The organism is Heliomarina sp. (assembly GCF_052826185.1).
In genome coordinates, this window is sequence record NZ_JBRBUI010000003.1 from 1 (window position 1) to 46,284 (window position 46,284).

37 protein-coding genes and 9 pseudogenes are annotated in these 46,284 nt (G+C 55.8%); 25 read left to right on the top strand and 21 right to left on the bottom strand.

Going from position 1 to position 46,284, the window contains the following annotated elements:
* Positions 1-188 precede the first annotated feature (188 nt).
* Positions 189-809, bottom strand: a pseudogene (locus ACU0FH_RS00245) (IS3 family transposase); the annotation flags it as partial.
* Between the two features lie 140 nt (positions 810-949).
* Between ACU0FH_RS00245 and ACU0FH_RS00250 the strand changes: the two are divergent.
* From ACU0FH_RS00250 to ACU0FH_RS00295, 10 genes are all read left to right on the top strand, one after another.
* Complete coding sequence (locus ACU0FH_RS00250; RefSeq protein ID WP_446192871.1) at positions 950-2,317, top strand: sugar transferase; 1,368 nt, start codon at positions 950-952, stop codon at positions 2,315-2,317.
* A 547-nt stretch (positions 2,318-2,864) separates the two neighbouring features.
* A protein-coding gene (locus ACU0FH_RS00255) for an IS3 family transposase (RefSeq protein ID WP_446192872.1) occupies positions 2,865-3,991 on the top strand; the annotation gives its coding sequence in 2 pieces (ribosomal slippage) (positions 2,865-3,129 and positions 3,129-3,991; 1,128 coding nt in all).
* A 106-nt stretch (positions 3,992-4,097) separates the two neighbouring features.
* Positions 4,098-5,252, top strand: a complete 1,155-nt coding sequence (locus ACU0FH_RS00260) for a M20 aminoacylase family protein (protein ID WP_446192873.1) — start codon at positions 4,098-4,100, stop codon at positions 5,250-5,252.
* A gap of 145 nt (positions 5,253-5,397) precedes the next feature.
* Complete coding sequence (locus ACU0FH_RS00265) at positions 5,398-6,138, top strand: IclR family transcriptional regulator (RefSeq protein ID WP_446192874.1); 741 nt, start codon at positions 5,398-5,400, stop codon at positions 6,136-6,138.
* Between the two features lie 15 nt (positions 6,139-6,153).
* Complete coding sequence (locus ACU0FH_RS00270) at positions 6,154-9,999, top strand: hydantoinase B/oxoprolinase family protein (RefSeq protein WP_446192875.1); 3,846 nt, start codon at positions 6,154-6,156, stop codon at positions 9,997-9,999.
* Between the two features lie 57 nt (positions 10,000-10,056).
* The gene (locus ACU0FH_RS00275) at positions 10,057-11,631 is read left to right on the top strand and encodes an ABC transporter substrate-binding protein (protein WP_446192876.1); all 1,575 of its coding nucleotides are present in this window, start codon (positions 10,057-10,059) and stop codon (positions 11,629-11,631) included.
* A 79-nt stretch (positions 11,632-11,710) separates the two neighbouring features.
* The gene (locus ACU0FH_RS00280; RefSeq protein WP_446192877.1) at positions 11,711-12,718 is read left to right on the top strand and encodes an ABC transporter permease; all 1,008 of its coding nucleotides are present in this window, start codon (positions 11,711-11,713) and stop codon (positions 12,716-12,718) included.
* Positions 12,715-13,605, top strand: coding sequence for an ABC transporter permease (locus ACU0FH_RS00285; protein ID WP_446192878.1), 891 nt, complete (start codon positions 12,715-12,717; stop codon positions 13,603-13,605). The genes ACU0FH_RS00280 and ACU0FH_RS00285 overlap by 4 nt, the downstream gene beginning before the upstream one ends.
* The gene (locus ACU0FH_RS00290; protein ID WP_446192879.1) at positions 13,605-14,639 is read left to right on the top strand and encodes an ABC transporter ATP-binding protein; all 1,035 of its coding nucleotides are present in this window, start codon (positions 13,605-13,607) and stop codon (positions 14,637-14,639) included. The genes ACU0FH_RS00285 and ACU0FH_RS00290 overlap by 1 nt, the downstream gene beginning before the upstream one ends.
* Positions 14,632-15,438, top strand: coding sequence for an ATP-binding cassette domain-containing protein (locus tag ACU0FH_RS00295; RefSeq protein ID WP_446192880.1), 807 nt, complete (start codon positions 14,632-14,634; stop codon positions 15,436-15,438). The genes ACU0FH_RS00290 and ACU0FH_RS00295 overlap by 8 nt, the downstream gene beginning before the upstream one ends.
* Here the strand turns inward: ACU0FH_RS00295 and ACU0FH_RS00300 are convergent.
* A complete protein-coding gene (locus tag ACU0FH_RS00300; RefSeq protein WP_446192881.1) occupies positions 15,435-15,581 on the bottom strand; it encodes a hypothetical protein in 147 nt (48 codons plus the stop codon). The two genes, ACU0FH_RS00295 and ACU0FH_RS00300, sit on opposite strands and share 4 nt — an antisense overlap.
* A 90-nt stretch (positions 15,582-15,671) precedes the next feature.
* Between ACU0FH_RS00300 and ACU0FH_RS00305 the strand changes: the two genes are divergently transcribed.
* From ACU0FH_RS00305 to ACU0FH_RS00315, 3 genes are all read left to right on the top strand, one after another.
* Positions 15,672-15,833, top strand: coding sequence for an SDR family oxidoreductase (locus tag ACU0FH_RS00305; protein ID WP_446192882.1), 162 nt, complete (start codon positions 15,672-15,674; stop codon positions 15,831-15,833).
* Positions 15,834-16,004: 171 nt separating this feature from the next.
* Positions 16,005-17,621 (top strand): MFS transporter, encoded by a 1,617-nt coding sequence (locus tag ACU0FH_RS00310; RefSeq protein WP_446192883.1) that lies wholly within the window; start codon positions 16,005-16,007, stop codon positions 17,619-17,621.
* A 1,144-nt stretch (positions 17,622-18,765) separates the two neighbouring features.
* The gene (locus ACU0FH_RS00315; protein WP_446192884.1) at positions 18,766-19,284 is read left to right on the top strand and encodes a DUF6634 family protein; all 519 of its coding nucleotides are present in this window, start codon (positions 18,766-18,768) and stop codon (positions 19,282-19,284) included.
* A gap of 128 nt (positions 19,285-19,412) precedes the next feature.
* Here ACU0FH_RS00315 and ACU0FH_RS00320 read toward each other — a convergent pair.
* From ACU0FH_RS00320 to rfbC, 7 genes and pseudogenes are all read right to left on the bottom strand, one after another.
* A pseudogene (locus tag ACU0FH_RS00320) lies at positions 19,413-19,574 on the bottom strand (IS3 family transposase); the annotation flags it as partial.
* Positions 19,575-19,613: 39 nt separating this feature from the next.
* A pseudogene (locus tag ACU0FH_RS00325) lies at positions 19,614-19,919 on the bottom strand (IS3 family transposase); the annotation flags it as partial.
* Positions 19,861-19,995 (bottom strand): hypothetical protein, encoded by a 135-nt coding sequence (locus ACU0FH_RS00330; RefSeq protein ID WP_446192905.1) that lies wholly within the window; start codon positions 19,993-19,995, stop codon positions 19,861-19,863. The pseudogene ACU0FH_RS00325 and the gene ACU0FH_RS00330, both read right to left, overlap by 59 nt.
* 251 nt (positions 19,996-20,246) lie before the next feature.
* Positions 20,247-21,128: a glucose-1-phosphate thymidylyltransferase RfbA gene (rfbA, locus tag ACU0FH_RS00335; RefSeq protein ID WP_340290528.1), complete on the bottom strand. Its 882-nt coding sequence runs from the start codon at positions 21,126-21,128 to the stop codon at positions 20,247-20,249.
* A 6-nt stretch (positions 21,129-21,134) separates the two neighbouring features.
* Complete coding sequence (rfbD, locus tag ACU0FH_RS00340) at positions 21,135-22,001, bottom strand: dTDP-4-dehydrorhamnose reductase (RefSeq protein ID WP_446192885.1); 867 nt, start codon at positions 21,999-22,001, stop codon at positions 21,135-21,137.
* Positions 21,998-23,035: a dTDP-glucose 4,6-dehydratase gene (rfbB, locus tag ACU0FH_RS00345; protein WP_446192886.1), complete on the bottom strand. Its 1,038-nt coding sequence runs from the start codon at positions 23,033-23,035 to the stop codon at positions 21,998-22,000. The genes rfbD and rfbB overlap by 4 nt, the downstream gene beginning before the upstream one ends.
* A complete protein-coding gene (gene rfbC / locus ACU0FH_RS00350) occupies positions 23,036-23,602 on the bottom strand; it encodes a dTDP-4-dehydrorhamnose 3,5-epimerase (RefSeq protein WP_446192903.1) in 567 nt (188 codons plus the stop codon).
* Positions 23,603-24,401: 799 nt separating this feature from the next.
* Between rfbC and ACU0FH_RS00355 the strand changes: the two genes are divergently transcribed.
* The gene (locus ACU0FH_RS00355; protein ID WP_446192887.1) at positions 24,402-25,070 is read left to right on the top strand and encodes a hypothetical protein; all 669 of its coding nucleotides are present in this window, start codon (positions 24,402-24,404) and stop codon (positions 25,068-25,070) included.
* Between the two features lie 258 nt (positions 25,071-25,328).
* On the opposite strand, the gene ACU0FH_RS00360 is transcribed toward ACU0FH_RS00355, so the two are convergent.
* Entirely contained in the window at positions 25,329-26,288 is a 960-nt protein-coding gene (locus ACU0FH_RS00360; protein WP_446192888.1) for a hypothetical protein, read from the bottom strand.
* Between the two features lie 131 nt (positions 26,289-26,419).
* Entirely contained in the window at positions 26,420-26,890 is a 471-nt protein-coding gene (locus ACU0FH_RS00365; protein WP_446192889.1) for a hypothetical protein, read from the bottom strand.
* Between the two features lie 160 nt (positions 26,891-27,050).
* Here ACU0FH_RS00365 and ACU0FH_RS00370 point away from each other — a divergent pair, with 160 nt between their 5' ends.
* From ACU0FH_RS00370 to ACU0FH_RS00380, 3 genes and pseudogenes are all read left to right on the top strand, one after another.
* Positions 27,051-27,173: a ribbon-helix-helix protein, CopG family gene (locus ACU0FH_RS00370; RefSeq protein ID WP_446192904.1), complete on the top strand. Its 123-nt coding sequence runs from the start codon at positions 27,051-27,053 to the stop codon at positions 27,171-27,173.
* Between the two features lie 184 nt (positions 27,174-27,357).
* Positions 27,358-27,588 carry a hypothetical protein gene (locus tag ACU0FH_RS00375; protein ID WP_446192890.1) on the top strand — a complete coding sequence of 77 codons (231 nt, stop codon included), beginning with the start codon at positions 27,358-27,360 and terminating at the stop codon, positions 27,586-27,588.
* 94 nt (positions 27,589-27,682) lie between these two features.
* Positions 27,683-28,988 (top strand): annotated as a pseudogene (locus ACU0FH_RS00380) (transposase).
* A gap of 173 nt (positions 28,989-29,161) precedes the next feature.
* Here the strand turns inward: ACU0FH_RS00380 and ACU0FH_RS00385 are convergent.
* The 5 genes from ACU0FH_RS00385 to ACU0FH_RS00405 all read right to left on the bottom strand — a co-directional run bounded on the left by ACU0FH_RS00385 (position 29,162) and on the right by ACU0FH_RS00405 (position 33,359).
* Positions 29,162-30,394, bottom strand: a complete 1,233-nt coding sequence (locus tag ACU0FH_RS00385) for an RNA polymerase sigma factor (protein ID WP_446192891.1) — start codon at positions 30,392-30,394, stop codon at positions 29,162-29,164.
* 4 nt (positions 30,395-30,398) lie between these two features.
* Positions 30,399-30,761, bottom strand: coding sequence for a YciI family protein (locus ACU0FH_RS00390; protein WP_446192892.1), 363 nt, complete (start codon positions 30,759-30,761; stop codon positions 30,399-30,401).
* A gap of 6 nt (positions 30,762-30,767) precedes the next feature.
* Positions 30,768-31,160: an MAPEG family protein gene (locus ACU0FH_RS00395; RefSeq protein ID WP_446192893.1), complete on the bottom strand. Its 393-nt coding sequence runs from the start codon at positions 31,158-31,160 to the stop codon at positions 30,768-30,770.
* A 264-nt stretch (positions 31,161-31,424) separates the two neighbouring features.
* Positions 31,425-31,733 (bottom strand): nucleotidyltransferase domain-containing protein, encoded by a 309-nt coding sequence (locus tag ACU0FH_RS00400; RefSeq protein ID WP_446192894.1) that lies wholly within the window; start codon positions 31,731-31,733, stop codon positions 31,425-31,427.
* A 1,311-nt stretch (positions 31,734-33,044) separates the two neighbouring features.
* The gene (locus tag ACU0FH_RS00405; RefSeq protein ID WP_446192895.1) at positions 33,045-33,359 is read right to left on the bottom strand and encodes a hypothetical protein; all 315 of its coding nucleotides are present in this window, start codon (positions 33,357-33,359) and stop codon (positions 33,045-33,047) included.
* 1,121 nt (positions 33,360-34,480) lie between these two features.
* Between ACU0FH_RS00405 and ACU0FH_RS00410 the strand changes: the two genes are divergently transcribed.
* The 3 genes from ACU0FH_RS00410 to ACU0FH_RS00420 all read left to right on the top strand — a co-directional run bounded on the left by ACU0FH_RS00410 (position 34,481) and on the right by ACU0FH_RS00420 (position 37,696).
* Positions 34,481-34,822: a plasmid mobilization protein gene (locus ACU0FH_RS00410; RefSeq protein WP_446192896.1), complete on the top strand. Its 342-nt coding sequence runs from the start codon at positions 34,481-34,483 to the stop codon at positions 34,820-34,822.
* On the top strand, positions 34,816-36,612 hold the full coding sequence (locus tag ACU0FH_RS00415) for a hypothetical protein (RefSeq protein WP_446192897.1): 1,797 nt from the start codon (positions 34,816-34,818) through the stop codon (positions 36,610-36,612). The genes ACU0FH_RS00410 and ACU0FH_RS00415 overlap by 7 nt, the downstream gene beginning before the upstream one ends.
* Before the next feature lie 640 nt (positions 36,613-37,252).
* Complete coding sequence (locus ACU0FH_RS00420; RefSeq protein ID WP_446192898.1) at positions 37,253-37,696, top strand: hypothetical protein; 444 nt, start codon at positions 37,253-37,255, stop codon at positions 37,694-37,696.
* Between the two features lie 111 nt (positions 37,697-37,807).
* Here the strand turns inward: ACU0FH_RS00420 and ACU0FH_RS00425 are convergent.
* A pseudogene (locus ACU0FH_RS00425) lies at positions 37,808-38,278 on the bottom strand (integrase core domain-containing protein); the annotation flags it as partial.
* Positions 38,279-38,985: 707 nt separating this feature from the next.
* On the opposite strand from ACU0FH_RS00425, the pseudogene ACU0FH_RS00430 reads away from it, so the two are divergent.
* A pseudogene (locus ACU0FH_RS00430) lies at positions 38,986-39,230 on the top strand (DDE-type integrase/transposase/recombinase); the annotation flags it as partial.
* A gap of 409 nt (positions 39,231-39,639) precedes the next feature.
* On the opposite strand, the gene ACU0FH_RS00435 reads toward ACU0FH_RS00430, so the two are convergent.
* Positions 39,640-39,801 (bottom strand): hypothetical protein, encoded by a 162-nt coding sequence (locus ACU0FH_RS00435; RefSeq protein WP_009827145.1) that lies wholly within the window; start codon positions 39,799-39,801, stop codon positions 39,640-39,642.
* 98 nt (positions 39,802-39,899) lie between these two features.
* On the opposite strand from ACU0FH_RS00435, the gene ACU0FH_RS00440 reads away from it, so the two are divergent.
* The 3 genes from ACU0FH_RS00440 to ACU0FH_RS00450 all read left to right on the top strand — a co-directional run bounded on the left by ACU0FH_RS00440 (position 39,900) and on the right by ACU0FH_RS00450 (position 41,755).
* Positions 39,900-40,388: a hypothetical protein gene (locus ACU0FH_RS00440; protein WP_446192899.1), complete on the top strand. Its 489-nt coding sequence runs from the start codon at positions 39,900-39,902 to the stop codon at positions 40,386-40,388.
* A gap of 144 nt (positions 40,389-40,532) precedes the next feature.
* The gene (locus ACU0FH_RS00445; protein WP_446192900.1) at positions 40,533-41,219 is read left to right on the top strand and encodes an MbcA/ParS/Xre antitoxin family protein; all 687 of its coding nucleotides are present in this window, start codon (positions 40,533-40,535) and stop codon (positions 41,217-41,219) included.
* A gap of 320 nt (positions 41,220-41,539) precedes the next feature.
* The gene (locus tag ACU0FH_RS00450; RefSeq protein WP_446192901.1) at positions 41,540-41,755 is read left to right on the top strand and encodes a hypothetical protein; all 216 of its coding nucleotides are present in this window, start codon (positions 41,540-41,542) and stop codon (positions 41,753-41,755) included.
* A gap of 23 nt (positions 41,756-41,778) precedes the next feature.
* On the opposite strand, the pseudogene ACU0FH_RS00455 reads toward ACU0FH_RS00450, so the two are convergent.
* Positions 41,779-42,788: pseudogene (locus tag ACU0FH_RS00455) on the bottom strand (IS30 family transposase).
* A gap of 474 nt (positions 42,789-43,262) precedes the next feature.
* Here ACU0FH_RS00455 and ACU0FH_RS00460 point away from each other — a divergent pair.
* Positions 43,263-44,012, top strand: a pseudogene (locus tag ACU0FH_RS00460) (IS256 family transposase); the annotation flags it as partial.
* A 72-nt stretch (positions 44,013-44,084) separates the two neighbouring features.
* Here the strand turns inward: ACU0FH_RS00460 and istB are convergent.
* Both istB and istA read right to left on the bottom strand, forming a co-directional pair.
* Complete coding sequence (gene istB, locus ACU0FH_RS00465; protein WP_446192902.1) at positions 44,085-44,876, bottom strand: IS21-like element helper ATPase IstB; 792 nt, start codon at positions 44,874-44,876, stop codon at positions 44,085-44,087.
* Positions 44,866-46,284 (bottom strand): annotated as a pseudogene (istA, locus tag ACU0FH_RS00470) (IS21 family transposase); the annotation flags it as partial. The pseudogene istA and the gene istB, both read right to left, overlap by 11 nt.

Sequence of the window (46,284 nt, forward strand, 5' to 3'; positions counted from 1 at the left end):
CCTCTTTGCTAAGAATGCCCAGGCACCGATCCGAGGGGACAGGACTGTGATGGGGCGTACCCGTCAGGCTCCTATAAGGTCACATCTCGCCCGTTGCCGGGGCGACTTGATGGTCGACACGTCAACGCAATGACACGCAGTCAATCGTAACATGGGTCAGGCCATCAAGCCGCAATACCATACTCACAGTCATGACAATTCCCGCGCCTGCTCATCGAGTGTTCGATATTGTGGGCCCGCAGAAACGCCGCCCAGTCCCTGCTGGTGTATTGTGATCCTTGATCCGTGTGGATCAGGACGCGTCGCTTAGGTTTGCGCCGCCAGACAGCCATCAGAAAGGCTTGCAGCACGAGGTCTGTTGGTTGCCGCGATTGTGTCGCCCAGCCGATCACACGTCGTGAGTAGAGGTCGATGATAACCGCCAGATAGAGAAACCCCTCATAGGTTTTGATGTAGGTGATATCGGACACCCAGGCGGTGTCTGGCGCTGTCACATCAAACCGCCGGTCTAACGTGTTGTCGACGACGACTGACGGCCTTCCACCATACTTGCCCGGCTTACGTTTGTAACCGATCTCAGCGCGGATCCCAGCCAAACTGGCCAACTCACGCTTGAGCCTGCGGTTCTCAGCTTCATGGTCAACAGATGATGTCTGTGACGCAACTTTTGAATAGAGCTTCATCCATTTGTAGAGCGAATATGTACTGACGCCCAACCGTTCCGAAACCTCGCGAACGGCATACCCCCGCACTGGTATCTGATGGACGGCATCGCGCTTGAAATCTTCACTGAAATTTGGCTTCCTCATAACGGCCTCCTTGCCTCAAAGTTAGGGAAGAAAGCGTCTACAAATCTAGGGGCTATTCACAGGTGGAAATCAGAACGCGTTAATCCCATGGACGCGCCACGCTGGGCTACTGAGATACGAAACCCGAAGGTCTTTTCAGGATGAGTGAAATTGAGCCTCTCGCCGTATCTCCCGATAAAATTTTACGCAAACCGGAAAATTTTCCTTGCCCATCGCGTCGCTTCGGCGGTAGGCGCGTGGTAAGTATGGGGGGCAAATGCGCCTGCAATGAATTAGAAAGATCGTTTACTGTGAGTACTTCCGCCCCCCAATCTCGTAAGATCGTCGTCACTGGTGCCAGCGGTTTCATTGGGGAGCAACTGGTGCCACGTCTACGGGATGCTGGCTGTGAAATGCTATTGGTGGGACGCGATTCAGCAGCTCTTCAGTCTCGGTTTCCTAGTCTGGCCTGCTGCACTTATGATGAGTTGCCGGCGCGCGCGCAGGGTTTCGGCACGTTGGTCCATCTTGCGGTGCTCAACAACAATGCTGAGGCCAGCCCAGAGGAATTCGATCGCGTGAACGTCGGTCTCCTATCCGAGGTGCTCTTGCAGGCTAGGGCCGCGAATATCGGCAGGTTCGTGAATGTCACGACCTTCCATGCCATATCTGAAAATGGCACGCCCTATGCACAAAGCAAGCGAAAGGCGCTGGATATCGTCAATGCGAGCAGCGGAATCGCTGTGACTAACCTTTTTCTGCCCGCGGTTTTTGGCGATGCCTATGCCGGCAGACTCTCGCTGATCAGCCGCCTACCCGGATTTCTTCGCGGAACCGCACTGACCTTCGTCATGGCAATGGCCCCGACAGTCCATGTTGATCGGATCGCCCGTTTCCTAGCAAGTGACAATAAGGGCCCCGACCGCGACGTCTTTCTCGCAAACCCGCAAGAAGAGAACATTGTTTTTAGACTGGGAAAGGGGATTATCGACCTTCTGTTTGTGGTCGGCATTCTTGGGCTGTTTTGGTGGCTGCTACTGATTGTCTGGGCCATGATCCCGTTGGATTCTCCGGGCCGCGGGATTTTCGCGCAACCGCGCATCGGCGAGGATGGCAAACCCTTCACAGTCTACAAGTTCCGGACCATGAAGAGTGGTACGAGGCAAGCCGGAACACATGAAATGACAGCCGCCTCGGTCACACGCATTGGGGCCTTTCTTAGAATGACCAAACTTGATGAATTGTCACAGGTATTCAACGTTGTTCGCGGCGATCTAAGTCTTGTCGGGCCGCGACCATGCCTGCCGGTACAGACGCAATTGATCAAAGAGCGCGAAAAACGAAACGTGTTTTCCGTTCGGCCAGGGATCACGGGGCTTGCTCAGATTAACAGTGTCGATATGAGCGATCCGGTGAAACTGGCACGATGGGATGCGCGCTATATTGCACAAAGGTCTCTGCCTTCCGAATTTAAAATTGCCTTTGTGACGTTCCTCGGGCGTGGTCATGGAGATAAGGTGGCTTCCTGAAGTTTACGCTTCCAAACGAGTGTAAGACATACCTGAGATTTTCCCGTGGAAAGCTAAGTTTTTCCCGAAGCCTATATCTGGTATGCCGACGGTGTGGGATGGCAATATCTGGTGTCGGTTGTCTCAAGTCGAGCTTCGCACTGGGACGGCTCAATTCAGTGGTGAATGGCCTGATTCCCTGAAATGTCCGGCGTTTGGGATAGTCTGTTCTCCAATGGAGAAGACAGATGATGGTGAGGAGCCGTTTCAGCGAAGAACAGATTGTGGGGATATTGAAGGAGCATCAGGCTGTAAATCAGTTTGAAATGGTCCCGGTATCGAGGCAATGTTTCCACGAACCTCGCCGAAATCCAGAACGCAGCGTGCTTTGGGCGGGTTGTATCTACATATCGCGCTTTGTGATGTCCAATTTCACATCGTTGACGGCTGGATGGCATGTTAAAGCTCCGACTAATTCGAGTAAGATTTCTGAGGCATCCTGGAGCGCCCCCACTGAAGTGGTCCACCTTTTGGGATAGAATTATCGCGTTTTCAGGAGGACGACGAGATGACTGGGAAGCGAGAGAAGCCCGAGGACATCGTGCTGAAGCTGCGACAAGTCGAAGTGCTGCAAGGGCAAGGACGGTCAACTGCGGAAGCCGTGCGACAAATCGGCGTGACGGTTCAGACCTATTATCGGTGGCGTAAAGAATACGGCGGCATGAGTCGTGATCAGCTCAAGCGGCTAAAAGAGCTGGAGACTGAGAACACTCGGCTCAGACGTGCCGTGTCGGATCTAACGCTGGATAGAATGATCCTGGCTGAGGCGGCACGGGGAAACTTTTAAGCCCTTCCCGCCGTAGGCAATGCATCGATCATGTGCGGCAAACCCTTAGCATATCTGAGCGCAGGGTTTGCCGCACAGTGGGTCAGCATCGCTCTACGCAGCGCAAGGTGCCCTGTGGCCTACCGGACGAAGCCCGGCTGACCGAGGACATCACTGCGTTGGCCGAAAAGTTTGGCCGCTATGGATACCGCATGATTACCGGGATGCTGAACAACAGCGGCTGGCATGTAAATCACAAGCGCGTTGAACGGATCTGGCGGCAGGAAGGGCTTAAAGTCCCGCAAAAGCAGCCCAAGAAAGGCCGACTTTGGCTGAATGATGGTTCCTGCGTCCGGCTGCGGCCAGAGCGCCCGAACCATGTCTGGTCCTATGACTTTGTTCAGGACCGAACCCACGACGGGCGGATCTTCCGCGCGCTGAATATCATCGATGAGTTCACGAAGGAGGCGCTGGTGATCCGGGTAAAACGCAGGCTCAATTCAACGGATGTGGTCGACGCACTGACGGATCTGTTCATCCTACGCGGCCCGCCGGAATACATAAGGTCGGATAATGGCGCGGAGTTTATTGCCAAGAAGGTGCGTTCCTGGATCGGTGCCGTGGGTGCAAAAACCGCATTCATCACCCCCGGCTCACCGTGGGGGAACGGCTACTGCGAGAGCTTCAATGCCCGTTTCCGGGATGAGCTGCTCAACGGCGAGGTCTTCACCACGTTACACGAGGACCAGATCCTGATCGAACGCTGGCGGCATCACTACAATACGGTCAGGCCCCACAGCGCCTTAGGATACCGGCCGCCAGCGCCCAAGAGCATCGTCCCGATAGACCAAAGACCGACTATGCACTAACATTCAAACTGGACCACCCGATGGGGGCACACCAGGGGCACCCCCCCTTCCTAATGCAAGGCGGTGGAGGTACTGCTCGAAACATACCTTACAATAGGACCTACTCATGCCCGCCTTAGACCAGATTATTGCCTTTCAAGACGAGTTGACCAGCATTCGCCATGACTTCCACGCACACCCAGAAATCGGGTTTGAAGAATTTCGCACGTCGTCTCGCATTGCCAAGTTGCTGGAAGGCTGGGGCATAGAGGTAACGCGACAAGTCGGAAAAACCGGCGTAGTGGGGGTACTCAACGGCGCCCGTTCCGGTCGTACAATCGGTCTCCGCGCAGATATGGATGCCCTGCCCATGGAGGAGCGGACGAATCTGCCATACTCATCTCAAAACGAGGGCGTGTTTCATGGCTGTGGTCATGACGGTCATATAACAATGCTACTAGGCGCGGCGCGCTATCTAGCAGAGAACCGAAACTTTTCTGGCAGCGTTGTCTTTATATTCCAACCCGCAGAAGAAGGGCTGGGCGGCGCGCGCGCGATGCTTGCCGATGGTCTCTTTGAGCGTTTCCCCTGTGACGAGCTTTATGGCATGCACAATTCGCCCTATGGCGAGCATTCCGATCTCTCGATCCGTCCAGGCAAGGCGCAGGCCGGGGCAAGCTTCTTCGATATCGAAATCGTTGGCCAAGGCAGCCATGGTGCGATGCCACAAGCGAGCCGTGATCCGGTAACGATCGGTGCCGGATTAGTAAAAGAATTTCAAGAAATCGTTTCACGAAATATGGACCCGACCCATCCGGCTGTCGTCTCTGTCACGCAGTTTAACGCAGGATCGGCCTATAACGTTATTTCAGAGAGCGCTACGTTGCGGGGTACCTTTCGGTTCTTTGACGATGCCGATGGCGCGCTCATCGAAACGCGGATGCGCAAAATTTGTGCTGGATTTGCTCTATCACACGAGATCGCGATCAACGTCGATATCCGCAATATATTTAGCGTCCTGTCGAATGATCCGCAAAGGGTTCAAGACCTCATCGAGGTAGCGCGGGAGATTGTGGGAGACCAGGCCAAACCAAATGCGCCTCTTACGATGGGGTCCGAGGATATGGCGGACCTTCTCAACGTCGTACCGGGCGCCTTTTTTAATCTAGGGCATCACGGAGACGTGCCATTGCACAATCCGGGTTTCATATTTGACGATACAATCCTGCCTGTTGGGGCAAGTGTTTTCGCGCGGCTCGTCGAACGCCGCGGAGCTGCTTAATTTCGCATCAATACCTTCACAGAATTATCAAAATTCCTAACCGCGCCTGATCACGGCGCGGTTTTTTGTTGACCGAATCATATTGTGTAATCCAGGTTGCTTAATATGGATCATCTGTTCCAAAATATGGAACAACGGAGGTTTCGTGTCAATTCTGCAAAATGCCCAGGCTGTTCTTAAGCTTTACTCTGCCGACTGCCTGGAACTGACAGTGACGGATGTGGCCCGCCGTCTGGATATGCCAAAAGCAAATGCCTCCCGTTTGATGAAGGCGATGCGCGATACCGGCATGCTGAGCACAATCGGCGATACGATGCGCCATCGTCCGGGTACGGTGATGCTCGATTTGGCTGCTATCTTCCGGCGCTCGTCTCGGTTGATCTCCCGTGCGAGCGAAGCTGTCTCGACACTATCAAACCAGTTCGGCCACACTGGTTACATCTCTATTCTGGATCGCCAAGAGGTCACTGCGGTTGCTGACTTCCCGGGCACCAACGCGCTACGGGTCGTGTCGAACATCGGACGTCGGCTGTCAGCGCACCAAAGTGCCACTGGGCGGTCAATACTCGCGCGCATGTCGGACGATGAAATTGCAGCGCTTTATGAAGACCAGTCTCTAACGGGCAGTTTGCGTTCTCAACTATCGCAGATACGCCGGAACGGATTTGCCGCTTCCTCTCAAGAGAGCACTGCTGGTGTAGATGCAATCGCGGTCGCCGTCGGCGATCCCGCGACCCACGAAATCATCAGCCTATGCATCGTTTACCCGCACGGGATCGTCGATGACGATGGGCGCAAACAAATGCTTAAGGCGCTCGCACGAGCCGCGGGCGAAATTGCGGCGGACTTTGGCGACAGTGCCTTTGTCGCCCCCAATCTCGAATAATAAGGACAATTCGGTATGACTTTATCGCAAAATCGTTGGCGCGTCGGCTTTGATATCGGTGGCACATTCACTGATTTCGTCCTTTACGACGCCGAAACCGCCAATGTCACGCTGCACAAACGCCTAACCACACCTCACGATCCTTCGGAGGCAGCACTGCTCGGCCTTTCCGAACTTTTGGAGCTGCGGGAAATCAGCCACGCTGATGTTTCCGAAATTGTTCATGGTACCACTTTGGTGACCAATGCCATTATTGAACGGAAAGGCGCCCCAGTCGGCCTGATTACGACAACGGGTTTCCGCGACTTGTTGGAAATGGGCACCGAGCAACGGTACGATATTTATGATCTGTTCGTTTCATTTCCTGACCCGATGGTCAGCCGCGATTTGCGGCTTGAGGTTGCGGAGCGGATGAATGCTACAGGCGAGGTTGTAACGGCACTAGATGAGGACGCCGTTCTTTCCGCCGCGCGTCAGCTTGTCGACGCGGGCTGTGAAGCGATTGCGATCACGTTCCTGCATTCCTACGCCAATCCCACACATGAACAACGTGCCGCTGAGCTGATCAGTGCTGAATATCCCGAGATTTCGGTATCCATTTCTTCCGAAGTGGTCGCAGAAATGGGCGAGTATCAGCGGATCGTAACAACTTGTGCGAACGCTTTCGTGCAGCCGCTTATGCACAGGTATCTGACCAAGCTGGAGCAACACTTGCGCGGTGCCGGTTTCGCCGGCCCGCTGCGTTTAATGCATTCTGCCGGTGGTCTTGTTTCCTTAGAGACGGCACGCGATTTCCCGATACGTCTGCTGGAAAGTGGTCCTGCTGGCGGTGGTCTAGCGACTGCACTCTTTGGCGAGGCCGCAGGCCTGTCGGATGTAATTTCTTTTGATATGGGCGGCACAACAGCGAAGGCCTGTATGATCGAAAACGGGCGCGCCGAAGTTGCGCCGATGATGGAAGCCGCTCGCGTTCACCGGTTTACGAAAGGGTCAGGCTTGCCGATCAAAGCCCCCGTGATTGAGATGATCGAGATTGGTGCCGGAGGGGGCTCAATCGCTGCAATCGACGAAGTAGGATTGCTTAAAGTCGGGCCTCATTCGGCGGGCTCAGATCCGGGCCCTGCATGCTATGGAATGGGTGGTTTGGAGCCCACGGTGACGGACGCAAACCTCGCACTCGGCTATTATGATCCCGGCTTCTTTCTTGGCGGGCGGATGAGTTTGGATCTCGAAGCGGCACAAACTGCAATTGCGCGTGTCGGCAGCCGCCTAGGTCTCACCGTGCCGGAAACAGCGCTCGGCATTCACAAGGTTGTGGTCGAGAGTATGGCGGCAGCGGCCCGCGTCCACCTTGTCGAGCGCGGCAAAGACCCGCGCGAATATTCGATGGTAGGATTTGGCGGCGCTGGCCCTGCGCATGCGGTCGATGTAGCACGAGCTATGGGGATTACTTCGGTTCTTATCCCGCCCGCTTCCGGCGCGGCTTCGGCGGTTGGGTTTCTAGCAGCACCATTGTCTTTTGATGGCGTACGTTCGCGCCGGGTTGAGTTGACGCCGGGCTTTGATGCAGAGGCCATCAATACCCTACTGGCGGATTTGGAGGCCGAAGGTCTGCACCATTTAACCCGCGCTGGCATTGATGCTGATCAGGCCGTGATCGAGCGCACCGCAGACATGCGTCTTGTGGGGCAGATGCACGATATCTCGGTTCCACTGCCACTGGGGCCCCTGGATGAAAGTAAACTCCCTGCTATCAGAGCCGCTTTTGTCAGCGCCTATTCGACGCGCTACGCTGAACCGTTTGAAGGTGCGCGTTTCGAAGCGGTAACTTTCCGTGTTCGGGTAGCCGGACCCACGCCAAAGCTGGCATTGACCGGTGCTACGGGCGGCGGCGACAGCGCCAATAGATTGAAAGGTCATCGCAAATGCTGGTTTGACGAGGGCGAGTTCGAAACCGCAGTCTACGACCGCTATGCTTTGCAGGCCGGCGATGAACTTTCTGGCCCGGCCATCATTGAAGAACGTGAATCAACGACTGTGATCGGCCCAAACGACTATGTCAGTATCGATGCTGGTTTGAACCTCTGTGTCAGAGTTGGCGCAGTCGCTGCTGCAGAAGAGTTGATCCCTGAGAATATGAGCCGCGCCAAGGCGGTAGCGAGAATCAAAGGTGACCCGATCGGTTTGGAGATCATGTGGTCACGCCTCGTGAACGTCGTAGAAGAAATGTGGCTAACAGTGTGCCGAACCGCATTCTCGCTCGTCATTGCAGAGGCGCAAGATTTCGCTTGCGAGCTGCTCGACAAGGATGGTGAGACATTGGCGCATAGCCCGCGTGCCATGCCGGTATTCAATTTGACGCTCCCGCGTGCAGTCAAAGCGCTACTGGCGGCATATCCAGCTGACACCCTGAAGCCTGGGGACGTGTTGATCACCAACGATCCTTGGCTTTGTGCGGGGCACTTATTTGATATTGCCATTGTGACACCGGCGTTCAGCAACGGAAAACTTGTCGGCTTGATGGGAACTGTCGGCCATGTCTCTGACATTGGGGGCACCAAAGACAGCCTTCATGCACGAGAAATCTATGAAGAAGGGCTGCAAATCCCACCGATGAAGCTTTTCGAGGCAGGCACTCCGAATGAAACGCTCGTGCGGATGATTCAGCAGAACGTCCGCAATGGCGAGCAGGTTCTGGGCGACATCTATTCCTTCGTCGCGGCAAATGCTTTGGGAGCGGAGCGTCTGGAAGCATTCATGCGCGACTACGGGCTGCACGACCTCAGCGCGCTAGCCGAGGTTGTACAGGGGCTTTCGGAGAAAGCGATGCGCGACGCGATCCGCCAAATTCCGGACGGAGATTATCACTCGAAGATCACCAATAATCCGCTCGGCGAAATCATCGAATATCCGGTGATGGTCAAAGTGGCCGGCGATGCGATTACGGTGGATTTTGACGGTGTGCCGCCGCAGCTACCGCAGGGTGGATTGAACTCTACGCTCAACTACACGGCTGCCCATGCAACTTACCCGCTCAAGTGCATGTTGACCCCAACGGTGCGCGGAAATGCCGGTTGCTACCGCCCCTTCACAGTCACAGCCCCTGAAGGGTCCATTTTGAATCCGACCTATCCCGCCGCGGTGAACCTGCGGACACGGACCGGCTGGTATCTGGCACCAAATATATTCGGAGCGCTGGCGAGTGCCGCACGTGACAAGGTTCAAAGCTTTACCGGCCTAGCCGTCGCCGCCAATATCTACGGCCAAGATCCGTCAGGACAATTCTATTCTGACATGCTGTTCTGTGGCGGTGGGCAGGGTGGATCGGACCGGGGCGATGGCCACTCATCCTTGCTCTGGCCAACCTCTGCGGCGAATACGTCAATTGAATTGATGGAAAGTCGTGTGCCGGTTCTGGTAATGGAAAAAGCCTATGTTCCCGACAGCGGCGGAGCCGGCAAAACTCGTGGCGGCTTGGCACAACGTATCTTGTTCCGCAAACGTGATGATGATGGCATCGAAATGCTTGTCTCAGTTTATCCTGAAGGGGTCGACAATCCGATTGACGGCTTCTTTGGCGGCTTGCCCGGACTTGGTGCGCGGGGACGGATTGTTTCGGCATCGGGCGCAGAGTTGCACGATTGCGGCACTGGTGAGCTTGTCTCGCTCTTCAGCCCGGACGAAGTCGTGGAACTTACACTTGGCGGCGGATCAGGGTTTGGACATCCAGCCGAGCGTGCGCCCGCTGCTGTGACTCGAGATTTGCAGCTAGGTCTGATCACACCAGACCATGCATCGCGCCATTATTCACAAGCGATACCTTCCACCCCAGCTCAGGCCAAAAGCAAAGTGCCTGCCTGATCCACAACGACGGGGGGGCAGAAAATTACCCCCCGCTTTCCCAACATGGAGAAACTGATGCATACTTCTTCCCACCTAAATCTGACCCGTCGCAGCCTGTTGGCTATGGCTGGTGCCGGTCTCGCAACAACAGTCTTCCCTAAAGCGATGTTCGCTCAGAACTCTGCGGTTATGGTCATCGCATCGGGTCAGGATATCCCGAACTTTGACCCCCACACCGCGACCGGCTATTCGGCGTCTTTCTTTATGCGCAACGTCTACGATCCACTCGTGCGCGTATCCGGTAATCCGCCCGAACCAACGCCAGCAATAGCTGCCGGCTGGGATGTAAGTGAAGATGGGCTGGAATATACTTTCAACCTGAACCCGGACGCAAAATTTCACTCGGGCAATAATGTGACAGCAGAGGACGTCGTCTATTCCTTCCGGCGGGCTCTTCGGCTTGCCAAGGGTAACTCTTGGATGATCCGAGATATTGTGACCGAAGAAGGTGTCACCGCCGTAGATGACGAGACGGTCAAATTCACCCTCGCGGTACCGTTTGCGCCTTTCCTGCAGGTGTTGCCATGGGTCTTTATCGTCGAAAAGGCAGTGGTCGAAGCCAATCTCGGTAGCGATGATGGGCAAACTTGGCTCATGACCAATACGGCAGCGTCCGGACCCTTCGCCGTGACGCGTTACCAGCCCGGCACGCTCTATCACCTTGCGCGGGCGGAAACCGCTTGGCAGGCAGGAGGTGGTAACCTTGCGGGTGTTATCTGGCAGATTGTCCATGAAACGGCGACCCAGCGTCTGATGGTTCAGCGCGGCGAAGCACAAATCGCTGTGGACGTTACTTCTGAGGATATGGACGCTCTAGCAGATGCGCCCGGCGTTGTTCGGATACTTGAGCCCGAGTACCGGACCTTCTCGATCAAAATGAATACCGAAAATGGACCCTGTGCTGACATTAATATGCGCAAGGCAATTTCCTACGCGACAAACTATCAAGCAATCATTGACGCCGCAGGCTATGCCGATCTGATGACGGGGCCTCTACCGGGGGGGATTTTAGGCTTCAACCCTGATCTGGCGGTCTATCGAATGGACCTCGAGAAGGCTAAGGAGCATCTTGGGATGACCGAAACGCCTGAGGGCGGGATTAAGCTGCGGATGGTCCATGTATCGGGATTGGAGCAACAGCGCCGCTGGGCATTGATCATGCTCGACAGCCTGAAGGCGTTGAACATCGAATTGGAGATCATGCCAATGAACTGGCCCGACATGGTTGCCGCTAGCCAATCGCCTGAGACCTTCCCTGATCTGTTCCCAGTCTATCAGACAGCAAACTATGGCGACCCGGATAACATCGCATATGCAGCCTATCATTCTTCCCGCAACGGCGGTTGGCAGAACGCTGTCTATAACAATCCAGAGGTTGATGCCTTGATCGAGGCGGGACGCGCCGAAGTAGACCCCGCGAAGCGCGAAGGCATTTATCACAAGTTTCAGGAAGTCGTTGTTGCCGACGCGCCGGATATTTTTGGTGTTCTGGAAAAACGGCGGCTGGCGATGCGGGATTCTGTGAAGAACTATCACTTCACCCCCGTAGCTTCCAACGCGATTGAGGTTTTCGGCCTGTCGATGGAGTAAGCTACTTTTTTTAAGGGGGGCGGGCTCATCATATTGGCCCGCCTGCTCAGATTGAATACGCTAGAAAAGGGCTTGTCCGATGCTTCAATTTATCCTGCGACGATTGCTGATGCTGATCCCGGTGATCATCGGCCTGACGATCATTATGTTTGCCATCGCGCGGATCTTGCCAGGCGATCCTGTCGGTCTCGCCGCAGGCCCTAATGCGACGGAATCGGAGATCGCCGCGCTATCGACTGAGTTTGGCCTCGATCAGCCAGTCTGGGTGCAATATTGGACCTATGTAACCGGGTTGCTTCACGGGGATCTGGGAACGTCGCTTTTGACACGCCGACCGGTCGCCGCCGACATCGCCGCTTATTTGCCCGCGACACTGGAACTGGTGCTCGCCGCGATGGGGTTTGCCATCGTGGTCGGAATTCCACTGGGATTGGTGACCGCCGTTTGGCGCAACAAGTGGCCAGACTACCTCAGCCAAATCGGCGCCATTGGCGCTATTTCGATGCCGCGTTTCTTTCTCGGCCTGCTGCTGCAACTGTGTTTTGCGATGTGGCTAATGTGGCTGCCTCTAGGCGGGCGTTTGCCTATTATTGTTATCCCGCCACCGAACATCACAGGCTTTCTGACAATCGATAGTTTGCTGGCCGACGACTGGAATACCTTCACTCTGGCACTGCGCCACCTTGCCTTACCGGCAATCGCAATGTCGCTGTCTCCCTTGGCAACAATCATGCGCATGATGCGTTCTTCGACCATCGAAGTGATGCAACAAGACTATGTAATGACTGCGCGGGCGCTGGGTCTGGCTCCGCGTTTGATCATCACCAAGTACGTCGCCCGAAATGCGGTATCGGCAACACTAACAGTCATTGGTCTGTATTTCGGCTGGCTCTTGGGTGGGACCGTACTGGTAGAAACCGTATTCGACTGGCCAGGGCTTGGACTCTACGCCACGAAAGCCATTGTAAGCCAGGATATGATGCCTGTGATCGGGGTCGCACTGGTGATTGGTCTGCTTTTTGTGCTCGCCAACTTGATCATTGACGTACTTTACGGCGTCATCAACCCAAAGGTACGCTACTCATGACCGACGCCGTTTCAACCGACGACTTGTCACCACCAAAGTATGACAAGCTGCGTCGCGGCTTCTTCAGGTTTCGGCAAAGTAAGCTGTCGCTGCTGGGCGCGGTTCTTGTTGCCATGGTGCTATTTTTCACGGCTTTTGGTGCCATTCTTGCCCCCTATCCGGAACACATCGCTGGCGGGGTGGACACCGCAAACCGCTTTGTCGCCCCCTCTTGGGCTTATCCGTTTGGCACGAACGAGCTGGGCCAAGATGTTCTGTCACTTGTCATGGCGGGCACCACGGTTTCTGTTCTGGCAGGGTTCGGCGTGGTTCTGATTGGATCAATTATCGGAACGTTGATTGGCGCGGTCGCCGGCTTTGCTGGCGGCTGGGTGGATGAGGTGCTGATGCGGCTGACCGATCTAACGCTAACTATACCTGGTCTTATCCTTGCCATGGCAATCGCCGCAGCGCTGGGGCCGGGATTTGGCAACATGGTCATCGCGATCTCTCTATCCTGGTGGCCTGGCTATGCGCGACTGGTCCGGGGCGAGGTGCTTGCCGCGCGGGAAGAAGTCTATGTGACCGCAGCACGCGCAATCGGTGCCACGCCCCGGCGCATCCTGTTCCGCCACATTTTGCCCAATACCGTGTCGCCGATCATTGTGAAAATGTCGCTCGATATGGGCTTCGCCATCCTGACTGTCGCTGGCCTGGGGTTTATTGGCATCGGCGTCCGGCCTCCAACCCCGGAATGGGGCACGCTTCTTTCAATCTCCCGGTCGTACATGCCGGATTACTGGTGGACGGCCATGGCCCCCGGCATGGCGATGTTCGTGGCTGTGTTTGGCTTCAACCTGCTTGGTGACGGCCTGCGAGACGTACTTGATCCGAAAGCGAGGCGCTGATGACCGCACTGCTCGAAATCCGTGATCTTCATCTGCACATGAGCAGCTATGAAGGCCGTGCTCATGTTCTTAATGGCATCAACCTGACCGTGAAACGGGGCGAGATCTGGGGCCTTGTCGGAGAAAGTGGTTGCGGAAAATCGCTCACTGGCCTGTCGGTTTCACGCCTCGCTACTTCGCCTCCCGCGACTTATTCCAAGGGCAAGATATTGCTTGAAGGCACCGATTTGTTATCCCTCGCACCCCGTCAGATGCAAAAGCTGCGTGGCAAACGTATCGGCATGATTTTTCAGGACCCGACGACCAACCTGAATCCGGCTTTTCGGATTGGCGAGCAACTAACGGACGTGGCACTTGCTGCCGCGTCGCAAGATGACACCATTCTTGATTGCCCGCCGGGTTCAGGCAAACGCACCCGTCGTTCCGCGGCGCTGCGCCTTGCGGGCGAGATGTTGGCGAAGGTTGGCATCCCCAATGCTCACGCCCGCCTTTCCAGTTATCCGCACGAGTTTTCTGGGGGGATGCGGCAAAGGGTGCTTATCGCGATGGCAATGATCGGGCGTCCCGACCTTCTGATCGCGGATGAACCGACAACAGCGCTTGATGTATCGGTTCAGGCGCAGATTTTGAAGCAGATCAAATCCAACGTTGCCGAATATCACATGGGTGTGGTGTTGATCACCCACAACCTTGGTGTTGTCGCTCAGACTTGCAGCCACGTTGCTGTGATGTATGCGGGAAATATCGTCGAAAGCGGGCCTGTTGGCGCCGTCATCGGTGACCCGGTGCATCCCTATACCCGGGCGCTGATTTCTGCCATTCCGACAAAAAACACCAAGCGCGGCGCGCTGAAGGGCCTTGCGGGGACTGTCCCAAATCTTTTGCAACCGCCCGCCGGATGCCGTTTTGCGCCACGTTGCGCATTTGCGCAACCTGCTTGCTCTAACTCCACGCCACCGGCTGAACCTGTCGGGACAGACCACAGCGTCGCTTGTATCCGCGCGGCCGAAATGGAGCCAATGACCAATGCTTGATGCAACCCCGATGCTTGAAATTAATGATGTCAGCAAAGTCTATCCGGGCCGCCGCGGAATGTTCGGAAAATCGTCTGAGGTACATGCCCTGAACAAGGTATCGCTATCGGTGAACCGTGGCGAAAGCTTTGGTCTTGTCGGGGAAAGCGGGTCAGGAAAAACCACCATGACACGCTCTATCCTGCAATTGGAGAGACCGACTTCGGGCGTAATCCGCTTTCAGGGCCAGGACATGGCCCATCTCTCGCCGCTTGAAATGCGGCAGTTGCGCGCTCGCATACAAATCGTGTTTCAAGATCCTTACGCATCGCTCAATCCGCGCATGTCGGTGCATGATATTGTGACCGAACCGATGCTCATTCACATGCAGTCGCTGGGTCTGAGCTCGCGGGAACGCACCGACCGTGCCGCAGAGCTTTTGTCATTGGTTGGCCTTGGCCCACAGCATTTACGCCGCTATCCGCATGAGTTTTCTGGCGGTCAGCGCCAACGTATCTGCATTGCACGCGCGCTCGCCTCGGGCCCTGAACTCCTGATCCTTGACGAACCTACGTCAGCGCTGGATGTGTCCGTTCAAGCCCAAGTACTAAACTTGCTCTTCGATCTGCAAGATAAACTCGGACTGACCTATTTCTTCATAAGCCATGATCTTGCGGTTGTGAGATACCTTTGTGATCGCGTCGCCTTGATCTTGCACGGTCAGATCGTCGAAGAAGGAAGCAGTGACGAGATTTTTGATAACCCTCAAAGCGACTATGCCAAGATGTTGATTGGGGCGATGCCTGAAGTCCGGGTCTAAGTGAGGCCGGCGAAAACTTTCTTAAGATTTTTAATGTTATATTGTGGACCTGACTGTGCAGCCAGTGCAGCAAATTGACGGTAGGCAGATTGCCCGCCCTGTTCGCTGGCCCATGAGGTCGCGCAGGTGATCGGTGCGCTCATCAGTTTGCACCTGCCACTTCTGGAATTCAGCGGGCTCGATCTTGACCCGCTCAACCGCTTCAGAGAACCGCGATACTGACCGACGGCAATGTGGCCGAGGTCTCTGCAAAGTCCCGCGCCACAATACCCGCAGGGCGGAACGACAAGGCCGAAGTTTTCGCGGATGTGGTGACCTTTCCTGCGTCTGCCGGTGCGAGCTATGTGACGGGGGCGCGTATTCGGATCGATGGGGGTGCGTTTAAAGGGGTTTAGTTAAGCGACGAATAAAGGTGGATGGAATAAAGTGGAACGTATCTTATACGTTCCATAATCGATCCAATGATTTATGCCGTCAGTATTTGATCCAGAAAGATACAGTGCAGTATCGACAGTAAGGTCACAAACCACATATCGAATAGGTACAGCTTTACGAGGCCCCTAGTTTTGCCCGACCGAGTTTCGCCCCTAATCCTTTTCCGCAACCAGACTTTCCGCTCTCTCTGGATCGCCGCGCTGGCGTCGAACTTTGGTGGGCTGGTGCAGGCGGTGGGTGCCGCGTGGCTTATGACCTCGCTGTCGGACTCGCCGAATATGGTGGCGCTGGTGCAAGGTTCTGTCGCTTTGCCAATCATGATCTTCTCGTTGCTGGCGGGTGTCTTTGCCGATAATTTCGATCGCCGCCGGGTCATGTTGATCGCGCAGAGCTTTATGTTCGGCGTCTCGATCCTGCTGACTTTCATGGCATTTGAGGGCTGGCTTACGCCTTGGCTGCTCTTGGCCTTTACCTTTTCCATCGGCTGCGGCACGGCGCTGCATAACCCGTCTTGGCAAGCGACCATGAGTGTTATCGTCAGCCGAGAAGAGCTGCCCTCGGCGGTGTCACTCAACTCTATGGGGTTCAACTTGATGCGCAGCATCGGGCCGGCGGCAGGCGGGGCGATTGTCGCGATTGCAGGGGCAGCCGCTGCCTTCGCAGTTAATGCACTGAGCTATGTGGCGATCATCCTTGCCTTGTTGCGGTGGAAAGCGCCGCTGCGTGATACGCATCTACCGCGTGAACCGATGGGCAGCGCCTTTCCCGCCGGGCTGCGCTATGTCGCGATGTCGCCCAATCTGATGCGGGTCATCCTGCGCGGTTTCTGGTTCGGACTGTCGGCCATTGCCCTGCTGGCGCTGCTGCCGGTTGTGGTGCGTGAGTCATTGCAGGCGACGGCCTTTTTCTATGGCATCATGCTGGGCTGTTTCGGCATGGGGGCGGTGTTTGGCGCTTTGGCAAACGCGGGGCTGCGGGCGCGGTTCCGGAATGAGATGATCGCGCGTGGCGGTTTTGTCGGCTTCGCCCTCAGCTGTGCCGTGCTAGCAGTCAGCGCGCAGCCTGTTTTGTCGGGCGCAGCGCTGATGCTCGCTGGGGCGTGTTGGGTGCTGTCGCTGTCGATGTTCAACGTGACGATCCAGCTTTCAACGCCGCGGTGGGTCGTGGGCCGGGTGATCGCACTTTACCAGACCGGCACCTTCGGGGGCATGGCGGCAGGCAGTTTGATCTGGGGGATCGTCGCCGACAGGGGCGGGCCGGAAACCGCGCTCGCTGGGGCCTGTGTAATGCTGCTGATCGGTGCGTTGATCGGCTTGCGGCTGCCGCTGCCGGAGTTTAGCGGGCTCGATCTTGACCCGCTCAACCGTTTCAAAGAACCCGACACGCGGTTTGATCTCAGCTATCGCAGCGGGCCGGTGATGGTCATGGTCGATTATGAGATCGCGCAGTCGGATGTGCCGGAATTTCTTGCGGCGATGAGCCTGCGACGTCGGGTGCGCATCCGCGATGGCGCGCAGCAATGGGCGCTGTTGCGCGATTTGCACCGACCGGAACATTGGAGCGAGACTTACCATGTGCCAACTTGGGGCGAATATGTCCGTCACAATGAGCGGCGGACCAATGCAGATGCAGAGCTATCAGATCAGATTAGACGGCTGCATCGCGGAGACGCGCCGCCCGAAGTACATCGGATGATTGAGCGCCAAACCGTGCCACTGCGCGACGACATGTTGCAAAAGGAGACATGAACGAAGCCCATTCAAAATCATCGAGGGTGAATCACTCATATTGTTCAGAGTGCTGAAACCCGCGCCGGTGGGCCGTTCACATCATTAAGCTCACCAAAGTGGGTCATTCGACCCTTGAAAGGCAAGTTTCAGCCATTTGCACGAAGGCTCACGTAATAGGTCTGCCTTTGCAGTCGCATCGCGCGGCCAATGCCGCCGGGGAAGAGGACTAGTTCGAAGCCAGTTTTTTGTGGCAATTGGAAGGGTGGGAAAGCGGAACTCCTAACGGTCCGAACGGGCCCGTTTTCGGGGCCAAGATGTTATTTATATTCATCGATTCAGTATGTTGAAGGACTTCCCGCCTGAAGAGTAACCGGAACCCTAAGCGGAACTCAACCTTAGGTCCACTTTGGTTAATGATCTGCGCTGTATCCGCATTGCCAATGCGGTTTCTCCTTTCTCAGGTTCGGTGTGATGGGGTCTCTGTCCCGTCGGAAGGATCACTCGTGGCATCGGTCCAGGTAGGCCTCGTTTTCGAAAGGGGCTCGAAGATCGGACGTTCGCTGAACGCAGCGTTTGGGCCCCGGCCCCCTCCACTGACCATCATCGTGTCATGGCAAAGCCAGCCAGCCTACCTGTTTCGCCGCTGTCCGCGATATCGCCCATTCCTGCCAAAAGGTATTGTCAGTCAGATACCGCTGAGTCCGGTACCTAAAACCCGACGAGGCCCGTCAGAAAATTGGAGCATGAATGTTCGCCGAGTGCGGGCGAAGACGAAGGGCAGTCGCGACGATCGTGATCTCCAAGCCAAGCGCGAACTTTGCTCAGCGATTCGCTTTCTCCTAGGTGAATACCCCTGTTTCCCGGATCGGGTCACCTGTTCGCTCGTTTAGACGCAGTGAAAACCGCCCCTTTGAGTTGGGAAACAGTTTGTTTCCAAGCCCGGCGGGCGTGCGAAAGAGTCGTTTGAACCGTCGACTCGCGGTGCCGTGCTTAGAGAAATCGCTTTTCGAAAAGGCTTCAAGTGCCTGTTTTCGCAAAGCTATGTGTTTCCCATGCTCCGGCGAAGCCGCTAAGCGAACTGCCGAACACGCGCGTTCACCCTACCAATTCAATCTCTGCCTCCCCGTTCCCAATGGGGGGCAGGTTCGACTGCTTAAAGGAAATGAACATGCACGCAGCCGCTAGCCTCCGGGCTTTTATTGAACTTCATCTAACCGCGTTTCGGGCGGTGATTGCCGGCACTGATCCAGAAGGCACGGATATGGATGCACCGAGGCTCGAAGAATGGACGCCTGTCTTGCGCGGTGCCCAGTTGTCGCTGGCAGGAAATGTGGAAGGCCATCCGGCGCTCGGAAAGACGCAGATTGTCACGTCACCGTTGATCCATGTTTCTGAGGGCGACCAATGGGCGCGTACGCTTTCGCGCTGGTACCGTCTCGGAGCGCCGCTTGCGACAGATACCGCGAATGCTTTTCCAGAAACCGCGGTTGCGGGGTACTGCGCAATATTGGCACCCGATGTACTTAGTGTTCCTTTGCATTTTGCCAGGCGTCTTACCGATAAGCGTCCAGTTCGAATGGCAAAACAGGCCTTCGAACTAGGATTCGATGATCTGGTTCCGGCGCTGACCCTGGTGGCAAGAACATGGCCGACGAACGGTGATGAAAAAGTCTTTAGATAACAGGATCCTATCTTGGTCAGAAAATTGTTCAAAAATAATCTCTAAGTTTTTTCGCGACCTCCTCGTACCTCCATCCTTATGAGACGACGGCGTTCTGCCGCGTCTTAAAAATTCAATCGGCGGCCTCTGTTCGAGATCCGCCAGGCCAGAACCTTACGGGTGTGCCAGTCCATGATCGCCACCAGAGAGAGGAATCCACGCCGCATTGGCAGATAGGTGATGTCAGCGCACTAGACCTGATTGGGCCGATCCACGCGAAGGCCGCGCAAGTGAAAGGGATAAATCTTGTGTCCCTTCGCTGCCTTGCCAGTGTTGGGCTTCTGGTAAATCGCCATGAGGCCCATCAACCGCATCTGGCGTCTGATACGCTTCTCGTTGACCACGTGATCATCACTGCGCAGGTGCCATGTCATTTGTCGAACACCATAAAATGGCGTTTCCAGAAACTGCTTGTCGATCACGCGCATCAGGTCGAGGTTCATCTCGGTCTTGCCCTTCGGTTCATAGTAAAAGGACGACCACGAGATCGACAGCAGGGTACATTGTTTGCAGACAGAAAGACCTGGCAGGTTCGGTTCAATCATCCCGCGCCTCACTTGCAGTCCAGGGTTTGAGCTTGCTTGCCAAAAAACCATTGGCGACGGCCAACTCCCCGACCTTGGCGTGGAGGTATTTGACCGTCTCTTCGCCTTTCAGCGCTTCCAACGCCATCTAGGCCTAGGACTCTGGATAATGTTGCTTCCGGTTCGACATTCCTGATCTCCTTCGTGTTAAAGATCAGCAGACAGCAAATTGCAGCTTGAGTCAGTGTCCAAAGTTCGGGGGGTAGCTCAAATGCCCGTCGTACAATGCTCGCCTAATGATACGCAAATCGCCACGACAGCCCCTGTTGCTTAACCTGCCCGAATAGGTAAACTTCAAATTCCGCATGTCGTTCACGCTAGATAAAAGTTCGGCGAACGTTAGACTATTAAACCTTCCAAATACACCCCGTATTCATTACTTCGAAATTTTTTAGCTTGCTTTTCAAGAGTTTGCTTGCCGATCCAAGATTGATTATAAGCAATTTCATCCGGGCTTCCCGTCTGCAGCCCCTGCCGTGTCTCCAGCGTTCGCACAAAGTTCCCCGCGTCCAGCAAGCTCCCATGCGTTCCAGTGTCCAGCCACGCATAACCGCGCCCCATACGTTGAACGTTCAGCGATCCGTCATACAGATATGTCTCGAGCAACGTCGTGATCTCCAACTCTCCCCGTTCTGATGGCTTGACCGTCTTGGCCCGCTCTGACGCGGTGTTATCCAGAAAATACAGCCCCGTTACGGCATAATTCGAGGGTGGCACTTTAGGCTTCTCAATAATCTGTCGTGCTTGGCCATTCTCATCAAAGTCCACGACGCCATAGCGTTCAGGGTCCGAGACGCGGTAGCCAAAGACAGTGCCGCCAGTGGTTTGGGCGTCGGCTTGGGCGAGGATCTCGGGTAGGCCATGACCGAAGAATATGTTGTCCCCAAGCACCATCGCGGACGGCGCACCGTTGAGGAATTCTTCCGCCAAAATGTAAGCCTGAGCCAATCCATCAGGGCTTGGCTGGGTGACGTAGCTCAGTGAAATGCCCCATTGGCTGCCGTCGCCCAAAGCCCGCTTGAATTGGTCGGCATCTTGGGGCGTGGTGATGATCAGTATGTCCCGGATACCGCCCAGCATCAGCACGCTTAACGGATAATAGATCATTGGCTTGTCATAGATCGGCAGCAGCTGCTTCGACACGGCGATCGTGATCGGATAAAGCCGCGTGCCGGAGCCGCCAGCGAGGATGATACCTTTGCGTTTGGGCGTCTGGGTCATGGGAAATCAGTCCTTGGGAAAATCAAGTTGGGTCAAAATATGGGCAAGGCTCTCGCGCCAGTCGGGGCGGGAAATGCCAAAGGCAATTTCGGTCGCGGTGCAATCCAGCCGCGAGTTCAGGGGGCGTTTTGCGGGGGTAGGGTAGTCGGACGACGGGATATCAGTGACAGTGCAGGGGATCTTGGCGGCGTCGGAAATCGCGCGGGCGAAATCCGCCCAGCTGGTGTCGGGCGCGCCCGAGAAATGGTAAATGCCCGATTTTCCGGGCTGTGAGATGAGGGTTTTGGCGATTGTCACACAGGCCTGTGCAATCTCTCTAGCGCCTGTGGGACCGCCGATCTGATCGGCGACGATGGTTAATGCCTCGCGTTCCGCCCCAAGGCGCAGCATGGTTTTGACGAAGTTATTGCCATGGGCCGACACGACCCAAGAGGTGCGCAGCACAGCGTAGCGCCCGCCTGCCTTTACAACTGCGACCTCTCCGTCACGTTTGATGCGGCCGTAGACGCTTTGCGGATCGGTCGGGTCGGCGGGTGCCCAAGGCGTGTTGCCCGCGCCGGAAAACACATAATCTGTCGAGATAGAGACGAAAGGAATATCGCGCGCGGCACAGGCGCGGGCCATGGCGGCGGGGGCATCGGCGTTGATGACCTGCGCCGTTTCCGCACCGCTTTCGGCCTTATCCACGGCGGTGTAAGCGGCGGCGTTGATCACGGCGTCAGGCGCGTGGGCGTTGATCGCAGCAGCGCAGGCGGCGGGGTCGGTTAAGTCCGCATCGGCGCGGGCGAGGGCGGTGATCTGGACGTCATCGCCGTCCAGCGCGCGCAGTTCCGCGGCGACCTGGCCGCTGTGACCGAAGACGAGGATCTTCATGCCTTACCCAATCGCTCGCCAACGCCCTGGCGATTTTGCAGCGCGCGCCACCAGTCCTTATTCTCAAGGTACCAATCCACGGTGCGCGCCAGCCCTTCTTCCACCGTGACCGAGGGCCGCCAGCCGAGCTCGGTCCGGATACGCGTCGGATCAATAGCATAGCGTTGATCATGGCCGGGGCGGTCGGCGACGAAGGTGATCAGGTCGGCATGGGGTGCGCCTTTGGGGTGGCGGTCGTCCAGCAGGGCGCAGATCATTTTGACCAGCTCAAGATTGCTGACCTCATTCTCACCCCCGATGTTATAGCTGCGGCCCAATGTGCCTTTGGTCAGCACGGTCAGCAGCGCATCGGCGTGGTCTTCGACAAACAGCCAGTCTCGTACGTTCGCGCCATCGCCATATACCGGAATCGGCTCGCCGGCGAGCGCTTTGAGGATGACGACGGGCACCAGTTTCTCGGGGAAGTGGTAGGGCCCGTAATTATTGCTGCAATTTGTCAGCACTATTGGCAGTCCATAAGTCTCGCCCCAAGCGCGCACCAGATGATCGCTCGCAGCTTTCGAGGCGGAGTAGGGGCTGCGCGGGTCATAAGGCGTATCTTCGGTAAACTGCCCCGTGGGCCCGAGGGAGCCATAGACCTCATCAGTAGAGATATGGTGAAAGCGGAATTCGTCGGGCTTGCCTACCCCTTGCCAGTAGGCGCGCGCGGCCTCCAGCAACGTATAGGTGCCGGTGACATTGGTCTGAATAAACGCCCCAGGCCCGTCGATGGAACGGTCCACATGACTCTCGGCCGCGAGATGCATCACCGCGTCGGGCTTATATGTTGCAAAGATTCTATCCAACGCCTCCCGATCACAAATATCCGCCTTCTCAAACGCATAAAGCGGGCTGTCCGCCACGCTCGCCACATTCTCAAGACACGCCGCATAGGTCAGCGCGTCAAGGTTCACCACGCTATGTCCCTTTGCAATCGCCAACCGCACCACTGCCGACCCGATAAACCCCGCGGCGCCCGTCACTAATAGCTTCATCTATACACCCTCGAACGTGAATGGACTGTTAAGATCAGCCAAAGAAGGTGCATTTGCGTCCTTGTCCGACAAAACCGGCGACATATCACCCAGACCCCATTCAATTCCGACCTGAGGATCGTCCCAAGCGACAGCACCTTCGGTTTCCTGCGCATAATAATCCGAACATTTGTAGATAATTTCAGTCTCGGGCGCGCGTGTCACAAACCCATGCGCGAAGCCTGCTGGCACCAGCATTTGTTTTCCGTTCTCGAAGCTCAGTTCAGCACCAAACCACTGTCCGTAGGTCGGCGACCCCTTGCGGATATCAACTGCCACGTCAAAGAGAGCGCCTCGACCGCAGCGCACAAGCTTGTCCTGCGCATGGGGCGGGGCCTGGAAATGCAGCCCTCGAATGGTGCCTTTGGTCATGGACAGGGAGTGATTATCTTGGACGAATTGCGTGGTGATACCGTGTTCGGCGAGGGCTTTGGCGCTGTAGCTTTCGGAGAAGAATCCGCGGTGATCGCCGAAGCGGGCGGGGGTGATTACGACGACGCCGGGGAGCGGGGTTTGTTCGATTTTCATCTGTGAACCTGCGGTGGAGCCCATTTTCATATTTATCCCTTTACGCCAATTAATACCGGTCCGTTTTTGGGGGGTCACAGATCAGTAGAACACTAGCCCTCTTGTCGTGGTCATTCCTAGTCCTAGTCCGCTGGTTTTGTGATCACATTACATTATCTCACCCTTGATATCTTTGCGAATTTTTTGATCGTACAGCAGATGCCCATGACATTTTGGTCGAAATTTCCCTACTTTCCCCCAAAATCGGCCCGAATAATGTAAAATATCTTTATATATCAACGGTGTAACGCTGTAACAGGTGCGTTACGGGTTTTGTTACGCCCTTAAGCTTATGAAATCATTGGTAAATATATATATAATGATATCTGTAACAGAAATATAGAAAAAGTGTACATATGAGTCAGACATATCTCCTCTGGTCGTTGTCTCTATATAAAGACATATGTTTTTGTTACGCGTTACGCTACTTAAGTCATTGATATTGTTGAATATGCTTGTAACAGAGGGGCTATTTCGGCGATTTTTGGTGAACCCGTCGAAATTACATAAATGATTTCAATGTGTTATCTGTAACAGAGGGCGCAACACGAGCTTTGGCCGAGTTGAGCCGGTGGTGCTACCTAACCAACTTGACGATGCGTGCCTACCGCAGTGGCAGGTCAACGCGGTAGGTTTAGCCCGGTGAGTGTTTGCCAGCGATCATGCTGTACTTGGTCCGGTTATCCACAATTATCGAGTGCCGACGTATATGTGGTTTCGCGTTGATGGTCTAAACTGATGGGGAGAACAGGAGCCCCTCATGCATACACCCTTCAAAACCGTGGCACATCACGTCAACGCCAATCCAGCCATCTATGTCGGCCATGCGCTGTGGTCTCGGGCCGTGCCATCTAGTGAGCGGATGAGGGTCTCAAATTTGTTGTTGGACGTGCGCGACCCTTTGTTTGCGTTCGGGTCCAACGTGCTGGATTATTACCGCGCGCGGCAGGGCGCACAGGTTTGCCGTGGCATGGCGAGTGGCGACCGGTTGATCAAGTCCATTGACGCGACCACTGCGCAATTTGCTACTCTGAATACTCGCAGCTTCAACGACCCGCGATATTTCTGGACGCGGAACGCGATTTCACGGGGTGCAAATCTTAAGACGCCGGGACAGGCGCAAATGTCCGAGCGCCTTGCGATCCTTGATATGCCCGGTGCGCGGTTGATCATGATGTCGTTGCTGATGGCTGCCGACAAGTATTCCAAAAAGCTCATCGGTCTTATGTCCTTCGACCAACCCTATGCGTTGTTCCAGAGCCTTCCGCGCGCCCACCGGGTCTTCGGGTGGGTCTTTCCGGCACTGGAAAACACAGGCGTCGATCTCACCCGGTTTTTTGATGACATGTCCAAACTTAAGCCCGCGCAGATTTTTCCGGTAAAGCACGCCTCCGCTCGTCTAGTGCCCGTGCTGAAGTTGGCATCTTAGCTGGCGGGCAGGTACATTGATTATCCTGCAAGAGGCCTTGTAGATGCTCCGAGAGCAGCTGCCGTTCAGTTAGCAGAGCCTCTGCCAGATTGATGACGAGAGGGTGCTGCATTTCGATGATCTCGGCGGCTTTGATTTAAGCTGCTTGAAGCAAGGGCTCGATTTTGTCAGTCGCACTGGCGGGCAGGGCTGGGGGGCATAGATAGGGTCCACCAGATGAAGAGAGGGAGGCCGCAGGACTGCAGCCTCCGCGCGCGCTCAGGAAGCGATGGCGTCATGGATGCGCGGGTCCCAGCCGTTCTCGACAGCATCGAGAAGCGCTTCGATATATGGTTTCCCGTGGCGGTGATAAATCTCGCTGGTCGTGCGGAGGTGAGCACGGAAGAGCTCAGGCGGTACGACCAGATCGGGGCGGTTGCGGCGGATGTGGCTGTGGAGCGCTTTTTCCAAGCAGATCGCGCGGTGACCCGTCTCAATATCGATCTTGCGCAGAACCGAGCCGCATGTCTGCGCGGGGTCAATTTGGATCTGTCGCATGCGGCACTCAGAGTTGCTGCTGTACCCGAGCTTAATCACTTGCAAATTCGGGATTGCGAAGGCGAGGATGTAGATCTCACTCGGCTTCGAGGACCAGGTTTCGCCGCATCCGGCGCAGTCGAGGTCACCGTTCCGCATGTTCACGACAGCCACATCTTGATCATGCCCGCAAGTGTGTTGGTAGTTGCGATAGTTCGGCCCTTTCCGAGCAGCGTTGCCCATCAGCGTCCAGCTATGACATTGCGCTTCCTCCGCATAGCGTTCTTCGGTGCAAATCGAACAGCTTGCTTTGTGACCGCCGGCAGCGGCGGTTTCAATGCGATGGTATTGACGCCGATCGACATGGCCGCAGTCGAGTTCGAAAAGTCCGTAGTGCCGATCGCCATCAGGATCTGCGCCAATCAGTGTAGCACCAATGGACTGCGCTGCCGCGGCACGACGCGTGTGAATACAGTGTGGACATTCGGGTTTGTGGCCGAGCACAACGCTGACGCGTTTTAATGTAGCTGTCCCGCAGGACTGGCACCCCAGCACCACGTGCAACCGATCTTTTGCGCGGCCGAGCAAGGTAAAGCCATTCCGCATGGCGGCTTTTTTCCAATGATCCAGGCTTGCACCGGCGAAGATGTGGTGGACGTCACCATCGATCGGGAAAGGGTACGTAACTTTACTAAGTGGCATTGATAAAACTCCGTGAAAAGGCACGCCCTCTGGCACAGTGCTTGGCGCGCTGTGTGCGAGTATGCGTAAAAGTTGGAAAACCTGCGCCCTAATGCTCTTGTTCGAGAACATTGGTGCTGGATGGCTGGCCGTTAAACGGCGCGCTGCGCTGAGATCAGCGCGTGATTGGCGTAGTGGGCCTCAAGCAAACAGAATGCTTCGTCCACGAGAGCCAGAAGGCCAGACCGGGAGCCTTTTTGCTTGTTGGCAAGTGCCAGCATCTCCGTTGAGCAACACATCAGATCGCAGCTGCTCGGCAGTTCGCCCGGGCAGGTTTTGAGTAAGATTTCGACCGCGGCGCGCAGGTCGGGGTCGACAGTGCGCATATCGCGTAAGACAAGCAAAGATACGGTGCAAGCGCTCCAGGCCGATGCAGCCGCATGCCCAAGATCTGCCGCCGCTTGCGTGCCGCGTTTCTGCCCAGCCTCATGGAAAACCCAATCAGCCCGGAGAGCGGCGAAATAGAGGTCCAGGAGCTTGCGAAACTCCAAGCGGTCAAGCCGGGTCATGCGATTAATCGGTTCAGGTGCCGCATGACGGATGGTAGGTGTTTGAGCAGCCATTGTGATCTCCTTACGATCATTGTGGTTAGCGTCGGCGTTGGAGTTGCAGCTCCGGTGCCGACGTGTATATATATGATACTAAGAAATCATGACGTCAATAGGTAATATTATGAAATCACGCGGGCGACCCAAAGTCGACACACAGCCGATTATGGTTCGGATGCCGACTGAACTGATAGAAGCCTTGGATGAAGCGCGCCGGGGTGAAGAGGATCTGCCCACCCGACCAGAGCTGATACGGCGTATCGTAGAGGCGTGGGCCGACGGCAGGCGCGGCCAGTAACGGTGGTCCATAACGTCAGCGATGACATGAGCGCTCAGGTCAGCGCTGATGTTGATTGGCCTGCGGATGTGCCTGTGGATGTCATTCAATGCACCGCGCATGGGCGGTAGAGCGATTGGCGGCGCGGCGTTTGATTACGCTTGAAGCAAGCACAAGGTAAAAAGATCTCAAGGAGCTGGCAAAAATGGGCAGAGTAGAAAAACCCGAAGACAACGCCAGTGGGCGGAAACAGAGCGGGCCACCAACGGTTTTAAAGCTTCATGCCAGTCATACTGTGCTCAAAAAGATATCAACTGCGTTACGGGTCCGTATCGAGCTGAGCATGGATAAACTTGGTCCATATGTTGTCATTGATGGCGTGACGTCAGCAGAAGTGTTGATTATTTCGCAGATATTAGCGGCAAAGCAGGGTTAGGTTCTGGCAGTCCGGGCGTATTGTGTTGAAAAACTCTTTCTTGATCGAGAGCTGAACTGCTGATTCAATTCCTATATTGAGGGGAGGACTGGCGATGATGGGACCGAGGCAGGAAGCGCAACCGGCGCTGTTTTACGAGTTCTCGCTTGAGGATCATATTCCCATGGATCACCTGCTTCGATCCATTGATCGGTTCGTTGACCTGAGCAGCATCCGCGCCCACCTTGCGGATTTCTACAGCCATACCGGCCGCCCGTCGGTCGATCCCGAGCTGCTGATCCGGATGTTGCTGGTCGGCTATTGCTTCGGCATTCGCTCTGAGCGACGGCTCTGCGAAGAGGTGCATCTGAACCTCGCGTATCGCTGGTTCTGCCGCCTCGACCTGAGCGACCGGGTCCCGGATCACTCGACGTTTTCCAAGAACCGGCATGGGCGTTTTCGGGACAGCGAACTGCTGCGCCACCTGTTTGAGACGACTGTCGCGCGCTGCATCGCCGAAGGAAGACTGGGACACAACGCACATTGATCCGGCTGATGCGCCCCGCGCCGTGCGCGAGTATCTCGACACGCTGGATAAGGCTGCATTTGGCGCGGCCAGCGAGGTGCAGCCCAAGTTCACCTCGCATTCTGATCCCGCCAGTCAGTGGACAGCAGCCCGCAAGGGGCCTGCTTTCTTCAGCTATTCCGACAATTACCTGATCGACACCGATCACGGGGTGATCGTCGACGTGGAAGCGACCAGATCAATCCGACAGGCAGAAGTCGGGTCGACCAAGACCATGCTGGATCGGGTGAAGGAACAGTTCGACCTGCATCCTGAGCGGCTGATTGCGGACACCGCCTATGGCACCGGGCCGCTTCTGGGCTGGCTGGTCGATCGTAAGATTGCACCGCATATCCCGGTCTTCGACAAGTCCGGTCGCAACGATGGCACCTGGACCCGGGCGGACTTCGCGTGGAATGCAGAAAACGATCAATACATCTGCCCCGAAGGACACGAGCTGAAGCAGTTCCGCCGGAATTATTCCGACCCGAACCGAGGGCCGACGGGCAAGGGCGTCGCAAAATATCGTTGCCTGAAGCTCACATGCCAAGCCTGCCCCTCGAAGTCACGCTGCTGCCCCAACGCCGACTTTCGGTCCATCACCCGCGAAGAACACGAAGATGCCCGCCAGGTCGCCCGCGACATCGCCAAGACCAGGCAATACGCCATCTCAATGCGCCTGCGCAAAAAGGTCGAGATGCTCTTCGCGCACCTCAAACGCATCCTCGGCCTCGGCCGCCTCCGATTACGTGGTCCATGCGGCGCAAATGACGAATTTCTACTCGCCGCAACCGCCCAGAACCTCCGAAAACTGGCCAAAATCTTTCCTGCACCGCAGCAAACGCGAAAAGCGTGATAAGAAAGGCGCTTACGCCAAATTCAGGACAGCTATTTCTGCGCTCGCGAACAGGTGTTTTTCCACAGAATCGGCTCGAAGCCCGCCTTCGCTGCAACTGCCCTGAATGACCGAACAGAAGCGCGCTTCTGGTGACGTCCCGTCTCAATTGCCGCGTCGGGTTGCCTCTGCAGTCAACGAACCTCGTTCAGGCGCCTCCTGAGAAACAGGGCGTCGGCGTCCGTTGTCGCTCTTTCGATGGCTTGACCGTAAGCCTCTCGCGCAGCGTCGACGTTCCCGGATCTGGCAAGCAGGTCTGCCCGGGCGGCGTGCCAGGGCTGGTAGTCCGACAACGCCTCTTTGAGGTCTTCTATCAATGACAGCCCACGTGTCAGGTCACCGGCGCGCGCGATCGCAACGGCCCCGTTCAAACCCACGACCGGTGTGGGCTCGAACCGCCACAAAGCTGCGTAGAGTGCCGAGATCTGCGGCCAATCCGGCCCGGGATGCGACATGTGACAATCTGCAATGGCCGCCTTGATCTGGAACGGCCCCGGAGCGCGCCGGCGCACAGCTGTTTCCAGAAGGTGCCGACCTTCGGCTATCTTTTGAGCATCCCATAACCCGCGATCCTGTTCATCGGGAGGCAAGCTTGCTCCGTCGGGTGATACCCTCGCGAAACGACGCGCCCCAATCAGCAGGATCATTGCCAGCGCCCCTTCCATCTCTGGATCATCAGGGCGGAGTTGATTGATCAGACGCGCCAGAAACTCTGCCTCGTGGCACAGATCGCACGTCTCATCGGGACGGTTGACGTAGCCCGTTGTGAAAATCAGGTAGACCGCCGTCAAAACGGCATTCAGGCGCTCCGCCCATTGATCGGGACCGGGGATGGCGAACGGAATACCGGTCGCCGCAATCTTGGCCTTGGCACGGGACAGGCGCTGACCCATAGTGGTGTCCGCGTCAAGGAACGCCCGTGCGATCTCGGCTGTTGTCAAGCCGCATACCGTTCGCAGTGTGAGGGCAACGCGCGACTTTGGCTCAAGCGCGGGGTGGCAACAGGCGAAGATCAGGCGCAGGCGTTCATCCGGGATGAAGTCTGGGTCAGGCATCAGGTCGTCGCTGGTCAGAAGGGCCAATGCCTCTGTTATCCGCGTATGGCGCGACTTCTTCCGCAACCTGTCTATCGCCTTCCGCTGCGCAACCTTCAACAACCAGCCTGCAGGCGAGGCAGGCGGACCGTTTTGCCCCCAATGGGACAGGGCCGAAACGGCGGCCTCCTGCAGGACATCTTCGGCAAGGGTGATGTCGCGCAGGCCTGCCGACAGAATGGCCACAAGCCTGCTCCGATCCGTCTGCATGGTGCGGTCAAGCAAGGCCGCCGCCGCCATGGCATGGGCCGGTCCGGGAATGGCCTGCGGCATCCGTTCAGCCCGCCGGGTTGTAGTCCATGAGGGGGCGGACTTCGATGGTGCCGAAATTGGCCGACGGGATCAACGCAGCATAGGTCAATGCGGCGTCGAGGTCGGGCGCGTCGATGACGTAATAGCCCCCGAGATATTCGCGCGTTTCGGCAAAGGGGCCATCCATCGTCTCCACCTTGCCGGCCTTTCGACGCAGCGAAGTGGCGGTTTCGACACCCTGCAAAGCTTCACCATCGATCAGAACGCCACCCGATTTCATTCGTTCGTTGGCGGCGAAATACCCCTTCATGAACTGGTCGAATTCGGGCGTGCCATACTTGGGCTGTTGGGCGGGATCATTGTAGATCAAAAGCATGTATTTCATCATGAACTCTCAGAATGCAAGGGCTTGAAAGGCGATGCCGACCATGGCGATCAAGGCGGCGGTGATATTGGTTCCATTGCCGATATAGCGAAGCGGATGACCGGCGTTGTCAATGGCGAGCCCGAAGGGGTGGGCGATGCGGCCCAGGATCAGCAATACACCGGCAGCATGCAGCCACGGTGACGCAACGCCCGCCCCTTCGGCCAGGATCATAAGGATAAGCACAAAACTGCACCACTCGGCGCAGTTTCCATGCTGACGGATGCGTTGCAGCAGAAGCGCATTGCCGCCTTCGCCAATTGATATGCCGGTTTTGCCACGGAGCGCTGACACGCGTATAAAGAGGACAAGGTAGATGACGGCAGCGGCCAACGCGTAGAGCGGGGTGATCGTGAAGACCATGGGAGGTCCTTTCTGTTAGGGTTTCGATACCCTTAGGACGCTCGGGCCGGGTGGATTTCGACATGCGCTTCAAACTTTCTGTTCAATCGCGGACAAAGCTCGGCGGTTTTCGACGGTGATCTCGATAAAAGGAGACGCTCAACGGATTTGCCTCGAAGATCCGCTAAAGCCCGTTCGCGCCGTGTCAGCCAGACCTCCCTCAGCGTTGAGCTTGGCAGCTTCGTGTGCGTTATGCTTGCACCGGACATCACACCAAGTTTTGTGTCAGGTACCAAGGAATGTCTTTAAGTCTGACTGCGTTAGATCTTCTACAAACAACAGATCTACCGGGATATCGCCCGAAACCCTGCGGACGATACGATCGACAGAAGATCTGGAGATGCCGCTATTCCCCAGCTTAACGATGACATCGATGTCAGAATGAGCTGAGAAGCCTCCTGTTGCCAGCGATCCAAATAGAGTCAGCTCTAGGTCAAGCGCTTCGAGTTCTGACTTGATCGCATGCCACGCCGCCAGTGCCACTTCGCGACGGACGGCAGCTCGGCTGCGGATGATATCAGCGTCACGGGTCATTCATTTCCCTTAAATGATATCAGAGTATGAACAGCGCTGCTGCTGCTATTTCCGCGATGGTTTGCTCGGTCATGCTACTCGGTGGGTGATCGCCACCATCGTGCAAGGCTATGATGAAGTTACAATAGTTGATCACTTCCCTACCAATCTTGACACATTCCGACCTGCGCGGTCTGGATTAATCTGAAAAACGAATGAGGTGCCCTTGCGACAGCGCGATACGTCGATCTGATGGAGGAGGCTGAAACTCCGTCCGCATTGCGCGAGACTTACCCCCCCCGCAATACTATATTGCGAATTTTTCCTTGCGGGCCAAAGCTGAACAGTTTTGACGAGTGCTGTTGCATAAGTCCACCTGCGCGAAGTTTCCCTGCAAAAGGTTCAAATAGTCAGTTCTGACTTCAGCACTGACCTGAATTCTGAGGTCAGCACTGACAGGAAGTTAATTCTTCACCTGCACGGGTGTTCTTTCAGCCACCGGAGCCTTCAGCCCTAGGGTAAATGGAATGCTTTGACGATCGAGGCGGCTCAAAACCTCACGTAAAGCATTTCTGGCGCAGTGGTGACGTAAAGCCTTCCATGATGCGAAGTAAGCGATGGAGGCTGCCTCATCGAAATTAGGTCTGTGAACGCGTAGACTGCGGTTGGGCAAACAGGCCAATGGTGCCGCCGAGAACGCACCTCTCCTTACCGACATGGAAACTTAGAAATCACTGGGGCAGGAATGGCAAGCAACGCGACTTGATACAGCCACACGAGAATCTGGGCATTTGGGAGTGCCGAAATGGTGCTCAGAGCCGGACAGATCGTTGCAACCGTTCAGCCGAAATCAACAAATGATTGACGATGGAACTTAGTAGGAATGGGCGGATTCGAACCGCCGCGCTGACGCTAATCTGGCATCTAAAAGGGTGTATAAGTCCCGTTGCGCACCATGCCACTCCCGAAAATCGAAGCTAAGTTCAGCTCGATATTCGGAAAAAGAATGTAATGTGGCATGCAGTGGTCATGCTCTGGACTTTGCCAAAGCTGAACTGTTCGGTCAAGCGCAACCTAGGGTGGATTTGCGCCCGTATACGTAGCGATGATGATAGGCCTCGAAGTAACCATATCATGCATGCAGATCAGCCGTTTCGGATAGGTGCGCTCACTGCGGTATCTAGGTTAGCGCCGATCGAACTGACGCTGACGAGCCCTAGGTAGAGCGTCGGTTGATGATACCAGGCGTGGCAGTGAGTATCTCACTTCGCCAATGTCGCCATGCCGAGACGATGTACGTATGGTGAGCAAGGCGGGGTACAAAGAGAAACCCTAGCCAAAATCGAAACCCAACTGCCTCGGATCGGACTTTGAGATGCGTTTGCGTTTCCTGACGGGCGGTGTCGCGCTGAGATGCTGCTGAGCGCGTGTCTGCGCGTAGTGCAAACAGAGCTTATAGGTGCGTGTTTCGACGAGCCATTTAATGTCTGCGAGGTCGTCTTTGGGTACCCAGAGATTTGAGCGTACAAACCCCGCTTCGCGTTTCCTCGCATCATAGGCACGCGAGGTTTCCGCGCTCTCCTTGCGCTCGGCTTTCGAGCGGCGACGTTTGGACTTGGTATCGTGTGGCATAGGCGTATTCGGCATCTTGTGCCGGCTCCTTATTGTTGTGTCTAAGGAGCAGGTACGCGCTGGTTTTGCGTTGGATAGGTTTGAAGGCCGTCTCTTATGTGGATAACTTTTCGGGCGGCTCTACTGGACCTGAGCCACGTGTGAGCGCCCGCCAGCGAAGCACATCCGGATATTCGCTGCCGTCAAGAATGCTGTCTCCATTGCTTCAATAATACATGATGTTGGCGGCACTTTCTGACGCCAGCACCTAAGGGTCCAAATCCATGACGACGGACAGCACCGAACAAGCCGCACCTCATACTTGGGTTTGGACGTGAACGCGCTGATCAAGTATAATTTGATATCACGAAATAAATTAGAGCGAGAGAGTGCCTACTACGATATCAGATCGACATCGGCGGTTTACCCGGTGCCGGCATTCAGCACCAATCTCCAGTCGTTGAGAGACAGCCCACCATATCACGATGTCACAACCTAGCCTGAAGCTGCTCTCGATAATGGCTGCCACATTATCTGGTACGGTGCCAAAAACCTTGGAACTTCAGAACCATTTCACAGGATCTCGAACCCAGATCGCGACGTGATACCTATTGTCCGAAGATGCCCCGATTATATATTTGCCCGCCAAATACTTAATGAACACCCGTGCTTTCCAAGCGAACGCGCTAAGAATGAAGGTGATCGGCCAACTCAACCTACCTCCAATTTTGCAACGGGTGCCAAACCAATCGCAGGCCCCTTTATAGAACTGAAGTCAAACTCTGTTCCATGGGTACCCGCAGGAGAAATTGCCAGACATTGCGGCAATGATCGACGTCTCTGAAAACTGCGATAACGGTCTAAGAATACAGGCCTTTGTAGGGTTTAAGCCTGTGCTCGACTTTACCGGGATATGAGGGCAGTCGGTATCTTGTCCGGAATGTTCACCACCCATTTTGATCGCAAGGCCGCAGCCCAACCCGACGTTACAAAGAGCCGCGGCGGCGGTGTTAGGCCCCTACCGATGTAAGGTTATCCACATCTCTTAGACGGCTCGACTATCTTTTTTATGCAGATCAGTTTTGCCGAAACATAACGTTTTAGGGAAGGCGTAGATCAAGGCCCCCTCGGTGGGCCCAAAACTGAGATGTGATGAGATGGCAAACCCGACCAACGTGAAACGGCAAGAACGACTTAAAGTGAATGTCACCGCAGGCGAAAAAGACGTGCTGACAAAGCGCGCGGATGAAGCCGGTCGGAGCCTGTCAGAATACCTGCGTCAGGCTGGACTGGGCCGCCGCCTTGGAGCATCGGCTGAGCATGTCATGCAGACCAATTCGGTGCTGGAGCAGGTGCTCGACATGCTCCAGCAAATTGCTGATCAGCTTGGCGAAAATGAAATCGATATGATGCTTGTTCTCATGCGGCTGCAACAGATTGAGCGCGTGATCCTGATGTTGGCACCGGTCGACTGTTCCGCGCGGTTTGCGCCATGCTGATCGGTTGGTCGCCTCATCAGGCCTCTGCAGATCCGGCGCAGCCCGCAGCTTATCTTCTTGACACAGAGGTCGTAAAGCCTGTCGGAATGCAGCCTGTCCGGGAAACAAGAACACCCGCTCCGGAGCTGCTGCTCGGGTTTCCGAGCGTGGTGCAAAATGCGATTGCAGCGCTGAAGTTCGAAGCCACATATCGCGTGGCGCTCTTGTCATTTGATCCGACAGAAGTTGACGTGGTGCAGTTTAACGCTGGCAATAAGAGGGTGCGCGGGTCGATCGCGGTGGCGATTGATCTATTCCTTGCACTGGCATTTGCCGGCGTTCCATCAAGGTGCCGCCCGCCGGTCTATGTCGGGACACATACGCATACGGGCCGTTTGGAGATCAACATCGCCATGCCGCGCTTTGTCTGGACAGAGACGGGGGAGCTACGGAGCTACAATCCGCATCCCCCGATGCGCGGCAGTCGCAATGCATTTGACGCTTTGGGTGATTTTTTGATCGCCCGGTTTGGCTGGTCTAACCCACGTGCGCTGGACCGTGCCGCGGGGGTGATGGGACCGGACTGGGCCGAAAAAAGAGTGGCCGCGGCAGCGCGTCATGGGGTCAAGTTCCACCCGGAAACGGCACCGAAGCTGTTTCTTCTGCAGGCTGCAAAAATCATCGCGGCGAGTGCTCATGTCCATGATCGCGTCGGGTTTCTGGAGATTTTTCGAGACGTGGTCGCAGCGACCGATTTCGAGTTCAGCATGGGGCAGGGGGGAGCGATCACTCTGGTCTCTCAAACAGACCCACATCCTTTTGTATTGCGTGGCACCCTTTTTGATCAAGTTGATGACGCCCCCACGGAAAGCGAACCGCCATCGTCCGCTCAATCTAGCCTTTCGGAAAGCTGGCGTCGCCGCGCGGCGTGGAACACCGCAGAATATTCACGTGGCGTTTGGGCCGAGCCTGAACCCAACTGGGCGCGACGGGTGGAAGCTCCAACGTTGGCCATTCCCTCTTGCCACCCTGACACTGCAAAACCGGTCGCCGAACCTCGCCGTTTTGCACGGCTTGCTGACAGGCTCGTGGCCGGATTGCGCCGCCTGCGCACGAGGTTCTCGGCCTTGGCCGGAAACCATCTGATCGGTTCCGTCATAGGCGACATCGACTTTGCCGCATTCCGCAACATCAAGAACAAACTGGAGACGATAAACTATGACACCAAAGTCGAGCAAATCAAAGAGTCTGGAGCTGTTGATGGAGGAGCTTTGCGTGCTGCTTCATCGCGTTTTGGGGAGCGAGGCCGGGACGGATATGGCGCTCAAGATACAAGAGCTCATCTCAGAGATGACGGGGATCAGGTTGGCAATGGAGCAGCACGCGGAGGTGTTGACCCAAGCAGCAGCGGAGATCAAAACAGCGCGCGTTCAGGCACAAAACCAGGAAGCGCTATTCGAAGAGGTGAAGATGATTTCCCGCGATATCGCCTGGATCAGAGCCCAGCTGTCCCAGAAACCCTTCGCGTCGTAGTTATCATAACGGCATTGTCCAATATCGCCCATGATGTTTTCCCAAGGTCTAAAGTCGAGATCAGCATGGGGTATCAGGGTGGTTTCAAGCTCACCGGACCAGACTGGGAGATCACGCTCTCCCGCGAGCGACAGGTGACGGGGGCAGGGCAGCTTTCCGTCGACAGCTACAGACTGTTCGTAGATGGGCTGACCGATTGGCTTGGCTTTGCTTCAATCGAGCTCGATGGGGTTGAAGTTGACGATGGCAGCTCACCGTGGAGCGAGGGTTTGGACTGACTTTACTCTCTCGGCCTATTGCGGTCCGATATGCTTGGAGACGTATCGCAAGGTTAACTTTACAAAGGCATTATCGGATTTGTTGTGAGCTTTGTGTATCTGGGCGGGCACATCGGTACGCTTTCTTCCGCGCGGTTTGGGGGCTACCTCGACCGATCCTCCGCTGCGTCCCTAAGACCCCCGTCATATGGGGTGGGCGTGTTCCGGTGCGCTGATCTAGTTGATGGTAAGAGCGTCTGGCAACGTACACCACCGAGGACGTATGGGTAACTGCAAGCTGCACCGGCGGTTGGCAAAGTTGCTTTAAACAAAGTTTGACACGCCGTTGCAGAGCCACACCGACAAAACCCGTTGAATGAGATGTCACTGCGTCATCTGCCGGAGCTTATCCAACCTTCGTCAAAGAACATCGAAGTCATATAGTGAGATCACTGCTCCACCCGATCTGTATTTCCCGTGAAAAATTATTTCCAATGGGCACCAACGACGAGACCCGCACCTCGCCAAGTTTGGACAAAAAGCAGTAAAAACTTCCTATTTCTAAGAAGCTAACAGTTTACCGAAGGCTACCAACGTCATTTATGTGGATAACCAATGCGCAGGCATATTCGCAGCAGATCTGGGCGCATAGGTTTTTGTCATGGCAATTAAAAAGGATGAAGTCATGACAACCAATAGCTGCAAGTCCCAGGCTAAGATGCAGGAGTACCTCTCCAAACTGGCCAAGGACTTGGCTTACACTGACGAAGAAATTGCGGCCGGTATTGAGTATTCAGACCGCGCCAAACGCCGCAGTCACCCTCCTGGGGAGTGGGACAAGGCTGGCCGCTTTTACGCTCACGAACATACCAATTCCGTCCTGTCGTGCCGCAGTCCTAGCCGCGCATGGCCCCACTCTCAGATGTTGGCCGCACGGACCGCAGCTCATTGCGCCGAAGTCTATATGGCAGGCAATACGACACATGTCCGCCGCATTTATACGGCTTACAATAAGCTCCTTGATGACGTCGACAACGACACGATTGTCCGCCTTCTCACGAAAGGGGTTCGTAAGCGCAAAGCTGACCGGAGGAGCCCGTCGTAAACATAGGCACGCAGGCGGGCTCCGTTTTTGGCGGTACGGTTTGATCGCCTGTATCACCGTATCCAGGTCGTGCTGAATCTCCCCGACTTTATGGAGCCCTATAGCGGCATCTCAGGCAAAATTATCGAGCACGTCGCGCTGTGCATAGAAGTTTCCTTCAGCCTCTGCTGGCGGAACGTTTCCGATGGGACCGAGCAGGCGTTTGTTATTGAATCAATCGACCCATCTGAGCGTGGCCATTTCCAGATCTGGCATGTTGCGTCACGCCTCCTACCGATGGGCCAGTTTGGTATTGTAAAGCCCGTTAATCGCCTCAGCTAGAGCGTTGTCATACGTGTCGCCGACACCGTCGACAGACGGTTGGCTCCCGGCTCTAGCCAAATGCTTGGTGGGCCGAGTAGGCAAATATTGCCCTCCGCGCTACGCGCGGTAGTGCAACCCGCCCTTCTGAAAAGGGGGCCGATCACGCAGGCCCTGTCCCAGAACATCGAGGCCAAAGTCCATTTTGGCTGGCCGACGGACCCGCAATCTGACGAGGCGATCTGTGGGTGTGTCGATGACGAAGGTACCTAGACAAAACCCTGCCACTCTTCTCGGCACGTCGTTCTACAATGTACTGCCGGACAGTGAATCGAGATGATCATCGCTTCGGAAGGCAATTGAGTTCCGCCCCACTGCACGGCACATGTGCATCTTTGAGAGTGGGTGCAGACTAAGCTTACGCTTTGCGCAGTATGGCGTTGGTTTGGCGCAACGGACTGGCGTTCGAAACACCATGCGCGCCATCGGCATAACCGATTGCCCACCTGCTCGGGGGGAAACTTTTCTCTGGCAGAAGACGGCGACGGTCGGTCCGGCAACTTTGATGCGCATATCGGTATATCTTTGAAGTGTTGGGATTAGAGGAATCTTCGGAGCCAACGCACAGGTGCGGCCCTGCATCACGCTCCAAGGGCCGCCGTCAAACTTCTCGATTTCGTAGTAGGCCGTGGCGCATAACATGGCGCATTGATCTATATGTCAGTCGATCCCGGGCGGTTGAGCCGAGGGATGAAGAGTGCTTTGGATCCTAGTCCCGTCCAGGCGATTGTGTCACTGATCTCGGCGCGGGCTTATCGCTTTGGCGCGCGCTGGCATCAGAACTGACATCAGATCTGACGTCAGATTTGAATGATTGTTCAGGCCTACGGCAATAATTATTATGATCCCGCTGCCCCACGCTTGGCCCTAGGGAGTGTGCGCAGTAGATCCACCTAATCTGGATTTCGGTACCCCTAATTGTTGCGGCTCACAATTATGATCCACATTTTCACCGCATTCGGCATATCGACAGAAAGTGCGCAACAATGTCATCGAGAGCGATCACGCGGCCGTGTAAAGGCTTCTCGGCTACTGACAGAGCTTTCGATCCTTGCGATCAGCTAAAGCGACCTTGAGCGGGATTGAAACGGTCAGAACTATCAACCGCGGCAACATCCATCACACGCAACCAGGCGTTCGAGGGGAGATGAAATTCATCCGCCAGTTGTTTGCCAGCGCATCATCCGGTAAACCCACATTGCCCCAACCCGGCCTCACCCAAACAATGCAACAGTCCCGTTTGAGAGGGTTTCGTAGGGTCAAAGGTATCTGATACTAAATACCAGCAAAGGGACTTGCCTGCGGACATCGTTTTGAGGCATGCTGAGAGCATGATCTACAATCCGCGCACCAACCACGTCGCCCACCCCCGAATATCTAGCTTCAGCTAGATGTAGTCGGGGAGTGCGCTGGTGCGGGTGAGGGATTTATAAACCCTTTGCGGCAGATTACCGTTGATCCGAGAGTTCGATTTCTCTCCACTCCTACCAATCTTGCACTCATACTCTCGCGAGGGGATTATGACCCAAGCAATCGCATTGGCAGCTGTACAGGACGCGATCACTGCAAAGTACCCTGACAGATCAGTCGAGATTACCGCCCAAGTGCATTATGTCCGCCCCGACGAGGTTGCGCATGTAGATGTTTATGGATGTGATGATGCAGTAAGACGCAGATTGATCAGAGCAGATGCAGTCCGTCTGCTGCAACAGCTGGGCATCCGCGTCGAGCTGGTGGGGAGTCATGACGTATACACAGTATCGCCCGATTATTCCGATCCCACGACACTGCAATATTATGCCAGCAGATTGCATTCTAGCCCATGTGTACGAGGAGCTTGATGATGTCTGAGATGTCCGACCGCCGTGACGCCATGCACGCTGATATCGAGCTCGCGCTGTTAACTGACCCGACAGCCGCAGGATGGGTCTATGTCGACTTGGAAGGTATCAATCAACGCATCATCACTCACACCGAAGATCGGGAGACCTCCGCTGCATACGCAGAGAGACTGCTCGCGATTCTTCGGGCGCTCTATGGCGAGTTCCGCGCTGATCAGTCGGTGCGCTTGAGCAGGATGAAATTTCAAATCAACACCGCTGTTTTCACGGGTGAGCAGAGGCGTGCAGCTCGGCTTGCACTAGCTGCTCGACTTGCCGAGGCGGGCTGCTCCGATGATGAGGTCAACAAGCTCATTGGCACAGAAACGATCTCAGAGTACGCGGCGCGGGTGATCGGAGATGACCCCATTCCGGCAGCGCGCATCCCCAGGCTGAGAAAGCGTCAATCACCTCCGCGGCCAGCAGTCTGCGGGAGTGACGGCGATGACTGATGAGCTGCTCGCGCCGAGCGCCACCTATATCGAAGTGAAACGTTGGGCGTGTGGACATACTGTCACGCGCAAGCCTAAAGGCGTTCCGCAGGGGATAATCCGGCATGAATTTGAGCGCCGATCTGTTTGCAAATGCGGCACTGGATGGCCACAGGTCACGCAGCACCCGCGAAAGTCATCGACGTGGATGTGATCGCGCCATCATCTCCGCCTTATGAGTCCGGCAAATTGGGGTTTGGGTATCATGTGCGTATCGAGACCTTGATTTGGGCGATGACAGCAGCTGGCATCGTGGGTGCCGCGCGCCTGAGAAATACACCGGCAGGATGGATCGGCATTTTCGAAGCACTCGGTGCGCATCTGGCACAGGAACCTGGCAACTACTCGATCACCGATGCGAAAACGGAGTTTGGCATTCTTTTTCTGACGGTGATAAATGGAAGATCAGGGCGCCCTGATACAGTCATTTCAAGATGGTGCGCTGATCAGAGTGTCGAGCGCTGCATGGTATTTGGAACGCGAGGAAGGATCCGCTCCGAGTTAGGGTGGGTCATGACGCTCTCAGACGCTGCACTTGATCTTCTGATCGAGACGCCAAATGAGCATTTCCTGTCCTATGTTTACCTCGGACCTGATCGGCCTGTGGGGAAAGATGATGTGATCGAGATGATTGTGCCCCGTTTCGAGACGCGTGCCGAGGCGTATGAATGGTATCGCTTTGAGCCCTTACCGGGCTTTGACGGCCTCACTGCAATGCAGCTCGTCGAGGAGGGCAAGGCGCGCCAGGTCATCGATTACATCTCCGCCGTCGATGCCGGAATATCTTCATAATCGGCAGCGAGATGTACTGATACGGCATGCTTCCAAAGGATGTTTTACGTTCTGTAAAACATCTCGAACAACATGCTCTGTTGAATGCAACGGAGACCAACCATGCGCAGTATAATCAACTTTATTGGCTTTATCATCGCTCGCGTGATCGCAGAGCTGATCCGCGATCTCTGGCCCTGGAAGTAATTGGTTAGATCGCATGGCGAGGCGCGCGCCCCTACGTTACCTTATCGGCAAAACGAATACTGAGGTGCCCTTCCGCAAATATGTGGATAACCTCACGGCTGGACGCCAACGACCATCACCCAAAAGGAGTCACGATGACACTGGAAACGCTGTTCGTTATTTTTGGTATCGCGGGTAGCGTAGGCGCGCTCTACGTTGCGTGGCGCGCTCACAAGAATGCCTTCAAGCCAACGGGTCCAGATGAGGAGCTCGTAGAACGTTTTGTGGAGACCGCTCCCCTCCATCTCCTACATGGCCTCACGGCGGCCTCTAAGCCTCTACCAGATCAACCTGTTGTGGACTCACATTGAAGCGCAATTTCTGATGTTCCGTTTTATTCCAAGCGGTTCCGGATTTCCATCAGCTTGCTTTCAAAGACCTTTGCGGGCGTCCGGTAATCTAGGCATTTGCGCGGCGTTGAATTGAGGCGGTGGCAAATCGACCTCAAATATCGATTTGTCAGCGCCGTCGGTGCGGTTGATCTGGGCAGGTAATTCCTCAACCTGTTGTTCGTATTCTCGACGGTGACCTTTTGGTAGGGCGCTTGCGGGTCACAGAACCACGGATCCGCGCCCAGACCGGCCTTGAGATGCTTCCAGGCCGATAACTCGGTGCCGCGGTCGAAGGTGATCGACTGGCGCGCATCAGCGGGCAGGGGAGCCAGACCCTGGATCAGCGCCTCCATGATCGGCTTGGACTGGCGGTCCTCGTTGCGCATCACGACGGCATAGCGGCTGACGCGCTCTACCAGTGACGTCACGTTGACCTTCCCATGCTCTTTGCGGAACATCATCAATTCGCATTCCCGGTGACCGAACTCGACGCGTTCGGAGATGCGTTCAGGCCTGTTAGCCAAGCTTTGTACGTCGAAAATATGGGGCCGGTTGTGCCTGCGGTAACCACGTGGCCGATGACGTCTTCGGTGTTCGGCAGGTGGCGATAGAACTGCTCGTCGCGGCCATCTTTGGAATAGGCGAAACGATAGATCGTCTCCTGACTCATGCGGATCGGATGGCGCTCCAACCGCATGCAGCCCGCAATCTGTTCTGCTGACCAGCCAGCCTTCAATCGGTCTTCAACAGCAGCATTCACCTCGGGGTGTCTGATCAACTTACGATGGATCGCGCGGCGCTGGTCATATTTGTCCTGAGCGACGAGCGCGTGATACCCGTTTAGTTCAGGCAGTTCGCCGTCCGTGTACCGATTGCGCTTGATGTCTCAGTAGATCGTGGAGGGATCGCGGCCCAAGCGATCCGCAATCTCTGAAATCGGCATTTTGGCTTCCAGCCACATTGCAAGCTTGCGTCGTTCGTCCAGCTGCAGGTGACAGTAGTGTTTTCCCATTCTTCATACCCCATGCAACTCACTGTATTCGTGAAGAATTTGCACTTCGTCTGGGAATCCACCTGTGCGCGATACGTGATCTTATAATTAGGATTATGTTATAATAAGCTATTGATTGCGAAAGCGGGATGATCAATAAGTTCTGATTGGAAGCGTTACTATAAAGTTCCTCGCTGAGCTGGCGCTTGTCTTGTAGTCCTGAAGTTGTTCGAAATGGGCGCAACCCGCTCCCAACGCTGCGCTGTCAAAGGTGAGGTGCGTTCCCAGCACAAGCAGGTTTGTATAAATACGTCCGGACTAAGACGTATTTGCCTCTCACACTGCTTCTTGACCGCGGTCAAGTAGGTCATGCTGGGACAAGTTGTGTTTTTAGGACGCATTATAGGTGAAACCCGCAGAGCCATTTTAAATGCAAAGGGACTATCCTGAATTTTGTGCGCTGACGTGGTAACTGCTCACAGAGGAGGCCCACGTATGAGCATCGACAAAGACTTGCTGGACCGTCTGATGGAAGGGCGTTCACCCGGTGACCTGTTTGGCAAGAGCGGCATCCTGGCGGAGCTGACCAAGGCGCTGGCGGAACGCGCCCTGAGCACAGAGATGGATGTCCATCTCGATGAAGAGCGCGCAGATGATGCGCCTGAGGGCCAGAACCAGCCGCCCAATCGGCGCAATGGCAGCAGCCAGAAGACCGTGACCATGGACAGCGGCAAGGTGGTTCTGGACATTCCCCGCGACCGGAACGGCACCTTCGATCCGATGCTGATCGCGAAGTATCAGCGGCGCTTTCCTGCATTCGACCGCAAGATTGTCAGCATGTATGCCCGGGGAATGACGACCCGAGAGATCCAGGGGCATATCGAGGAAATCTACGGCGTCGAGGCCTCGCCCAGCCTGATTTCCGCGATCACCGACGCGGTCATGGAGGAGGTCACCGCCTGGCAGAACCGCCCGCTGGAGCCGTGCTATCCGATCGTCTTCACGGACGCGATCCGGGTCAATATCCGCAGCGACGGGGCGGTCTCGAACAAGGCGGTCTTCGTGGCCCTCGCGGTGCTGCCGGATGGCACGCGGGACGTTCTGGGCCTGTGGTTTCAGGCCAATGAGGGCGCGAAGTTCTGGGCCAAAGTGCTCAGCGACCTGCGCAACAGGGGCGTCCAAGACATCCTCATCGCCGTCGTGGACGGGCTGAAGGGCTTTCCCCAAGCCATCGAGGCCGCATTCCTGTTGATTGTCACTGAGAACTGACCCGGTATTTTCACCGAGATTTGCCCACCCTTAGTTATGCGTCGTGGTTTATGACGCGGTCAATGTTTTGGCCTCCTTTCGTGTTCTCTTTGCAGCCTCAGCGCTGGCCTTGTAGCGGTAGCTGTCGTTTCCGGTTTCGAGGATGTGGCAGCGGTGGGTCAGCCTATCGAGGAGCGCGGTTGTCATCTTTGCATCCCCGAAGACCTGCGCCCATTCTGAGAAGCTGAGGTTTGTGGTTATGATGACGCTGGTGCGCTCGTAGAGCTTGCTGAGCAGATGGAAGAGCAGCGCCCCGCCAGATGAACTGAACGGCAGGTAGCCGAGTTCGTCCAAAATGACCAAGTCGACCTTCGTCAGCGTCTCAGCCAGTTTCCCTGCCTTACCAAGCGCCTTTTCCTGCTCCAGCGCGTTGACCAATTCCACGGTCGAGAAGAAGCGCACCTTACGTCGGTGATGTTCGATGGCTTGGACGCCGATTGCTGTGGCTGTGTGGCTCTTGCCCGTTCCGGGACCGCCGATCAAAACGACATTCTCGGCCGCTTCGATAAACTCGCATCGGTGTAGCTGCCGCACTGTCGCTTCGTTGATCTCACTCGATGCAAAGTCGAAGCCCGTCAGATCCTTGTATGCGGGGAAGCGGGCAACCTTCGTGTGGTAGGCGATGGACCGTACCTCGCGTTCGGCGATCTCGGCCTTGAGCAGCTGCGACAGCATTGGTGTGGCAGCTTCGAACGCTGGCGCGCCCTGAGCGACCAAGTCTTCAATCGCATTTGCCATGCCGTATAGCTTGAGACTACGTAGCATGATGACGATAGAGGCTCCCGCTGGGTCATGACGCATGGCGCTTCTCCTCAGTCTGTCGCAACCCGTCATAGCGACTGACGTTGGCCTCTGGCGTTGTCTGCAATGCCAGTGCGTCCGGCGGATCGACCTCGGGGCGATCTGTCGGTCTGCGGTCGATCAATCGATGCAACTGGTTCAGGATGTGCGTCTGGTGGGAACGCCTGCTTCAAGTGCCAGCTCCACTGCGCACAAAACGTCCTCTTCGTTGTGCTGAAGAACCAAAGACAGAATGTCGACCATCTCTCGGTCACCGCCTTCTTTACGCAGCATGTGATCCTGCAATTGACGGAAGGCATCCGGCATCTCCGTGAACGGCGCACCATTCCGAAGTGCGCCCGGTTTGCGTTGGATAACAGCGAGATAGTGGCGCCAATCATAGATGACCTTGCCGGGCTTTCGATGAGACCGCTCGATGATCCGCGCATGCTTGAAAACCGTTTGCCCTTCAGCGACCACGATCAGCCGTTCGGGATAGACATGCAAACTGACACGGCGGTTCGCAAAGCTGGCGGGAACGCTGTAGCGATTGCGTTCGAACGTGATCAGGCATGTGGGTGACACACGCTTACTGTGTTCGATAAAGCCATCGAATGCCGGCGGCAGTGCCATCAGCGTAGGCTTCTCGGCCTGCCACACGTCAGCGATGGACCCAGGCAAAGCCTTGTGCGGTGTCTCTGTCCAAAGGGCGATACAGCGATCTTCAAGCCATTGGTTCAGCTCTGCCAGATCGGCGCAGACCGGCATGACCTGCCACATGCGGTTGCGCGCATCCTGCACATTCTTCTCAACCTGGCCTTTCTCCCAACCGGCCGCCGGGTTGCAGAACTCGGGCTCAAACACGTAGTGGCTGGCCATAGCCTTAAAGCGTGCATTGACGTCTCGCTGCTTGCCTTTGCCCACACGATCAACGGCGGTCTTCATATTGTCATAGATCCCACGGCCAGGCACACCGCCGAATACGCGGAATGCATGCCAGTGGGCGTCAAACAGCATCTCGTGCGTTTGCAACGGGTAGGCCCGAACCAAAAAAGCGCGGCTGTGCGATAGCTTGATATGAGCGACCTGAAGTTTGACGCGCTCATCGCCGACGTTGGCCCAGTCCTCGCTCCAGTCGAATTGGAAGGCTTCGCCGGGCGCGAACACCAAAGGCACGTAGGTGCCGCGCCCCGTCGTCTGTTCCGCTCGATGTCGATCTTCACGCCATGCCCGGGCGAAAGCTGCTACGCGTTCGTAGGAGCCATCATATCCCAGCTTCACCAGATCAGCATGCATTTGCTTCACTGTCCGCCGCTCTTTGCGTGACTTCCGCGTCTGGATTAAAAGCCAGGCTGACAGCCGATCCGCATAGGGATCCAGCTTGCTTGGACGCTTAGGCGTCTTGAACTGCGGTTCCACCGCACCTTCA

Bases quoted from the DNA above. Each gene is read 5' to 3' on its own strand.
- ACU0FH_RS00250 (WP_446192871.1), top strand. From the start codon at position 950: ATGAGTGAAATTGAGCCTCTCGCCGTATCTCCCGATAAAATTTTACGC.
- ACU0FH_RS00260 (WP_446192873.1), top strand. From the start codon at position 4,098: ATGCCCGCCTTAGACCAGATTATTGCCTTTCAAGACGAGTTGACCAGC.
- ACU0FH_RS00270 (WP_446192875.1), top strand. From the start codon at position 6,154: ATGACTTTATCGCAAAATCGTTGGCGCGTCGGCTTTGATATCGGTGGC.
- ACU0FH_RS00275 (WP_446192876.1), top strand. From the start codon at position 10,057: ATGCATACTTCTTCCCACCTAAATCTGACCCGTCGCAGCCTGTTGGCT.
- ACU0FH_RS00280 (WP_446192877.1), top strand. From the start codon at position 11,711: ATGCTTCAATTTATCCTGCGACGATTGCTGATGCTGATCCCGGTGATC.
- ACU0FH_RS00285 (WP_446192878.1), top strand. From the start codon at position 12,715: ATGACCGACGCCGTTTCAACCGACGACTTGTCACCACCAAAGTATGAC.
- ACU0FH_RS00290 (WP_446192879.1), top strand. From the start codon at position 13,605: ATGACCGCACTGCTCGAAATCCGTGATCTTCATCTGCACATGAGCAGC.
- ACU0FH_RS00295 (WP_446192880.1), top strand. From the start codon at position 14,632: ATGCTTGATGCAACCCCGATGCTTGAAATTAATGATGTCAGCAAAGTC.
- ACU0FH_RS00300 (WP_446192881.1), bottom strand. From the start codon at position 15,581: ATGAGCGCACCGATCACCTGCGCGACCTCATGGGCCAGCGAACAGGGC.
- ACU0FH_RS00315 (WP_446192884.1), top strand. From the start codon at position 18,766: ATGAACATGCACGCAGCCGCTAGCCTCCGGGCTTTTATTGAACTTCAT.
- ACU0FH_RS00330 (WP_446192905.1), bottom strand. From the start codon at position 19,995: ATGGCGTTGGAAGCGCTGAAAGGCGAAGAGACGGTCAAATACCTCCAC.
- rfbA (WP_340290528.1), bottom strand. From the start codon at position 21,128: ATGACCCAGACGCCCAAACGCAAAGGTATCATCCTCGCTGGCGGCTCC.
- rfbD (WP_446192885.1), bottom strand. From the start codon at position 22,001: ATGAAGATCCTCGTCTTCGGTCACAGCGGCCAGGTCGCCGCGGAACTG.
- rfbB (WP_446192886.1), bottom strand. From the start codon at position 23,035: ATGAAGCTATTAGTGACGGGCGCCGCGGGGTTTATCGGGTCGGCAGTG.
- rfbC (WP_446192903.1), bottom strand. From the start codon at position 23,602: ATGAAAATCGAACAAACCCCGCTCCCCGGCGTCGTCGTAATCACCCCC.
- ACU0FH_RS00355 (WP_446192887.1), top strand. From the start codon at position 24,402: ATGCATACACCCTTCAAAACCGTGGCACATCACGTCAACGCCAATCCA.
- ACU0FH_RS00360 (WP_446192888.1), bottom strand. From the start codon at position 26,288: ATGCCACTTAGTAAAGTTACGTACCCTTTCCCGATCGATGGTGACGTC.
- ACU0FH_RS00365 (WP_446192889.1), bottom strand. From the start codon at position 26,890: ATGGCTGCTCAAACACCTACCATCCGTCATGCGGCACCTGAACCGATT.
- ACU0FH_RS00370 (WP_446192904.1), top strand. From the start codon at position 27,051: ATGCCGACTGAACTGATAGAAGCCTTGGATGAAGCGCGCCGGGGTGAA.
- ACU0FH_RS00375 (WP_446192890.1), top strand. From the start codon at position 27,358: ATGGGCAGAGTAGAAAAACCCGAAGACAACGCCAGTGGGCGGAAACAG.
- ACU0FH_RS00385 (WP_446192891.1), bottom strand. From the start codon at position 30,394: ATGCCGCAGGCCATTCCCGGACCGGCCCATGCCATGGCGGCGGCGGCC.
- ACU0FH_RS00390 (WP_446192892.1), bottom strand. From the start codon at position 30,761: ATGATGAAATACATGCTTTTGATCTACAATGATCCCGCCCAACAGCCC.
- ACU0FH_RS00395 (WP_446192893.1), bottom strand. From the start codon at position 31,160: ATGGTCTTCACGATCACCCCGCTCTACGCGTTGGCCGCTGCCGTCATC.
- ACU0FH_RS00400 (WP_446192894.1), bottom strand. From the start codon at position 31,733: ATGACCCGTGACGCTGATATCATCCGCAGCCGAGCTGCCGTCCGTCGC.
- ACU0FH_RS00405 (WP_446192895.1), bottom strand. From the start codon at position 33,359: ATGCCGAATACGCCTATGCCACACGATACCAAGTCCAAACGTCGCCGC.
- ACU0FH_RS00410 (WP_446192896.1), top strand. From the start codon at position 34,481: ATGGCAAACCCGACCAACGTGAAACGGCAAGAACGACTTAAAGTGAAT.
- ACU0FH_RS00415 (WP_446192897.1), top strand. From the start codon at position 34,816: ATGCTGATCGGTTGGTCGCCTCATCAGGCCTCTGCAGATCCGGCGCAG.
- ACU0FH_RS00420 (WP_446192898.1), top strand. From the start codon at position 37,253: ATGGCAATTAAAAAGGATGAAGTCATGACAACCAATAGCTGCAAGTCC.
- ACU0FH_RS00435 (WP_009827145.1), bottom strand. From the start codon at position 39,801: ATGACTCCCCACCAGCTCGACGCGGATGCCCAGCTGTTGCAGCAGACG.
- ACU0FH_RS00440 (WP_446192899.1), top strand. From the start codon at position 39,900: ATGTCTGAGATGTCCGACCGCCGTGACGCCATGCACGCTGATATCGAG.
- ACU0FH_RS00445 (WP_446192900.1), top strand. From the start codon at position 40,533: ATGGCCACAGGTCACGCAGCACCCGCGAAAGTCATCGACGTGGATGTG.
- ACU0FH_RS00450 (WP_446192901.1), top strand. From the start codon at position 41,540: ATGACACTGGAAACGCTGTTCGTTATTTTTGGTATCGCGGGTAGCGTA.
- istB (WP_446192902.1), bottom strand. From the start codon at position 44,876: ATGCGTCATGACCCAGCGGGAGCCTCTATCGTCATCATGCTACGTAGT.